The sequence below is a fragment of the Rathayibacter sp. AY1A7 genome (assembly GCF_002930845.1).
In the GTDB taxonomy this organism is placed as follows: Bacteria; Actinomycetota; Actinomycetes; order Actinomycetales; family Microbacteriaceae; genus Rathayibacter.
The window spans coordinates 1-56,282 of the sequence record NZ_PSTL01000016.1 but is presented as its reverse complement, the minus strand read 5'-3'; the positions used below and the strand labels follow the sequence as shown (position 1 = coordinate 56,282).

Here is a 56,282-nt window from a genome sequence, read left to right as displayed (position 1 = left end):
GTGGTCGAGACCGACCGCGACGTGAGCACGCAGAGCCTGCGCGTGTCGCTGCGCCTGCGTCCGGAGCTGCTGCGCCGGCTGGGCTGGCACTACCTGCGGGTGCACAACTTCGAGCTGTTCGCCGACCCCGAGGCCGTGGCCGCGCGGGTGGCCGGGCTGATCGGTGCAACCGCGGGGGAGGAGCAGACACCTGCTCCCGCCGCCGGCGAGGCTGCTGCTGCTCCCGCCGCTCCTGCTGCCGCCGCCGCTCCGGCGTCGGGGGAGACGCAGCCCGTCGAGCCGCTGCCGCGCGACTGATCGTGGCGCCGGATCCCGACGCCCCCGCGGGTGCCGACCGCCCGTTGCGGCGCACCCGCGGCGGCCGGCGGGCGACGCTCCCCGCGAAGCCCGGCACCGATCCGTCCCCGCACGATGCTCCGGTCGCCGACCTCTCCGCGCCGCCCGCGCGCCCCGACACCGGCCCGAACGACGCGCGCCTGCGCCAGGACGTCCCCCCGCACTACTGATTCCACCCGCGCGGCTGGCGGTCCGCGAGTCGACGCCGGTCCCGGACCTCACCCCGGCACGCCCCTGCTCGACGGGCGACCACATCACGCGGACGTCTGGCGACCGCTCACGTCGGGCCCGTCGACGGTGGCCGACCGCTTCCCGTCCGATGCCCGCTGACGACCGCTTCCGTCCGGTGCTCGCTGACCGTCCGCTTCGGCCCGGCGCCCGCTGGCGACCGCGCACGCCCAGCGCCCGCTGACCGACTGCACCCGTCCGGTGCCCGTTGACCGACCGCTTCCCGCCCGGTGCCCGCCGGTATCGAGGAGCGCGTGGAGACAGGGCCGATCAGCCCCCGTCGGAGACGCCGAAGGTCCCGTTCGGCGACCTCCCGAAGGTGCAGGCGCCGTCCGAAACGCGTGCCGACGTTTCGGACGCACCGTTCGCACAACGCTCTGCGAAGCGTTCCCCGATCGGGAAGCCGACCGCGGTCCTCTTCCGCCTCCGGCGGAAGGAGACAGAGCGACTCAGTCGACGTGCTTGCCGGAGTTCGCGGTGGTGGCGGTGCCGTTGTTGGCGAGCAGGTCGCGGATGTCGGAGAGGAGCTCGAGCTCGGTGGGGGCCTTGTCCTCCGCGGCGGGGGCGTCGGCGGCCTTCTTGGCGAACGCGGCGTTCTTGAGGTGGTTGATCGGCAGGACGAACGCGAAGTAGAGGACGAAGGCGACGATCACGAACTGGATCAGGGCCGAGATGACCGAGCCGTAGGCGATGACGGTCGGGTCCTCGCCGTTCTCTCCCGGTCGGATGGGCCAGACCAGGGCCTCGAGGGAGGAGGCGTCGAAGATCACGCCGATGAGCGGGTTGAAGATCCCCGTCACGATCGCGTTGACGATGGTCGTGAAGGCGGCGCCGATGACCACGGCGACAGCCAGGTCGATGACGTTGCCGCGGAGGATGAACTCTTTGAAGCCGTTGATCATGATCGTTCCGTTTCTGCCGTGAGCGGTGGGTGGCGGGTCAGCTCCCGGAGGAGGAACCCGAGGAGGAGGACCCGGAGGAACCCGAGGACGACGAGGAGGAGGACGATCCGGAGCCCGAGGACCCCGAGCCGGACGAGGAGCCGCCCGAGCCCGATGAACCCGAGGATCCGGAGGAGGAGCCGCCCGATCCCGAGGAGCCCGACGACGAGTCGGATGAGCCGGCGCCGGATGCGCCCGAGCCGGACGAGCCGGAACCCGAGGAGGAGGAGGAGCCGCCCTCGCTCGACTTCCCGCCGGAGCGGGAGTCGGTGCGGTAGAAGCCCGAGCCGTTGAAGGTCACGCCGACTGCGCTGAACACCTTACGCAGCGCCCCCTGGCAGCTCGGGCACTCGGTGAGCGTGTCGTCAGTGAACTTCTGCTGGATGTCGAAGGCGTTGCCGCACTGCGTGCAGCGGTAGGAGTAGGTGGGCACAGGGGGCTCCTCGGAGGCGGGTGGGGGAGAAGGAGGACGGGGTCAGTGGCGCAGGTCGACGATGCCGGAGGGAGTGACGACTCCGTCGACGGCCTGGTCGTGGACCTCGCTCGGCACCCGGTCGACGAGCTCGCTGTCGAAGACGACGGCGTAGACCGGAGGGCACTTCTCCATCGAGCCGAGGGTCTTGTCGAAGTAGCCGCGCCCCCAGCCCATCCGCATCCCCTGCCGGTCGACGGTGGCGGCCGGGACGACGATGAGGTCGACGTCGTTGATCGCGATGGGGCCGAGCAGCTGCCCGACGGGCTCGGGCATGCCGAACAGGCCCTGGGTCTCGGTGTGGCCGTCGCCGACCGCCCAGTCGAGCAGGCCGTCCTGGCGCGAGACGGGGAAGAGGACGCGGATGCCGTGGCTCTCGGCCCAGCCCAGGAACGGCCGGGTGCTCGGCTCGTCCGGAGCGGAGAGGTAGCACGCGAGGGAGCGGGCCCCCACGCGGGTGGCGAGCTCGATCAGGTGGGCGGTGATCTGCTCCGCGGCCTGGTCGCGAGCGGTCGAGGTCTGCGTGCGGCGGCGCTCGCGCAGCTCGGCGCGCAGCGCCCGCTTCTCGTGCGTGATGTCGACTGGCATGCGCTCAGTCTAGAACCGGGCCCCGCGCCGGCCTCCGCGCGGACGACCCTGAGGGACGCTCGTCCCGGACCGCCCCGGAACGGGGTCCGGCGCCTTCCGTCGCCGGTCCTGGCGCGAAACTCCCGCGACTTCCCCCGCCGCTAGGATGGCGCCCCATGGGCACTCGAATCCGCAAAGCAGTCATCCCCGCCGCAGGTCTCGGCACCCGCTTCCTGCCGGCGACGAAGGCCATCCCCAAGGAGATGCTGCCGGTCGTCGACAAGCCGGCGATCCAGTACGTGGTCGAGGAGGCTGCGGACGCCGGCCTCCAGGACGTGCTCGTGATCATCGGGCGCAACAAGAACGCGCTCGCCAACCACTTCGACTCGGTGCCCGAGCTCGAGCAGAACCTGTCCCAGAAGAAGGACGACAAGAAGCTCGAGCACGTCAAGTACGCCAGCGACCTCGCCGACGTGCACTTCGTCCGTCAGGGAGAGCCGAAGGGCCTCGGCCACGCGGTCTCCCGTGCGCAGCGCCACGTCGGCGACGAGCCCTTCGCCGTGCTCCTCGGCGACGACCTGATCGACGCCCGCGACCCGCTGCTCTCGCGCATGATCGACGTCGCCGAGCAGCGCGACACCACGGTGGTCGCGCTCCTCGAGGTCGACCCCGACCAGATCCACCTCTACGGCTGCGCGGCGGTCGAGGCGACCGACGAGGACGACGTGGTGCGGATCACCGGGCTGGTCGAGAAGCCCTCCAAGGAGGACGCCCCCTCGAACCTCGCGATCATCGGCCGCTACGTGCTGAAGCCCGACGTGTTCGGCGTGCTCGAGCACACCGCTCCGGGCAAGGGCGGCGAGATCCAGCTGACCGACGCGCTGGAGCGCATGGCGCAGGACCCGGCCGAGTTCGGCGGCGTCTACGGCGTCGTGTTCCGCGGCCGCCGCTACGACACCGGCGACAAGCTCGACTACATCAAGGCCATCGTGCAGCTCGCCTCCGACCGCGACGACCTCGGCAAGGACCTCAAGCCCTGGCTGAAGGACTTCGTCGCCGGCCTCTGAGCCCCGGCGAGCGCTCCTCCGGAACGGACGGGACCCCCTGCTGCGGCACGGGATCCCGTCCGTTCGTCCGTTCCCCGAGAGCACGGAACGCCGCGGAGTCCAGTCCCCCTCCCGCAGTGCGGCGGAGCAGTAGGGTCGCATCATGCCGCTCCCGATCCCGACGCTCACCGAGGGTCGTGTCACCGTCCGCCCCATCCGCGTGCGCGACGCCCGCCCTCTCGAGCGGGAGCTGATCGCGAACCGGTCGTGGCTGCGCCAGTGGGAGGCGTCCGACCCCCGGGGAGGCGCCGCGTTCGACGTGCGCGCCAGCATCCGCTCGCTGCAGCAGAACGCGCGGGCCGGCGGGGGAGTGCCGTTCCTCATCGACTGGGACGGCGAGCTCGCCGGGCAGCTCAACATCTCGAACATCGGGTACGGCTCGCTCTCCTCCGGGTCGATCGGCTACTGGGTGTCCGAGCGCTACGCCGGGCGGGGGATCACTCCGATCGCCGTGGCGCTCGCTGCCGACCACGCCTTCCTCGACCTGGGCCTGCACCGGATCGAGATCTGCATCCGCCCGGAGAACCGGCCGAGCCTGCGCGTGGTCGAGAAGCTCGGCTTCCGCTACGAGGGCCTGCGGCGGCGCTTCATCCACATCAACGGCGACTGGCGCGACCACTTCTGCTTCGCCCTCGTGGCGGAGGAGGTGCCCCGCGGCGTGCTCCGCCGCTACCTCGACGGGCAGGTCCCGTCGGAGGTCGGCGTGCCGACCGACGCGGACCTCCGCGCCTCGCGCCGCTCGGGTCTCTCCGGACCCTCCGACGGCGCCGGTGTCCCTCCGACGGGGCCCCGGCTGATCCGCGATCCGCACGGACACACCTACCCGTAATGACGGACGGGAGTGCCCGGTGCTCCTAGCGTTGTCCGCATGAGTAGCGACTGGCTGGGCGGGGGCGTCGTCTGGGCGCTCGCCGCCGTTCTGTGGGTCGCCTATTTGATCCCCACGTGGATGCGCAGGCGGTCGTACAACGCGACCGAGCGCAACGCGGTGAGGCTGCAGCAGACGCTGCGGATCCTCGCCGAGACCGCGGAAGTGCCCGAGCACGTGCGTGCGGAGGCGACGGCCCGCGAGGTGGCGCTGCAGCAGCGCCGGCTCCGGGTGACCGAGACACGACGACGAGCCGAAGAGAAGGCACAGGCGATGGAGCTGGCACAGGCGGAGAAGGCGGCGCGCGACGCGCTGCGACGGGCGACCGCGAGCGCACGGCGGAGCACGCGGTCAGGGCCCTCGGTCCTGCGCTGGCGCCAGGGCGCCGCGCTGGCCGTGCTGGTCGGGGCGGTCGCCGCGCTGGTCGGGCTCGTGATGCTGCCCTTCGGCGGCACGGGTGCGGTGCCGCTCGTCGGCCTGCTCCTCGCCGTCGCGGGGCTCGGCACGCTGATCCTGCTGGCGCCGGGTCGCCGCCGGGCCGCCGCTCCGGCCGCGACAGCGACGACGGCCGCCGCGACCGAGCGCCGGCGCGCCGAGGTCTTCGAGGCCGAGCTCGCCGAGGAGGCGGCGGACGACGCCTCCGAGGAGCTCGCCGAGGACCGTGCGAGCTGGACGCCGCAGCCGCTCCCCAAGCCGCTCTACCTCTCCCGGGGCACGGTGGCCGCCTCCGCGATGGCGTCGATCGACGCCGTGGAGCGCCTGCGCACCGCCGCGGCGGAGGCGGAGCTCGCCCAGCGCGCCGCCGCGACCGCTCCCGAGGTGGCGCCGCTGCGCGTCCCGCGTGCCGCCGCTCCCGCTCCCGAGGCGCCGCGTCCCTCCTCCCGCTTCGCCGCGATGGGCGTCGTGGACGGCGTCGACGCGATCGACCTCGACCAGGCGCTGCAGCGCCGCCGCGGGGCCTGACCCGAGTGCAAGGCGCCTGCTCGTCCGTGCTAGTGTGGACGAGTTGTTCGGGCCGGTGACGGCTCGGAAGGCACGGGTCCGTGGCGCAGTTGGTAGCGCGCTTCGTTCGCAATGAAGAGGTCAGGGGTTCGAATCCCCTCGGATCCACCACCACGGAAGGCCCGCTCGAGAGAGCGGGCCTTCTGCTTTGTGCCGGCGGCCGGATCGGGAACCTCGCCGGTTCGGCGGGTCGACCGCCTCGCGGCCTCGACGCGCTCGTCGGCGGAGGAGTGGTCCGTTCGATCGGCACTCGGTACTAGGCGTCTCCGCCGATCCTGGCTCGACCGCCGAGGACGGCGACTCCCGTCGAGACTCCGGCGACTGCGACCATCGCGACGATGCCCAGTGCCCGGAGCACGAACGCCTTGTGCTCCGAATCCTTCAGCGCTTCGTCATCGATCGCTTCTTTGAACAGCCGAAGGATCGAGTAGCGGTCCGCCGCGCTCAGGGTGTCACGATCCAGTTCGCGGTTCAGGACGGCGCGGTACTCGGCGAAGGCCCTATGAACCTTCTTCTGACTCTTCCAGTTGGCTCGAACGGCTGAACTCGCCTGATCTCGCACTTCACTGAACGAGTCGAGGACGAGATTCTTGAAATCCGGTAACTGCTCGACGACCTTCAGGGCGAGCTCCTCGCTCATGTTCGGCAGCTCGGATGCGAACGCGATGAACTTCTCTTTCGACAGATTCCTCCAGGAGTCGATACCGATCCTCTGCTTGAGATCGTCCTCGTTCGAGTAGTCCATGCTGATCCCTCTTCCCTCCACGGCGACGGCCGATCATCGCCTCAGGGTATCGAGGAGGAGCCGTCGGTCCACGTGCTCTCCGGGCGGGAGAGCGCGCGGGCCGGTCGTGCAGGTCCTGACGATCGGGCGCTCGAAGCTGTGGGCCGCTGGCCTCCGTGCGTCCTCCGTGTCCCCCATCCGGGCCGCGTCGGACGGGAGCCGCCCTCCTCCGGTCCGTCGGGGGATCCGCAGCGACGTACGCTCGCCCCTCGTGCTCTCGCAGCACGCGAGGCACTCGAGCGACGGACGACCAGGGGACGGGACGACATGGGGACCACAGCACACAGGGCACGGCGGAGAGCGGCAGGGGTCGGCGCGGGGGCGATCGCGCTCCTGGCGGGGCTCCTGGCGGCACCGCCGGCGCAGGCGTCCGGGACGCAGACGCTGCTCGCGCTCGGCGACTCGATCACGCGCGCGGCGACGACCTGCGGGGTGAACCGCGACTGCGTCGAGAACTCCTGGGCGACGGGATCGGCGCCCGCGGTCGACTCGATCGCGAGCCGGATGGCGGCGGCGGATCCGCGGACGGCGGTCCGCGCGGTGAACTACGCGAAGTCGGGCGCGGTCATCAGCGGAGTCGAGTCGCGGATCGACGCCGCGGTCGCGGCCGGGGAGGAGCCGGACGTGGTCACGCTGCTGATCGGCGGCAACGACCTCTGCTCGCTGAGCCTCTCGCCCGACTCCCGCGACGGCTACGCGATGACGCCCGCGGCCTCCTTCGCCGCGTCGGCGACCCGGATCCTGCGCTCGATCGGCGAGGAGTGGCCGGAGGCGACGGTGCTCGTCGGCTCGGTCCCGGACATCGAGTCGGAGTGGGAGGCCGTGAAGCCGACGCCGGGCGCCGCGATCTGGGCCTGGGGCGGGGTCTGCCGGACCCAGCGCGGAGTCGACGCCACGACCGGAGCCCCGCTGACCGGCTCGGCCTACACCGCCTCGCTCGCGGCGGCGGAGGACCGGGAGGCCGACTTCAACGAGGCACTCGAATCGGCCTGCGCATCCGCCGCGAACGACTGCGTGTGGGACGGCGGTGCCCTCACGGCGGCTCCGATCTCGCTCGACCAGCTCTCGACGGACGTCGACTACTTCCACCCGAACGTCGCCGGCCAGGCGATGATCGCGGAGGAGCTGTGGACGGCCTGGGGCCTCGGCGACGAACCGACTCCGGCTCCGACTCCCACGTCGGCGCCCACCGCGGCTCCTGCTCCGGCACCCGCAGGCTCGCCCGCGCCGTCGCGCGACACCACGGCTCCGAAGACCGTCATCACCGCACCGACGAGCGGATCGACGGTGCGCGGCTCGGTCACCCTGGTCGCCACTGCCAAGGACGACGTCGGCACGACGAAGCTGAGCTTCTGGAGCGGAGCGACGCGGCTGGGCGACGCGACGAGGGCGTCGGACGGCACGTGGCGCCTGACCGTCTCGGCCTCCTCCTACCCGACCGGGCGGTACGCGATCGTCGCGCACGCCTACGACGCCGCGGGAAACCTCGGGCGGAGCGCTTCGATCACCCTCAAGCGCTGAGCGGCTGAGGGGGCCGCCACCGGCCCCCTCAGCCCCGCGCGACGAGCAGCACGTCGGGACGATCCCAGTTCTCGACGGTCTGCAGCACCCAGAAGATCCCGAAGAGGGCGAGCGCGACGGCCTCGCCGAGCAGGAGCCACTGCTCGCCGAGAAGTTCCGCTCCCCGCCCCGTGAGAAGCAGGAGCACCAGCGCCGCATCGACCGCGGCGATCAGCACCGCGAGAACGGCGTAGCAGCGGGAGTAGAAGCGCGGCGTCCCCGGCCCGCTCGCTCCCTCCTCGCGCACCGCGACGGCGTGCAGACCCGCGGTGACGGCGATGAGGAGGAAGAAGACGCCGGCGGCGGCGTAGTGGCCGAGCCGCAGGAACGACGGGAGCGTGCTCCAGGCCGCCAGCGCGATCAGGAGGGCGGCGGCGATCGCGGTGCGGACGAGCGCCCAGCGGTCGAGGACCCGGTCGAGGGCGAGCAGGATCACGGAGGCGACGAGGACGGCCGCGGCCGTGACCAGGTAGGCGGGCAGGGAGGCGGCGACCTCATCCGCGGCCGTCGCGGGAAGGCACGACGCCCCTCCCGCCGGGCACGCCGCTCCCTCGAGGCGCTGCAGCTCCTCCGAGGCGAGGGGCACCGGCACGATCGCGATGACCGGCGCCGTCATGCCCGCCAGCAGCAGGAGGAAGCGCCGCACGCTCCTCCAGGCGAGGACGACCAGCGCGACGCCGACCGCGAAGAGCGCCCCGGTGAAGAGGGAGCGGACCGGGGTGTAGTACGAGGCGCTGATCGAGCGCAGCGGGCCTCCGACGACGAGCTGGTGGACGAGGCCGGCCGTGAGGAGCACCACGGCCGCCACCAGGGAGAGGCGGACGTAGCGGTAGGTGCGGAGGGAGGAGACGGCACCGCCCCCGCCCAGCGCGTCGCCGCGGGCCACCCGGCTACTCCGCGCGGAGGCCGGAGGAGGCGAGGGCGAAGTCGACGTCGATGCGGATAGCGACGCGGAGGGGGTTCGGGCGCGGGGTGCGGTAGCGCTGGGAGTAGAGCTCGACGGCGTGCTGCACGGCGTCCGGCTCCTCCTCGATCGTCGCCGGACCGCCCAGGCTCAGCCACCGGACGCCGTCGACCTGCCCGACCGTCGCGGTGCCGCCCCGCCGGACGTTGAGCACCTTCTGGCTCTCGCGGGAGGTGATGACGCGGACGACGCCGTCCTCGTAGGTGAAGCCCACGGCGACCACGTGCAGGCGGCCCTGGCGGCCGGGGGTGGAGAGGGTGGCCAGGTGGCGCTCGGTGACGAAGGCGAGGCCGTCGGCGCTCAGGATGCTCATCCCGCGAGCGTAGCCGGAGGCGCCGACGCGCTCCTGGGGCGGACCGCCGGTCAGCCCTCGAGGATCAGCGCCTCGCCCTGGCCGCCTCCGCCGCAGAGCGCGGCGACGCCCAGACCGCCGCCCCGGCGCCGGAGGGCCAGCGCCAGGTGCAGGGCCAGCCGCGCTCCGGAGGCGCCCACAGGGTGGCCGAGCGCGATCGCCCCGCCGTCGGGGTTGACCGCCTCGGGCTCGACGCCGAGATCGTCCGCCGACTGGAGGACGACGGAGGCGAACGCCTCGTTGATCTCGATCAGGTCCAGGTCGGACACCGCTGCACCGCGGCGGCTGAGCGCCCGGAGGATCGCCGCCGACGGCTGCGAGTGGAGGGAGTTGTCCGGTCCGGCGACCTGCCCGTGCTCGGCGACGGTCGCGAGCCAGGGCAGTCCCCGCTCGCGGGCCCAGCCGCGGGACACGACGACCAGCGCGGCGGCACCGTCGGTGATCGGGGACGAGCTGCCCGCCGTGATCGTGCCCTCGGCTGAGAAGGCGCGGGCCAGCCGGGCGAGCGTCTCGACCGTGCTGTCCTCCCGGATCCCGTCGTCGGCGGACACGACGAGGTCCGGTCCGCGCCGCTGCGGCACCGCGACCGGCACGATCTCCTCGGCGAGCACGCCGGTGGACCGTGCCGCGGCGGCCCGCTGGTGCGAGAGCGCGGCGAAGGCGTCCTGGCGCTCGCGGCGGATGCCCCGTGCGGCGTTGCCGTCGTCGGTCACCCTCCCCATCAGGCGGCGGTCGAACGGATCGAGCAGGCCGTCGTGGAGGAGTGCGTCCTCGAGCGGACGCGGACCGACACCCAGGCCCGAGCGGGATCCGAGCAGGAGGTGCGGCGCGTTGGTCATCGACTCCTGCCCTCCGGCGACGACCACCTGCGCCTCGCCGAGCCGGATCATCCGCGCCGCGTCGATCACCGCGGTGAGACCCGACAGGCAGAGCTTGTTGATCGTGACCGCCGGGACGTCCCAGCCCAGGCCCGCGAGGACCGCGGCCTGCCGGGCGGGGCCCTGACCGGCTCCGGCCTGGATCACCTGGCCGAGCACGACCGCGTCGACGTCGGCCGCGGAGGCGCCCGAGCGCTCGAGAGCCCCTCGGATGGCAGCGGCGCCGAGCTCGACGCCCGAGAGCGGCGCGAAGGCTCCGGAGAAGCGGGCGAACGGGGTGCGGGCGCCCCCCAGGATCACGGGGGTGGTGTCGTCAGTGGACACGGGGACTCCTTCTCGACGGTGAGAGCGGGGGAAGCGGTGGTGAGACGGATGCCGGGAGCCGGCCCGGCTCAGGGAACGAGAAGGATCTTCCCGCGGACGTGGCCGTCCTCGCTGAGCCGGTGCGCCTCTGCGGCCTGCTCGAGCGGGAGGCGCGGACCTGTCGCGACCGCGAAGCGCCCCTCGCTCGCCAGCCGGGCGGCGAGCGGCACGCCCTCGCGGCGGAGGCGCTGCTCCTTCTCGGTCAGCGGCACGGGACTGCCGCCGCTCCAGGCCTGGATGCCCAGCTCGGCCGCACGAGGGCCGGCGACCACCGTTCCGACGTGCTGCGGATCCGCCACCAGCGCGAGCGAGGCGGCGAGCGCCTCGTCCGTCCCGGCCGCGTCGAGCACGCGGTCGACGCCCTCGGGCGCTGCGGCGCGCAGCCGCTCGAGCAGCCCGGGCCCGTAGGCGACCGGCACCGCTCCGAGCGCGCGCAGCGCCTCGTGGTTCGCCGGGCTCGCCGTGGCGATCACCCGGGCTCCGCGGTCGACGGCGAACTGGATCGCCGCCCGTCCTACTGCGCCGGCGCCCGCGTGGACCACGAACGTCGATCCCTCCGCGACGCCGAGCGAGACCACCGCCTGGTAGGCGGTGGAGACCGGGATGCCGAGCGCGGCCGCCTCCTCGAAGCCGAGTCCGTCGGGGAGCTGGTCGAGGGAGTCGGGGGAGACCGCGACGGCGGTCGCGTAGGTGCCGGTGGCGCCGCTGACGATCACCCGGTCTCCGACGCTCCAACCGGTCACGCCCGGACCGACGGCGGAGACCACGCCGGAGCCGTCCGACCCGAGCCTCCGCGGACCGTCGAACGGCGGGCTCGGGCGCAGGCCGGAGCGCACCTTCCACTCGATCGGGTTCACGCCGGCCGCGCGGACGGCGACCACCACGGTGCCGGGCCCCGCCTCGGGCTCCGGCGCCTCGACGGTCTCGAGCACCTCGGGCCCGCCGATCCGCTCGTACTGCACGATCCTCGCCATGTCGTCCTCCTCCTCGCGGGCCACCGCCCGCTCCGGTCGCCTCAGTCCAGCAGACTCTCGCGCACCTGGCGGCGCAGCACCTTGCCGATCAGCGAGGTCGGCAGCTCGTCCACCGGGACGATCCGCTTGGGCACCTTGTAGGGCGTCAGGTGCAGCCGGCAGAAGTCGCGCAGCGCCTCCGGATCCACGGCCGTCCCGGCCCGCAGGACCACGGCCGCCGCGACGCTCTCGCCGCCGTCCTCGCGGGGGAGCCCGACGACGGCCGCGCGCGTCACGTCCGGGTGCGACTCCAGCACTCCCTCGACCTCGGAGGGGGAGACGTTGAAGCCGCCGGTGATGATGAGCTCCTTGGCCCGGTCGACGATCGTCACGAAGCCGTCGGCCGAGACGGTCGCGATGTCGCCCGTGCGCAGCCAGCCGCCGGGGAGGAGGGCCTCGGCCGTCTCCTCCGGCCGCTTCCAGTACCCCTGGAACACCTGCGGCCCCCGGAGCAGGAGCTCGCCGGACTCGCCCGGGCCGCGGTCGACCGACGGATCGGCGGGGTCGACGAGGCGGATCGTCGTGCTGGGGAACGGCACGCCCACGGTGCCGGGCCGGCGGGTCGGGCCGACCGGGTTCCCGAGGGCGACCGGCGAGCTCTCGGTCATGCCGTAGCCCTCGACCAGGAGTCCCCGGCTCGCGCGCTCCCAGCGGTCCACCGTCGCGACCGGCAGGCTCATCGCTCCCGAGATCGCGAAGCGGATGCCGCGCAGGTCGAGCTCGTGGCGCTCGGAGGCGCGGGCCAGCGCGTCGTACACGGGCGGCACCGCGGGGAGGAAGGTGGGCGGCGACGACTTCGCGGCCGCCTTCACGAGGCCGACGTCGAAGGTCGGGAACAGCACGACCTTCGCGCCGATGCTGATCGCGAAGGTCAGGCACAGCGTCAGCCCGTAGGCGTGGAACAGGGGGAGCACCGCGTAGAACGTCTCGTCGCCCTCGCGCAGGCCCGGCACCCAGGCGCGGCCCTGCAGGGCGTTCGCACGGAGGTTCGCGTGCGAGAGGATCGCGCCCTTGGGCGTCCCGGTGGTGCCGCTCGTGTACTGCAGCAGGGCCGTGTCGCCGAGGACCGGGCGGGGGTGCGAGCGCGCGATGCGGCGGTTCTTCAGCAGCGACGCGAAGGGCACCAGGGAGCGGCTGCGGGGGGTCGCGGTCAGCTTCTCGCGCGACCGGCGCACCGACGGCAGGGGGAGCCGCAGCGCCAAGCGCTTGCCGAGCGGGAAGGAGCGGGTGAGGTCGACGGAGACGACGCGCTCGATGCCCAGGTCGGCGGGCATGGTCGCGACGACGTCGGCGATCTTGTCCCAGACGACCGCGAACCGGGCGCCGTGGTCCTCGAACTGCCGCCGCAGCTCGCGCGGCGTGTAGAGCGGGTTGTGCTCGACCACGATCGCCCCGAGGCGAAGAGCGGCGTAGAACGCGACGACGTGCTCCGGGCAGTTCGGGAGCACCAGCGCGACGCGGTCGCCGGCGCGCACGCCGAGGCGCCGCAGGCCCTCCGCCGCGCGCGCGACCTGCTCGCCGAGCTCGGCGTAGCTGGTCTCGGCGCCGAAGAACTCGAGGGCGGTGCCGCGGCGGTACCGCGCGACCGAGTCCTCGAGCAGGTCGACGAGGGTCTGGGTGGGAGGGTCGATCTCGGCGGGCACGCCCTCCGCGTAGGAGGTCAGCCACGGCTTCGTCGCCAGGTTCGAGGATCCGGAGGTCACGGGCCGAGTATCGGGCACCCGCCTCCGCACTTCCTCCGAGGCGCGCGGAGGGGGTGCCGCGCCGGGCGCGGGAGCGGCAGGCTGGCGGCATGAGCGCAGCCATCGACCTCCTCCGCGACGCCTTCGGCCGGGTGCACGAGAACGTGCACGCCGTCCTCGACGACAGCACCCCCGATCAGCTCGCGTTCCGCGCGGACGTCCGCTCGAACTCGCCCGCCTGGCTCGTCTGGCATCTCGTCCGGGTGCAGGACGACCACCTCGCCCCGCTCGCCGGCCACGAGCAGGTGTGGACGGCCGACGGCTTCCACGGCCGGTCCGGCCTGCCCTTCGGGCCCGACGAGACCGGCTACGGGCAGGAGCCGGCCGAGGTGGCGGCGCTCGCCGCGGTGCCGGCCGCGCTGCTCGCGGAGTACGCCGACGCCGTGCACCGGCAGACGCTCGCCCTCCTCGACACGCTCGGCGACGAGGACCTCGATCGCGTCGTCGACGAGCAGTGGGATCCGCCGGTGACCCTCGGGGTGCGGCTGGTCTCGGTGATCGACGACGACACGCAGCACGTCGGCCAGGCCGCGTACGCGAAGGGTCTCGCCGAGCGCTCGGCGCGCTGAGCCCGGCCTCTACGCTGGCGGGATGCGCGCGCTCCGGACCCTGCCCGCGAGCGCGGTCCTCGCCCTCGCCACCGCGCTGACCCTCGTCGGCTCCTGGATCCCCTCCTACTGGAACGACGAGGCCGCGACCCTCCGCCTGGCGCGGCTCCCGGTGGGGGAGCTCCTCGCCTTCGTGCAGGAGAAGGACGCGGTGCACCTGGCCTACGGCCTGATTATTCACGGCTGGATCGCGATCGCCGGGGAGTCGGAGCTCGCGTTGCGGGCGCCGTCCGCTCTCGCCACGGGAGCGGCGGCGGTGGGCGTCGTCGTCCTGCTGCGATCGTTCGACCGGCCCCGGGCGGCACTCCTCGCCGCCGCGGTGCTCGTGCTGCTCCCGCGGTCCTCGTTCTCGGGGACCGAGGCGCGATCCTCCGCTCTGGCCACCGCGCTCGTGGTGGGAGCGGCGGTCCTCGTCGTGCGGGCGGCCCGCTCCGGAGGAGCCCTGCGCTGGATCGCGTTCGCGGCCGTCGCGGGTCTGGCGGACGCGGTCTTCCTCTACTCCGTGCTGGTGCTGCCGGCTCTCGTCGCGCTCGCCGCGGCCGCGGCGCCCCGGGGTGCCGTGCGGGCTCTCCCGGCGAGCGCCCTCTCTGCACTGGGCGCCGTGCCGGTGCTGCTCCTCGCCGCCGGGCAGAGCGGCCAGGTCGGCTGGCTCCGCTCGCAGCCGGTGACCGCGTTCACCGTCCTGGTCGAGCCGTTCTTCGGATCCGCGTGGTGGCTGGCCGGGATCGCCGTCGCGCTCCTCGCGGTCGCCGCGGTGCGGGGCGGCCTGCGCGGGCCGCTCCTGCCGGCCCTCGTCCTCTGGATCGTGCTGCCGACGGCGGTGCTGGTGCTCGGGACCCTCCTCGTCGAGCCGATGTTCACTCCGCGCTACCTCGCGTCGAGCACGCCCGCCCTCGCGGTCCTCCTCGGCGTCGCGCTCGACTCGTTCAGGGCCCGGACGGGCGTCGCCCTCCTCGCCCTGATCGCGGTGGCCGCACTGCCGGTCCTCGTGCAGATGCGCACGGTCACCGGGAAGCCGGCCGGGCAGGATCTCCGCGGTCTGGCGGCCGCCGTCGAGGAGCGGGCCCGTCCGGGCGACGCCGTCCTCCTCGGCTCCTCCGGGACGGTCTCGCTCCGGCCCCGCCTGGCGCTCGCCGCCTACCCGGAGGCGTTCGCGGGCGTGGACGACGTCGCCCTCGCCGCTCCGTACGGGACGACGGGGACGTACTCCGACGTGCTCCTGGAGGGCGAGGCCCTGCTCGCCGCGCTCGCCGGGGAGGACCGGGTCTGGCAGGCGCTGCCGGAGGGCGAGGCGGACACGGTGCTCGCGGAGGCGGGGTTCGTCGCGCGCGAGCGGATCCGGGTGCCGACGACGGTGCTGACGCTGTGGGAGCGCCCGGAGGGCCGCTGATCCGGAGCGCTCGGGGCGTCGCAGCCCCGGAGTGGAGAGACGCCGGAGTGCCCGGAGCCCCGCCGACGGGGAGCCGCTACCCTTGTCCCCGGCGCCGTCGCAGAGCGGTGGCGTCCGCGGAGCGAGGACCGCGCCACCGAGAGGACCCGAACGTGACGTTGCCCGAGACCACCACCACCGCCATCGCGAAGCGGAAGGGGCGCGACGTCGCCCCCGAGATCGCGCGCTCCTGGCTGCTGGTGAACGCCACCCGCACCGAGACGTTCGACGCCGCGCACGCGTCCCGCGCCGACCAGATCGTCCTCGACATCGAGGACGCGGTCGACCCCAAGGCGAAGCCCGACGCGCGGACAGACGTCGCGGAGTGGCTGACCGGCGAGAAGCGCGCCTGGGTCCGCATCAACGACCATTCCACCCCGTTCTGGTCCGACGACGTCGACGCGCTGAAGGGCCTGCCCGGCCTCGCCGGCGTCATGCTCGCCAAGACCGAGGCCGCCGAGCACGTCACCGAGACCTTCGACCGCCTCGGCGGCTCCACCCCGGTGCTCGCCCTGGTCGAGTCCGCCCTCGGCATCGAGGAGGCGGTCTCGATCGCCCGCGCCCGCGGCACCTTCCGCCTCGCGTTCGGCAGCGGCGACTACCGCCGCGACACCGGCACCAGCGCCGACGACCTCGCGATGGCCTACCCGCGCTCGCGCCTGGTCGTCGCCTCGCGCATCGGCGACCTGCCCGGCCCGATCGACGGACCGACCGTCTCGAACAGCCACCCCGTGCTGCGCGAGCAGTCCGCGCTCACGGTCTCGCTCGGCCTCACCGGGAAGCTCTGCCTCGACACCGAGCAGCTCGCCGTGATCAACGAGGTCATCAGCCCGACGCCGTCCGACGTCGCCTGGGCCCGCGACTTCCTCGACGACTTCGAGGCCCGCGGCCGCGTCATCCGCGACGGCAGCGACCTGCCCCGGCTGGGCCGCGCCAAGAAGATCGACAAGCTGGCCACGGCGTTCGGCGTCAACCCGCTGTGATCCGTCGCGGGGAGGGCGCCTCCGCGGCACACTGAGGGAGCCGCGGAGACCCTCCCGCGCAGGACGGAGACTCCGATGGGCGCGGTCAGCACCTTCCTCTGGTTCGACGACGGCGCGGGGGAGGCGGCGCGCTTCTACACGGAGCTGGTGCCGAACTCGCGGATCACCGGAAGCCAGGTGCTGCCGGAGGGCTCCCCGTCGCCCGGCGAGGTGCTGTCGGTGACGTTCGAGCTCGACGGGCAGCGGTTCCAGGCGATCAACGCCGGGCCGCGGTTCCCGTTCACCGAGGCCGTCTCGATCGTCGTGACCGTCGGCGACCAGTCCGAGCTCGACCGGCTGTGGGACGCCCTGATCGCGGACGGCGGCGAGGAGAGCCGGTGCGGCTGGCTCCGCGACCGCTGGGGGCTGTCCTGGCAGATCGTGCCGGAGGTCCTCCCGCGTCTGCTCGGAGGCGCCGACCCCGAGGCGTCCGCGCGCGCTCTGCAGGCGATGCTCGCGATGAGCCGCCTCGACATCGCGGAGCTGGAGCGGGCCCATGCCGGCGCGTGACTCCGCCCGCCCGCGCCGCTCGACCTCGCTGCGGCGCGCGTACCTCCGCGACTACCGCTACGCCTACGGCTCGCGCTTCGTGCACCTGCGGGAGGGCTGGGACGTGTCGCGGTACGCGTCCGGCGACGGCGCTCCGGTGCTGCTCATCCCCGGGATCTACGAGACGTGGCAGTTCCTCCGGCCCATCGCCGAGAGGCTGCACGCGGCGGACCATCCGATCCACGTGCTGCCCGCGCTCGGCTACAACACGCGGCCGATCGTCGCGTCGGCCGGACTCGGCCAGGACTACCTGCGCGAGCACGATCTGCGCGGAGTCGTCGTCGTCGCGCACAGCAAGGGCGGCCTGATCGGCAAGCACATGATGGTCGTCGACGACCGCGAGGACGGGCGGATCGAGCGCATGATCGCCGTCTCGACCCCGTTCAACGGCTCGTCGCTCGCACGGATCGCCCCGGCGCGGGCGCTCAGGGAGTTCGCGCCCCACCGCCCGCTGATCCGCACCCTGCTGGCCGAGCGCGAGGCCGACGCGCGCATCACGTCGATCTACGGGATGCGCGACCAGTACATCCCCGGAGGGAGCCGCCTCGCCGGGGCGCGCGAGAACATCGCGGTCTCGGTGGTCGGCCACTTCGCGCTGCTCTCGAGCCCGAAGGTGCTCGACCTCATCGCGGCCCGGGTCTGAGGCCGGACCGGATCCGCTGGACTCGCCGCCCGCATGAGGCGCCTGCCGTGCGGCGCGTCCTCGACCGGAGGACGGCCGCCTCAGCGACGGGCCGAGCCGCCCGCCGCGCTCAGGACCAGGGAGTGAGCAGCACGAGCGGGATCTGCCGCTCGGTTTTCGTCTGGTACTCGGCGTAGTCCGGCCACGCGGCGACCGCGCGCTCCCACCAGGCCGCGCGCAGATCGCCCTCGAGCACGCTCGCGGCGTAGTCCTTCTTCACGGGCCCGTCCTGCAGCTCGACGTGCGGCTCCTTGAGCATGTTGCCGTACCAGACGGGGTGCTCGGGCGCGCCGCCCTTGGACGCGACGACCACGTACTCGCCCTCGTGCTCGACGCGCATCAGCGCGGTCTTGCGGAGCTTCCCGCTCTTCGAGCCGACGGTGGTCAGGACGATGATGGGGCGGCCGCGGAGGAGGTTCCCCTCGGCTCCGCCGGTCCGCTCGTAGAGCTCCGCCTGCTCGCGGGCCCACTCGGACGTGCTGGGTTCGTACTCTCCGGTCAGCGGCATGCCTCCGATCGTACGGCCGCGGCGGCCCCGGTGGCCGACCCGTGTGCAGGAGGATGGAGCGGTGTTCTCCGCAGACCCGTTCGACCGAGCCCGTATCGCCCTCCTGCGCGACGACCTGATCCGCGCCCGCTACGGCGTGGACGCCGTGCGGGGGCTCTGGGGCGACGAAGCGGCCGAGGCGCTGCACCGCGGCGACCGGGTCCCCGCCCGCCGCGCCCTCGAGCGCAGCGGCGACCACGACGCGCTGGCCACCCTCGCCCGCCTGTTCCTCCTGGCCGATCCCGTCTCGGCCGACGACGCGGACGAGGCGTTCGGCGCTCTCGCGCTGGAGGGGGCGGTGGAGCTCGGCCTGGTGCGCGTCGAGGCCGGAGCCGTCGTCACCGCGGCCCTCGACCTGCGCCCCTACGACGTGGTCGACCAGCGCGGCGCTGCCTCCTGGTGGATCGCCTCCGACCTCGGGGAGCTCGCCCTCGGCCGCGCGCTCGACGAGGACCACGTGCTCGGCGTCGGCGGCGCGAGCCTCACGCTGACCGGCCTGATGATCCAGCGACCCGTCGGCCGCGTGCTCGACCTGGGGACCGGCTGCGGGATCCAGGCGCTGCACGCCTCCCGCCACGCCGAGCAGGTGGTCGCCACCGACATCTCCGAGCGCGCGCTCGCGCTCGCCTCCTTCACCGCGGCGCTCAACGGGATCGAGAACATCGAGTTCCGCCTCGGCAGCCTCTACGAGCCGGTCGCGGGGGAGCGCTTCGACCACATCGTCACGAACCCGCCGTTCGTCATCACGCCGCGAGCCGAGGGCGTCCCCTCCTACGAGTACCGCGACGGCGGGCTGGAGGGCGACGAGATCGTGCGCCGCGTGATCCTCGGAGCAGCCGAGCACCTGGTGCCCGGCGGTATCGCGCAGCTCCTGGGGAACTGGGAGTACCGGGAGGGCGCGGACGCCTTCGACCGGATCGCGGACTGGCTCGCCGACGCCCGCAGTCCGCTGGAGCAGGCGCTCGAGGCGGGGCCCGAGGGGCTCGACGCCTGGATGGGCGGGACCGCCTCTCCGCTGGACGTCTGGGTCGTGGAGCGCGAGCGTCAGGATCCGGCGGTCTACGCCGAGACCTGGATCCGGGACGGCGGCACGACCCGCGGCCCCGCGTTCGACGCGCTGGTCGACGCCTGGCTGACCGACTTCGAGCGGCGCGGGGTGACCGGCGTCGGCTTCGGCTACGTCACGCTCCGCCTGCCCGAGCAGCCCCGCCCGCCGATCCGCCGCCTCGAGCGCATCACCACGCCGGTCGCGACCGCGGGCCTGGGCGGCCACCTCGCCGCCTGCCTCGACTCGGCCGAGGCCCTCGCGTCGCTCGACGATCGCGCTCTGGCGGGTCTCGCCCTGGTCGTCGCCGGAGACGTCACGGAGGAGCGGCACTACTGGCCGGGCAACGACGATCCGACGGTGCTGCGGCTGCGCCAGGGCGGCGGCTTCGCCCGGGTCGAGGAGGTCGACACGGCGCTCGCCGCCGTGGTCGGCGCCTGCGACGGCGAGCTCTCGGTGGCGGCGATCGCGGCGGCGGTCGCCTCGCTCCTCCAGGTCGAGGAGGAGGCGGTGTCCGACTCGGTGCTGCCGCGGGTGCGCGAGCTGGTGGCGACGGGGCTGCTGCGGCTGCCCCAGGGGGAACGCGGCTAGAAGAGGGTGGCGGAGTCCTCGACGGGGGGCGCAGCGGCCGCGGCGGGCGCGGCGGCGGCCGTCGGCCATCCGGGTCCGGCGTCGACGGGCTGCCGGCGCTGGTAGGCGGTCGCGGCGCTCCGGGCGCGGACGTCGGCGGCCTCGTTCATCCGGTGGTTGGCGTGCCCCTTCACCCACTCGAAGGTGACGGCCCGGCCCTGCAGCTCCTCGTCGAGCGCCTTGATGATCTCGACGTTCATCACCGGCTTGCCGTCGGCCTTGCGCCAGCCCTTCCGCTTCCAGCCCGGCAGCCACTCGGTGCAGGCCTTGATGGCGTACTGGCTGTCGCAGAGGATGTGCAGCGGCTCCTCCTCCTGCGCGGTCGCGCGCAGCAGCTCGAGCACCGCGGTGAGCTCGCCGATGTTGTTCGTGCCGTGCGACCAGCCGCCCGCGGCCCAGCGCTCGTCGTCGACGTACCAGGCCCAGCCGGCGGGGCCGGGGTTGCCCAGTGCGGACCCGTCTGCGGCGGCGATGATGCTCACGTGCGTCTCTCCTCGTGCTCTCGGTGCTCGCGCCGGTGCGGCGCCCTCCGAGGGTAGTCGGCGGGCGGGGCGGTCCGCGGCGGGCAGCGCGGAGTCAGGCGGAGGAGGAGCGGCGCGCGATCGTCACGCGCGTCGAGTACGGCATCGCGACGGTCCCGCTCCCGCCCGACTCCTCGTCCACCACGGCGTCGACCGCCGCGAGGACCGCGGCGCGCTCCTCGTCGGGCATCGCGATGACGGAGCTGCGGGACGCGAACATGTCCCGCACCCCGGCTCGGTCCAGCTCGAAGGACCACTCGAAGGCCGCGAACGCCACCCGCTCGAGAGCGGAGCCGAGCGGCGGCCGGAGCGTCTCGAAGCGCTCGGCGGTGGAGGCTCCGGCGACCTCGCCGAGCCGGCGCACCCAGGGGACCGACTCGTCGCGGATGTTCCACACCAGCGCGAGCACGCCCTCCGGCACCAGGACGCGGGCGACTTCGGCTCCCGCGCGCTCGGCGTCGACCCAGTGCCACGACTGCGCGGCGGTGACGAGCTCCGCGGAGGCGTCCGCGGCGGGGATCGCCTCGGCCGTCCCCTCCTCGGGGCGGACCCCCGGCAGATTCGAGGCGAGACGCGCGAGCATCTCCGCGTCGGGCTCGACCGCGGTCACGGCGAGGCCGCGGGACGCGAGCGACGCGGTGAACTTGCCCGTTCCCGCGCCGAGGTCCACGGCGCGCAGCCGATCGGAGGCGTCGGCTCCCGCCGCGCGGGCCCGCTCCGGGACGAAGGCGCCCGCCACCCGCGCCGGGGCGTGCCCCACGATCCAGTCGACGGCGTCGTCGGGGTAGCCGGGCCGCCCGCGGTCGTAGGCGTCGACCGCGCTGCCGAAGGAGCGTCCGAGGCCGCTCATCGCTTCTCCGCCGCTCGCGCGAGCACGTCCACCGCGTAGCCGTAGCCGGCGATCCCCGCGCCGACGATCACGGCGATCGCGACGTCCGAGAGGTAGGAGTGCTGCCGGAACGGCTCGCGCCGGTGCACGTTGCTCACGTGGACCTCGACCATCGGCAGCTCGGTCGCGAGGACGGCGTCGCGGATCGCGATCGACGTGTGCGTGTACGCCCCGGCGTTGAGCACCACTCCCGAGACGGAGCCGCGAGCCGCGTGCAGCCGGTCGACGATCGCGCCCTCCGAGCTGCTCTGGAAGGTCTCGACCGTGAAGCCGTGCCGCTCGGCCGCCTCCGCCGCCAGCGCCTCGGCGTCGACGAGGGTGTCCGAGCCGTAGAGCTCGGGCTCGCGGGTGCCGAGCAGGTTCAGGTTCGGGCCGTTGAGGACGAGGATCGGCAGCTTCACGCTCCGACCCTAGCGCCGGCCGTCCCCGCGAGCGGGAGCGGCGGCAGCGCCGCGCGCAGGAGGATCAGCTCGCGCGCATGGGCGTCCAGACGCCGGTCCTCCTCGGTCCGCAGCTCGAGAGGCGGGACCGGCTCGGCCGCCCCGTCGGAGCCCCGCACCACGAAGACGCTCCGGCACTGCGTGGTCAGCTCCAGCTCGCCGGTCCGCGGGTCCCCGGAGCGCACGTGCACCGCCAGGTGCATGCTCCGGGCGCTCGTGTGGATGAGGCGCGCCTCCACCTCGACGAGGTGCCCGATGCGCACCGGACGGTAGAAGTGGATCCCGCCGGAGTAGACGGCCACCGCGTCGCGGCCGGTCCAGCGCTGCGCGACCGCGTCGGCCGCCTCGTCGATCCAGCGCATCACGATCCCGCCGTGGGCGTTGCCGCCCCAGTTGACGTCGCCCGGCGCCGCGAGGAAGCGGAACACGATCCGCGGACCGGTGCCCTCCTCGGTGTACTCCTGGGCGCGCATCACGTCGTGCAGCCGTCGGCGGCCCTCGATGCGCGCGGCGGCGCCCTCGGCGAGGGACAGGTCCTCGATCGAGCGGGGCCGCCACTCCGGGACCGACCGCGGCCTCTTCTCGTCGTCGACGGCCACGAACACGAGGAGGCAGTGCGTGGCGTCCTCGTAGAGGCCGGTCCGCGGATCCGCCTGCGCGACCTGCACCAGCACGTGCATGCTCGTGCGCCCGGTGTGGATGACGCGGGCGGTCGCCTCGATCAGGTTGCCGACCGAGATGGGCCGGGTGAAGTGGACGTTGCCGACGTACGCCGTCACGCAGTAGCCGCCGCTCCAGCCCACGGCGCAGGCGTAGCCGGCCTTGTCGATCCACTCGAGGACGCGGCCGGCCTGGGCGCTGCGGCCGTCGGCGGTGGCGTCCTGCGGGGCGGCGAGGAAGCGGAGCGTGATGCGGTCGGTCATGGTGCCCGTCGTCGTGGGAGCGGAAGGGGGGAGTGGACCCGCGGGGGTGCGAGGAAAGGGGGATGATCCGCCCGCGGGCCACAGGGGTGTCCGGCAGGAGCCGGCTCGGTCAGGGGGATCAGGCCGCCAGCGGCAGCTTCTCGGCGAGGAGCCGGAGCCGCAGGGCCTGGAGCTCGGCGGTCAGCTCGGGCGGCAGCCGGTCGCCGAACCGCGTGAAGAACTCCTCCGTGAGCGCGCACTCCTCCAGCCACGCCTCCACCGGGACGGAGAACAGCTCCTCCTTCTGGGCCGCGGAGAGCAGGAGCCCGTGCGTGTCGATCGCGACCGGCAGGTCGCCGAGGGGGCTCCGCTGCGCCTCCGCCAGCCCCTCCAGGCGGCGGACGAGCCACTGCAGCACCCGCGCGTTCTCGCCGAAGCCGGGCCAGAGGAACTCGCCGTCCGCGTCCTTCCGGAACCAGTTGACCTGGAACACCGCCGGCGCCGCATCGCCGAGCTCAGCGCCGATCGCGAGCCAGTGCGCGAAGTAGTCGGCCATGTTGTAGCCGCAGAAGGGGAGCATCGCGAACGGATCGCGGCGCAGCTCCCCGACCGTGCCCTCCGCGGCCGCGGTCTTCTCGGAGGCGACGGTCGCACCCAGGAAGACGCCGTGCTGCCACGAGGTGGCCTGCGTGACCAGCGGGACGTTGCTCGCCCGTCGGCCACCGAAGACGATCGCGTCCAGCGGCACGCCTTCGTGGGCGTCCCAGTCGGCGGAGAGCGACGGGCACTGCGCGGCCGGCGCGGTGAAGCGGGAGTTGGGGTGCGCGGCGGGCGTGCCGGACGCCGGCGTCCACGGCTGCCCGCGCCAGTCGGTCAGCCGCTCCGGGACCTCGTCGGTCAGGCCCTCCCACCACACGTCGCCGTCCTCGCGGAGCGCGACGTTGGTGAAGATCGTGTTGCCCCAGAGCGTCTGCACGGCGTTCGGGTTCGAGCTCTCCCCGGTGCCGGGAGCGACGCCGAAGAAGCCCGTCTCGGGGTTCATCGCCCAGAGGCGTCCATCCTCCCCGCGGCGCATCCAGGTGATGTCGTCGCCCAGCGTCTCGACCCGCCAGCCGGGGATCGCGGGCTGCATCATCGCGAGGTTGGTCTTGCCGCACGCGCTCGGGAAGGCGGCGGCGACGTGGTAGCGCCGTCCCTCGGGCGAGACGATGCGGATCAGCAGCATGTGCTCGGCGAGCCAGCCCTCCTCGCGCCCCATCGCCGAGGCGATGCGCAGGGCGAAGCACTTCTTCGCCAGCAGGGCGTTGCCGCCGTAGCCGGAGCCGTACGAGACGATCTCGCGCGTCTCCGGGAACTGGGTGATGTACTTCACGGGGCTGCACGGCCAGGCGACGTCCTCGCGGGTGACGCCGTCCGCGTCGCGGAGGGGCAGCCCCACGGTGTGCACGCCGCGGACGAACGGGGTCTCCTCGGTGAAGGCGGCCAGCGGCTCGGAGCCCACGCGCGCCATGATCCGCAGGTTCAGCACCGCGTAGGCCGAGTCGGTGACCTGGACGCCCAGCTGCGAGAGCGGACCGCCGACGGGCCCCATCGAGAACGGGACGACGTACATCGTCCGTCCGCGCATCGCTCCGTCGAGGAGGGGAGCGAGCTCGGCCCTCATCGCGGCGGGCTCGCGCCAGTTGTTGGTCGGTCCCGCGTCGGCCTCGTCGGTCGTGCAGATGAAGGTGCGGTCCTCGACCCGGGCGACGTCGTCCGGGTCGGTGCGGGCCAGGAACGAGCCGGGCCGCCACTCCGGATTGAGCGGGAGGAGCGTGCCGGAGGCGACGAGCCGCTCGGTCAGGCGGTACCACTCCGCGGGGGAGCCGTCGCTCCACTCGATCGCGTCGGGCTGGAGGATCGCGGCGGTCTCGCGAACCCAGCGGCGGAGGGCGAGGGGCGCCGGCGGCACGACGGGCGCGGGGACGGACGTCGGCGCGGTCATGGTGCTCGGCTCGAGTCGGACGGTGTTGCTGTAGATGCTCATGCTGGCTCCGCTTTCGGTGGTCGTCGTCGACGGGGGTGGGGAGTCGCCGGCCGCAGCCGGGAAGAGGCCGGCCGGGCCGGGAGGGGCGCTCAGTGGCGCCTGAAGCCAGGATGGAGGAGGATCAGGAGGTATTCCCGGCGCTCAGGCGGTCAAGAAACCGTCTTTTTGCGCTTCCGTCACAACCGACCGCCGGAGCTCGCCGTGACCGATCCCTCGACACCCGCCCCGGGCTCCGACGCCGTGCTGCTCGGGCAGCGCCTGCGCCACTTCCGCACCCGGCGCGGACTGACCCTCGGGCAGCTCGCCGAGCGCGTCGACGTGTCGGGGAGCCAGCTCTCGCTGATCGAGACGGGCCGCCGCGAGCCGCGCCTCTCCCTCCTGCAGCGACTCGCGGCCGCGCTCGGCGTCGAGCTGGCGGCGCTGCTCTCGGACGAGCCGCCGAGCGAGCGGGCCGCGCTGGAGATCGAGCTGGCGCGCGTGCAGAAGGGGTCGCTGTACCGCTCGCTCGGCCTGCCCGAGTTCAAGGTCAACAAGGGGCTGAGCACGCCCGTGCTGGAGGCGTTCCTCGGCGTCTACCGCGAGCTCGCACGGCGCCGGAGCGAGGCGAGTGCCACACCGGAGGAGGCGCGCCGGGCCAACACCGCCCAGCGGCTCCAGCTGCGCGAGCGCAGCTCCTACCTGCCCGAGATCGAGGAGGTGGCGGGCGAGATGCTCCGCACCGTCGGGCACCGCGGAGGAGCACTGACCCACAGCTCCGTCTCGAAGATGGCCCGGCACCTCGGCTTCGAGATCATCCACGTCGGCGACCTGCCGCACTCCGCCCGCTCGGTGATCGACCTCGCGAACGGCAGGATCTACCTCCCGCCCGCCTCGATCCCCGGGGGCCACGGCCTGCGGGCGCTGGCGCTGCAGGCGATGGCGCACCGCCTCCTCGGGCACGAGCGGCCGGTGACCTACGCCGACTTCCTCCGCCAGCGCCTCGAGATCAACTACTTCGCCGCCGCGTGCCTGATGCCGCTGGAGCCGGCGGTCGCGTTCCTCCAGGAGGCGAAGCGCGAGCGGGACGTCTCGGTGGAGGACTTCCGTGACGGCTTCGGCGTCACCCACGAGGCCGCCGCCCTGCGCTTCACGAACCTGCTCACCTCGCACCTCGACATCCAGATGCACTTCCTGCGGGTGCTGGGAGACGGCTCGATCCAGAAGGCCTACGAGAACGACGGGCTGCCGCTGCCGACCGACGTCACCGGGGCCGTCGAGGGCCAGGTGGTCTGCCGCTACTGGTCGGCGCGCTCCGCGTTCACCCGGACCAACCGGACGACGGAGTACTACCAGTACGTCGACACCCCGGCGGGGACCTTCTGGTCGGCGTCGCAGACCGGCACGACCGCCACCGAGGAGTTCTCGATCACCGTGGGCGTCCCGTTCGCCGAGGCCCGCTTCTTCCGAGGCCGCGACACCGACCGCCGCGAGCTCTCCCGCTGCCCCGACGAGTCCTGCTGCCGACGCGCCCCGTCGGAGCTCGCCGCGCGCTGGGACGGCAACGCCTGGCCGAGCGCGCGCCTGCACGCGCACGTGCTCGCGCCGCTGCCGTCGGGGACCTTCCCCGGCATCGACGACGCCGAGGTCTACGAGTTCCTCGACGCGCACGCCCGCGAGTCCTGACCGCTCCCGCGAGACGCCGCTCCGGTGCGCCTGGGTCGGCGTGCCGCGTACCCGAGCGCGTCCCGCGGAAGGGCGGGAGTCGTCAGTCCGAGATGAGGGCGCGGGCCGTTCCCTCGTCGAGGATGAGGTCGGTGATGAGGCCGGCCGCCAGGGCGCCGCGCAGGCCCGGCAGCTTCGAGGCGCCCGACACGACGCAGATCCGGCGCGACGCGCGGCGCACCGTGGAGAGGTCCGGACCGCTTGCACGTTCGTTCATGGGGATGTCGTCCCAGCTGCCGTCGGACCGGTAGAACACCGTCGCGACGTCGCCGACGACCCCGGAGCCGCTGAGCGAGGTGAAGTCGCTCGGCTCCAGGTAGCCGCCGATGTAGACCTTCGAGGGGACCGCCGCGAACGGCGACCCAAGCCCGAACAGCGCCACGTCCATCCGCTGCTGCAGCTCCAGGACCCGTCGGGTGGAGCGCTCGCGCCACACCGCCTGCTTGGTGGTCGGGTCGTCGAAGAACGCCGGCACCGGGAACTGCTGGACCTTCGCCGCGTAGGCGTCACCGAAGCGGCGGAGGATCTCGCTCGAGTAGTTGATGCCCGTGGTCTCGGTGTTGCCGGCGCCGTTCAGCTGCACGATCTGCGTGTTGTGCGTCTCCTTGGCGATCAGGTGGCGGCTGATCGCGCTCATCGTGGAGCCCCAGGCGATGCCGACGATCATGTTCGAGTCGATGAACTGCCCGAGGATCCTCGCTGCGGACAGGGCGACCCGCTCGAGCCGGTCGATCTCGCTGGTGTGGTCCGGCACCGGCACGATGTGCGCCGTGATGTCGAAGTGGGACCGCACCTCGGCCGAGAGGGCGCTCGCCCGGTCGAGGGGGGAGCGGATCTGGATGTCGACCAGGCCGGTCGCGCGGGCGTGCGAGAGCAGGCGCGAGACGGAGGAGCGCGACGTGTGCAGCTCGTGCGCGATCGCGTCCATCGTCAGATCCTGCATGTAGTACAGCTGGGCCGCACGCAGCGCGTCCCGCGTCTTGTCGGGATGGGTCGCGTGGGTCGTCTCGTCGAGTTCGACGACCGGTCTCACCGGGGTCATAGCGCTCCCTGCACGGATTTCCACCCGTCTTGACCGGATGTGTTGTCGGGTCAAGGATGGCTGTATTCCTCCGCGAAATCAATCGGTCATCTCCCCGGTGCACGCTGGTGCGGAGGCCTCGACGACACCCCTACGACACGAAGGCGAGTACGAAGTGGCACAGTCCGACGGAACTCCCGGAAACTCCGCTCTGCGCGAGAGCGTCGCTGCTCTCCGCGACAACCCCCGCGCCACGGTCCTGGTCATCGGCGGTGGCATCAACGGCATCGGGACCTTCCGCGAGCTCGCGCTCAACGGCGTCGACGTCGCCCTCGTCGAGCGCGGCGACTACGTCTCCGGTGCCTCGAGCGCCTCGAGCCACATGATCCACGGCGGCATCCGCTACCTCGAGAACGGCGAGTTCCGACTCGTCAACGAGGGCGTGCACGAGCGCAACGGCCTGCTGAAGATCGCTCCCCATTACGTGAAGCCGCTGCAGACGACGATCCCGATCTACTCGACGTTCTCGGGCATCCTCGCGGCTCCGCTGCGCTTCCTGACCCACAAGTCGGGCAAGCCGCAGGAGCGCGGTGCGCTGCTGATCAAGGTCGGCCTCACGATGTACGACTTCTTCTCCCGCGACGGCGGCACGGTCCCGCGCCACCAGTTCCACGGGCGCAAGCGCTCGCTGAACGAGCTCCCCAAGCTCGACCCGAAGATCAAGTACACCGCCACCTACTTCGACGCCTCCGTGCACGAGCCCGAGCGCCTCGCGCTCGACGTGCTCCACGACGCGCTGATCGGCGGCAGGAAGGCCCGCGCGGCCAACTACGTCGAGGCCGTCGGCGCCGACGAGAAGGGCGTCGTCCTCCGCGACCGCGAGTCCGGCGAGGAGTTCACCTTCGCGGCGGACGTCGTCGTCAACGTCTCCGGACCGTGGACCGACTTCACCAACACGGCCCTCGGCACGTCCACGAAATTCATGGGCGGCACCAAGGGCTCGCACATCGTGCTCGACAACCCCGAGCTGGTCGAGGCCTGCGAGGGTCGCGAGATGTTCTTCGAGCACAGCGACGGACGCATCGTCCTCATCTACCCGCTCAAGGGCCGCGTGATGGTCGGCACGACCGACATCGACGCCGACCCCACGAAGCCGGCGGTATGCACGGATGAGGAGATCGACTACTTCTTCGAGCTCGTCAACCACGTCTTCCCGGCCATCCGCGTGGACCGTTCGCAGATCGTCTTCAAGTTCTCCGGCATCCGCCCGCTGCCCCGCCACGACGACGAGGCCCCGGGCTTCGTCTCCCGCGACTACCGCATCGAGCCCTCGACGCTCCCCGGCAACGGCTCGCCCGTGCTCAGCCTGGTCGGCGGCAAGTGGACGACGTTCCGCGCCCTGTCGGAGCACCTCTCGAACGAGGTCTTCAAGCGGATCGGCGTGACCCGTCGCGTCTCCACCGTGAAGACCCCCATCGGAGGCGGCAAGGGCTTCCCGCGCACCGACGCGTCCCGCGCGCAGTGGATCAGCCAGCACCGCTCCGGGCTCTCCTCGGCCCGCACGGGCCAGCTGCTCGAGCGCTACGGCACCCGCGCGCAGGAGGTCATCGAGGCCCTGGCCGACGGACACGACGAGGCGCTCGACTTCGACAAGGACTTCACCACCGGTGAGATCCGCTACCTCGCCCAGCGCGAGAGCGTGGTGCACCTCATCGACCTGGTGATGCGCCGCACCAACCACGCCTTCACGGGCGGCCTGAGCCGCGAGCTCCTCGAGGAGCTCGCCGAGCACACGGGCGCCGTGCTGGGCTGGGACGACGCCGCCCGCGCGTCGGAGGTCGACGCGACCATCGCGCACCTCAAGGAGTACAACGGCGTCGACGTCGGGGGCACCTCGGTGCAGACCCCGACGGCCGTGCCCGCCTCCTGATCGGCGATCAGGCGCGGATCGACGGAAGCCCCGGACCGAGGACCACCTCGACCGGGGCTTCCGTCGTGACAACGCACAAACGTGCACGCGCCGTTCCTTGTCGCTAGGACAGGGCGCCGATAACTTCACACCGTCGGGCATCGAAGCCCGCCGCGGACGCCTGTGCGCGTCCGTCTTACGAAAAGGAAAAGGTCAACGTGGACAATCTCGGAGTGGTCTTCCTCGCCGAAGTCGTGGGAACGGCCATGCTCGTGCTCCTCGGCTGCGGTGTCGTCGCCAACGTCGCGCTCGTGAAGAGCAAGGGTCTCAACGGCGGAACCCTCATGGTCAACATCGGCTGGGGCTTCGCGGTCTTCGCCGGTGTGATCGTCTCGTACAACTCGGGGGCGCACCTCAACCCCGCGGTCACCCTGGGCCTCGTCGCGAGCGGAGCGACCGAGTTCGGATCCGGCGTGCCCGTCAACATCGTCTCGATCCTCGTCTACATCCTCGCCCAGATGATCGGTGCGATCCTCGGTGCCGTCTTCTGCTGGCTCGCCTACAAGCAGCACTTCGACGAGGAGCCCGACGCGGCGAACAAGCTCGGCGTCTTCTCGACCGGCCCGGCGATCCGCTCGTACGGCTGGAACTTCGTCACCGAGGTCATCGGCACCTTCGTCCTCGTCTTCGTCGTCATCGGCTTCGGCGGCGGACGTCAGGGCGACGGCGGTCTGGCCGCGCTCGGCGCGCTGCCCGTCGCCATCCTGGTGATCGCGATCGGCGCCTCCCTCGGCGGCCCGACCGGCTACGCCATCAACCCCGCCCGCGACCTCGGCCCCCGCATCGCGCACGCTCTCCTGCCGATCAAGGGCAAGGGCTCGAGCGACTGGAGCTACGCCTGGGTGCCCGTCGCCGGCCCGATCGTCGGTGGAGTGCTCGCGGGCCTCGCCTCGCTCGTGCTGCTCCCGGTCCTCTAGACCGCCGCGCTTCCTTTCACCCCCGTTACGAAGGAGTAATCATTCATGGCTGACTACGTCATCGCTATCGACCAGGGGACCACGTCGTCCCGCGCGATCATCTTCGACAAGAAGGGATCGATCGTCTCCACCGGCCAGAAGGAGCACGAGCAGATCTTCCCGCGCGCCGGCTGGGTCGAGCACGACCCGATCGAGATCTGGAACAACGTCCGCGAGGTGATCGGCCAGGCTCTCTCCCGCGCCGACCTGACCCGCCACGACATCGCCTCCGTCGGCATCACCAATCAGCGCGAGACCGCTGTCGTCTGGGACAGGACGACCGGCAAGCCCGTCTACAACGCCATCGTCTGGCAGGACACCCGCACCCAGTCGATCGTCGACCGCCTCGCCGGCGACGAGGGCGCGGACCGCTTCAAGTCGATCGTGGGCCTCCCGCTCGCGACCTACTTCTCCGGCACCAAGATCGTCTGGATCCTCGAGAACGTCGAGGGTGCTCGCGAGAAGGCCGAGGCGGGCGACCTGATCTTCGGCACGACGGACACCTGGGTCCTCTGGAACCTGACCGGCGGCATCGACGGCGGCGTCCACAAGACCGACGTCACCAACGCCTCCCGCACCCTGTTCCTCGACCTCGAGACCCTCGAGTGGCGCGACGACATCCTCGAGGCCTTCGGGGTCCCGAAGTCGATGCTCCCCGAGGTCTGCTCCTCCTCCGAGGTCTACGGCCACGTCGAGTCCTCGTCGCTGCTGCGCGAGGTCCCGATCGCCGGCATCCTCGGCGACCAGCAGGCCGCGACCTTCGGCCAGGCGGCGTTCGACCCGGGCGAGGCGAAGAACACCTACGGCACCGGCAACTTCCTGATCTTCAACACGGGCACCGAGATCGTCCACTCGAAGAACGGTCTGCTCACCACCATCGGCTACAAGCTCGGCGACGGCGAGGTGCACTACGCGCTCGAGGGCTCGATCGCGGTCTCCGGCTCGCTGATCCAGTGGCTGCGCGACAACCTGGGCCTCATCGGCTCGGCCCCCGAGGTCGAGGCGCTGGCCGCCACCGTCGAGGACAACGGAGGCGCGTACTTCGTCCCCGCCTTCTCGGGTCTGTTCGCCCCCTACTGGCGCTCCGACGCCCGCGGAGCCCTCGTCGGCCTCACCCGCTACGTCAACAAGGGCCACATCGCCCGCGCCGCGCTCGAGGCGACCGCCTTCCAGACCCGCGAGGTCCTGGACGCGGTCAACGCCGACTCCGGCGTCCCCCTGCAGGAGCTCAAGGTCGACGGCGGAATGATCGCCAACAACCTGCTCATGCAGTTCCAGGCCGACATCCTCGGCGTCCCGGTCGTCCGACCGGTCGTCGCGGAGACCACCGCGCTCGGAGCGGCCTACGCGGCCGGTCTCGCGGTCGGCTTCTGGGAGAACCTCGACGACCTGCGCCAGAACTGGCAGGAGGACTCGCGCTGGACCCCGCAGATGGACCAGGACGAGGCCGCCCGCCAGTACCGCCTCTGGAAGAAGGCCGTCACCAAGACCTTCGACTGGATCGACGAGGACGTGCAGTAGTTTTCTCCGCGGCAGTCCCTGCCTGCCGCGGCGCGGTCGGCTCATCGAGGTGGTCGCGTCTCGGGGAGCGGGTCGCGTCCGGCTAGGGGACGACGCTGACACGCGTCCTCCCCGTTCGCCTTGCGCAACGAGCGGATGGCGTGAGTCCGTTCACGGTGAAGCGCCCTGTCCGACCCTCGGGTCGGGTGGGGCGCTTCGTCGTTCCGACGACGGTGCAACGGGAATCGCAACGGGGTGGTTCGGGGACACCCATGCTGGTCGAGTGGTCGCCGCAGACGGCTCATCGAGACCCGGCAATTCGGACCTGCATGCTGGTCGCTTAGTCGCTGCAGGCGGCTTATCGAGACCAGACCCGGGCGGGGCCTCAGTCCGCCGACAGCCCGAGCTGCGCGTCCAGCTCGTCCAGGGAAGCGATCCGGCGCACGCCCAGCTCGACCGCCTCGGGCGGCAGCTCGCGGCCGTGCTCGGGACCGCCAACGCGGTCGAGCCAGACGCCGCGCAGGCCCGCAGCGGCCGCTCCGACGGCGTCGGTGCCGAGCCGGTCGCCGACGTAGAGGGCCTCCTCCGGAGAGACCCCGAACCGCTCGCAGGCGATCGCGAAGATCCGCGCGTCCGGCTTGGCGACGCCGACGTCGCCGGAGGCGATCACGTGCTCGAAGCGACCGGAGAGGCCCGTGCGCTCGATCTTCCCCCGCTGGAAGTCGAGCACGCCGTTGGTGATGACGCCGAGGCGGACTCCGGCGGCGTCGAGCCGGTCGAGGACGGGCAGCGCGTCGTCGTGGAGGGTCCAGGCGGCGACGTAGTGCTCGAGGTACCCGCGGAACCAGGAGCTCGCCTCCTCGGGAGTCAGCCCGACTCCGGCCTCCGCGGCGAAGTCCGTGGCGCGCGCCCGGCGCTGGCCCTCGTAGTCGAGCTCGCCCGCGAGGTAGCGGTGGTAGTGCTCCTCCTCGAGCAGGTGCCAGCGGCGCTGCACGTCGGCCGGCTCGCCGGCGTAGGCGGCGCCGAGCGAGGCGGCGTACGCGACGATCCCCTCCCGCACAGCGCGGGCATGGGCGAAGAGGGTGTCGTCGAGGTCGAAGAGCGCGAGCCGCAGCACGGCCGCCTCAGCGGACGCGGCGGAGGAGGCCGACGGAGTCGTAGACGGCGGCGAGCGTGCGCTCCGCGGTCTCGGACGCGCGGTCGGCGGCGAGGGAGAGGACCCGGTCGAGCTCGGCCGGGTCGGCGAGCAGCTCCGCGGTCCGCGCGCGGATCGGGTCGAAGGTGGCGGCGACCACCTCGACGAGGCCCTTCTTGAGGTCCCCGTAGCCGCGGCCCGCGTACTCCTGCTCCAGCGACTCGACGGAGCGGTCGGCGAGGACCGAGTAGATCGTCAGCAGGTTCGAGACGCCGGGCTTCGCCGCCCGGTCGAAGCGCACCTCCGACTCGGTGTCCGTCACGGCGCGCATGATCTTCTTCGCGGTCGCCTTCGGCTCGTCGAGCACGCTGAGCAGGCCCGCGTCCGACTCCGCCGACTTCGACATCTTGGCGCCCGGGTTCTGCAGGTCGAAGATCTTCGCGGTCTCGCGCACGATGTGGGGCTCCGGCACGGCGAAGGTCTCGCCGAAGCGCGAGTTGAAGCGCGCGGCGAGATCGCGGGTGAGCTCCAGGTGCTGGCGCTGGTCCTCGCCGACCGGCACCGCGTCCGTCTGGTACAGCAGGATGTCGGCCGCCATCAGGATCGGGTAGGTGAACAGGCCCACCGAGGCGGCCTCAGCGCCCTGCTTCGCCGACTTGTCCTTGAACTGCGTCATCCGGCTGGCCTCGCCGAAGCCGGTCAGGGTGTTGAGGACCCAGGCGAGCTCGGCGTGAGCGGGTACGTGGGACTGGATGAAGAGGGTCGAGCGCGCTGGGTCGATGCCCGCGGCGATGTACTGCGCGGCGGTCGCGCGGGTGCGCTCGCGGAGCTGCTGCGGGTCCTGCGGGACCGTGATCGCGTGCAGGTCGACGACGCAGAAGTAGGCGTCGAAGTCCTCCTGCATCGCGACCCACTGGGTCAGCGCGCCGATGTAGTTGCCGAGGTGCAGCGACCCGGAGGAGGGCTGCATGCCGGAGAAGATGACGGGCTTGGCGCCCGGGGTGCTGGGAGTCATGGGTGGCCTCGAGGGGTCGGGATCGCGGGGAGAGGGTCAGAGCTCGTAGTCGACGACCACGGGGGAGTGGTCGGACCAGCGGGTGTCGTAGGAGGCGGCGCGGTCGACCTCGTAGCTGCGGGCGAGGTCGGCGAGCGCGGGCGTGGCGAGCTGGTAGTCGAGGCGCCAGCCGGTGTCGGTGTCGAAGGCCTGGCCGCGCTGCGACCACCACGTGTACGGTCCGGGCACCTCGCCCGCGAACCGGCGGCCGAGGTCGACCCAGCCCAGTCCGGCACCGGCGTTGTAGTCCGGGTCGCCCTCGGCGCCGACGAAGCGGTCGACGTAGGCGCGCTCCTCCGGGAGGAAGCCGGCCTTCTTGACGTTGCCCTTCCAGTTCTTGATGTCGAGCGTGCGGTGGCCGACGTTGAGGTCGCCCATCACCACGGCGAGCTCGCTGTGCGCCCGGATCTCGGGCAGGCGCGCCTCCATCGCATCGAGGAAGCGGTACTTCTCGACCTGCTTGGGGGTGCCGACCTCGCCGGAGTGGACGTAGGTGGAGACGACGGTGAGCGAGCGGCCGCCGACCTCGTAGTCGGCCTCGAGCCAGCGTCCGGCCGAGTCGAAGTCGTCGGCGCCGAAGGTCACGCGGTGGATCGTGGCGCGCCTGCGCGAGGCGAGAGCGACTCCGGCGCGCCCCTTGGCGGTCGCCTCGTCGTGCAGCACGTCCCACTCGTCCCCGAGGAGCCCCGTGAGGTCGTCCGTGGAAGCGCGGACCTCCTGCAGGGCCAGGACGTCGACGTCGCGCGCGGCGAGCCAGTCGCCCATCCCCTTGCGGTAGGCGGCGCGGACGCCGTTCACGTTGACGGAGGCGATGCGGAGGGTGCTGCGAGTCACCGGAGCAGTCTATTCGGAGCCGCGGAGCGGGCCGCCCGGCCGCGCTCGCACCCCGGAACGCGGAAGCCGGCGGCCGCCTCGCGCGACTCCCTCGGAGAGGGGGAGGAGCGCGGAGGCGACCGCCGGCGGGACCGCTCAGGACGGTCGGTCGGAGGGGATCAGGCGGGGACGGCCTGCGCGGTGGCGGGCTCGGGCACCTCGGCGACCACGGGGGCGCGCTTGATGCTCTTCGCGATGATCACGCACACGGCCGTGACGACCATGCCCACCAGGATGGCGACCAGGTAGAGGATCGGCTGCCCGACGAGCCCGGTGACCCAGACTCCGCCGTGCGGGGCGCGGAGGGTGGATCCGAAGAGCGCGACGAGCGCACCCGTGACGGCCGAGCCGACCATGGCGGACGGGATCACGCGCAGCGGGTCGACCGCGGCGAACGGGATGGCCCCCTCCGAGATGAAGGACGCGCCCAGCAGGTAGGCGGCCTTGCCGTTCTGGCGCTCGGCGTCCGTGAACAGGCGCTTGCGGAGCGTCGTGGCGAGGGCCAGACCCAGCGGCGGGGTCATGCCGGCGGCCATGACGATCGCCATCACCTTGAACTGCACGGAGTTCGGGTCGCCGTCGGCGGGGACGGAGGCGAGGCCGGTGGTCGCGAAGGCGTAGGCCACCTTGTTGACCGGACCGCCCATGTCGAACGCCATCATGAGGCCGAGGATGATCCCCAGGATGATCAGGTTGCCGCCCGAGAGGCCCGAGAGCCAGGACGACAGGCCATCGCTCAGTGCGCGGAGCGGCGCTCCGAGCACCACGAACATCAGGAAGCCGGTGATGAAGGTGGCGATCAGGGGGATGATCACGACGGGCATCAGCGACTTGAACGCCGCGGGGAGCTTGATCCGCGAGATGTAGAGGGCCGCGTAGCCGGCGATGAAGCCGGAGGCGAGGCCGCCCAGGAAGCCCGCGCCGACGGTGACCGCGACCGCGCCGCCGAGGAAGCCCGGCGCGATGCCGGGACGGTCGGCGATGCCGAAGGCGATGAAGCCCGAGAGCACCGGCACCAGGAACGCGAAGGTCGCGCTTCCGATGAGGAACATCACTCCGGCCCAGTCGGTGATGTTCGCGACGTTGAAGCCGTCGTCGATGATCTGCTGGGCCGTGAAGTCGACGATCCGGTAGCCGCCGAACAGGAACGACAGCGCGATCAGCAGACCGCCCGCCGCGACGAACGGGATCATGTAGGAGACGCCGGTCATCAGGTTCTGGCGGATGCGTGTTCCGACGCCGACCTTCTTCGGCGCGGCGGGGGCCGCGGCCGGAGTCGAGCGGGCGGGGGCGGACGCGGCGGAGCCGGAGCCGCGGAGGGCCAGAGCACGGTCGAGGACCTCGTCCGGCTTGGACAGGGCCTCGGCGACGCCCACCTGGAGGATCGGCTTGCCGGCGAAGCGGTCCTTGCCGCGGACCTCGAGGTCGGCGGCGAGGATGACGACGTCCGCGGCGGCGATGTCGGCCGCGGTCATCTCGTCCGAGCCGGCCGCGCCCTGGGTCTCGACGTGGATCGGGTAGCCGCGCTTCTTCGCGGCCTGCTCGAGCGCCTCCGCGGCCATGTAGGTGTGGGCGATGCCCGCTATGCAGCTGGTCACGGCGACGAAGCGCGGGCCGGAGGCGGGGCTCGCGGCGGGCGCGTCCTGCACCTTCGCGACGGCGCGGTCGATGACGTCCGCCGCCTTCGCGAGCGCCTCCGACGTGCCCACCTCGAGGGTGGGCTTCCCGGCGAAGCGCTCCTTGCCGCGGACCTCGAGGTCGGCGGCGAGGATCACGACGTCGGCGTCGGCGATGGTCCGGTCCGACATGGGATCGGACCCCGCGGCGCCCTGGGTCTCGACCTGGATCTCGTACCCCTTCTTCTTCGCGGCCTGCTCGAGGGCCTCGGCCGCCATGTAGGTGTGCGCGATGCCGGCGATGCAGCTCGTGACGGCGACGATCCTCATGAGACGACGACCTCTCGGGCGATGATGTCCGCGACCTCCTGGCCGCTGGCGGCGGCGCGGAGGGAACCGGTGAAGGACTCGTGGATCAGCTTGCGGGCGAGCTGGGCGAGGATCTTGAGGTGCGCCTGGTCGGCGCCGTCCGGAGCCGCGATCAGGAAGATCAGGTCGGCCGGGCCGTCGGGGGCGCCGAAGTCGACGCCCTGCTTCGCGATGCCGACCGCCACGCTGGGCGAGACGACGTGGGAGGAGCGGGCGTGGGGGATCCCGATGCCGCCGGGCATGCCGGTCGCCATCTGCGACTCGCGGTCGCGGACGTCGGCGAGGAAGCCGTCGAGGTCGGTGACGCGGCCGGCGTCGGCGAGCGTCTTCGCGAGCTGCGCGGTGGCCTCGTCCTTCGTGGCGGCGGTGAGGTCGACGATGACCGTCGACGCCTCGGTGAGAGCAGTCATGCGCTCAGTTCTCCAATCGGGAGGGTGGGGTCGGGGTTCTCGACGACGGAGACGTCGTCGAGGCGGAGGGAGTCGGGACCCGGGGCTTCGCTGCCCGGGAGCTGGACGGCGGCGGTACCCCACGCGACTGCTGTCGCGAGGCGCTCCGCCTCCGTGGCGTCGACGGCCGAGAGGTAGCCGGCGAGCGTGCTGTCGCCGGCGCCGACGGTGCTGAGGGGCACGACGGCGGGGGCGCCCGCCCACCACGACGCGTACGCCGTGACGAGGAGGGCGCCGTGCTCTCCGAGGCTGACGAGCGCTCGCGCGTCGGGCAGCTGCAGGAGTTCACGGGCTCCGGCGACGACGTCTCCGACCGTCGTCAGGGAGCGGCCGAGGAGCTCCTCGAGCTCCTCGAGGTTGGGCTTCACCAGGGTGGCGGTGCCGGCCGCGATGATCGCGGTCAGGGGGGCTCCCGAGGTGTCGACGGCGAGGGGGACGCCGAAGTGCAGGGCGAGGCGGCCGAGGGCGGGGTAGAAGTCCGCTCCCAGTCCCGGGGGGACGCTGCCGCAGGCGACGAGCCAGCGGGGCGAGGCCGAGACGTGCTCGCCGATCAGCTCGGAGAGGGCGTGAGCCTCCTCCTCCGTGACGGCGGGGCCGGGCTCGTTGATCTTGGTGGTGCGGCCCGTCCGGTCGTCGACCACGGTGATGTTGGTGCGGATCGGGTGGGCGATCGCCGCACTGGCCGAGCGGACTCCGGCGGCCCGGAGCATCGTGGACAGGTCGACGCCGGTGGAGGCGTCGGCCGGGTAGACCGCGGTCGCCTCGACGCCGTTGCGCGCGAGGGCACGGGCGACGTTGACGCCCTTGCCGGCCGGGTCGCGCCGCACGTCGTGCGCGCGGTTGACCTCGCCGACGGCGAAGCCGCTCGTGGAGAGGGTGACGTCGATGCTCGGGTTGGCGGTGACGGTGACGATCATGCGCGGACGACCTCCGGGCCGGCCGACTCGATGTCGTCGGCGAGCTCGTCGTCGACATCGGCGTCGGTGATGACGGTGTCGACCGCGGACAGCGGAGCGACGTGCCCGAAGTCCTGCCGGCCGAACTTCGAGTGGTCGGCGAGGACCACGACCCGGCGCGCGGAGGCGATGATCGCGGACTTGACGACGGCCTCGTCGAGATCGGGGGTGGTGAGCCCGCGCTCGAGGCTGAGGCCGTTCGTGCCGATGAAGGCGACGTCCACCGAGACCGTGGAGAGGGCCTGGGCGGCCCACGGCCCGACGGCGGCCTGCGTGACTCCGCGCAGGTGCCCGCCGATGAGGTGGAGGTCGATGTTGGGCCGGCCGACGAGCGCCATCGCGACGGGGAGGGAGTGGGTGACGACCGTCAGCCGGCGGTCCAGGGGGAGCAGCTCCGCCAGCCGCACCGTGGTGGTGCCGGCGTCGATGGCGATCGAGCCGCCGTCGGGCACCTCGGCGAGGGCCGCGGTGGCGATGCGGTCCTTCTCGCCGGCGAGGTGTCCCTCGCGGGCGGCGACCTCGGGCTCGATGCCCAGCCGCTCGACGGGGATGGCGCCGCCGTGCGCACGGCGCAGCAGGCCCCGCTTCTCGAGGCTGGTGAGATCGCGGCGGATCGTCTCCGGCGTCACGGCGAGGGAGAGGGCGAGGTCGCGGACCTCGACGCGCCCGTCGGTGCGGGCGCGGTCCAGGATCGCCTGGTGCCGCTCCGGTGCGTACATGTGGACTCCGTCGTCTCGCCGTGGGTGGTGCGCCGGATCCGCGGTGTCGTTTCCGACCTCGGATCTGCGTTTACCTCTTTTTAGACCCGTTCGGGAGGGAAGTCAACAGAAACGGACAGACTCGGCAGGCGGAATCGGGCGCGGCGACGCCGGGAGGGACGCGAAGTAGTCCGCCGGGTCAGGCGGCGAGCTGCTCGAGCTCCTCCTCGAGCTGCGCGAGCTGGCGCTCCAGGCGCCGTCGTTTGAGGAGGGACGCCTCCGGCAGCGCGGCGCGAAGCCGCTCGCGCTCGGCCTCGGCGAGGGTGCGGCGGGCGGTGCGCAGCTGCTCCTCCCGCTCCTTCTCGCGCTCCTCCGGCGTGAGCTTGCGCGCCGAGATCCCGGCGTCGCTCATCCCGACGGAGATCCACGACGCGGCGATCAGGATCACCTGGCAGACGAGGTTGAACCAGATCAGCAGACCGATGAGGACCGCGAACGAGGCGAGCAGCGGATTGCGGGAGGCGCCCCCCAGCAGCTGCGTCCCGAGGACCTTGAGCGCGCCGAGAGCGATCCCGCCGAGCAGCGAGCCCGCCCAGAGGTTCTTCCAGGGGATCGAGATGCCCGAGAGGATGCGGAAGGAGCCGGCGAGCGTGCCCGTGTCCAGGGCGAGCATGATCAGCAGGCCGACCGCGCTGCCGGCGAGTCGGGCCGGCATCGACTCGCTGCCGATCCCGAGGAAGCCGAACGCCACGTCCACCAGCGAGGTCGAGAACACGGAGAGACCGGCCGAGACCAGCAGCACCGCCCCGAAGACCAGGGCGAGCCCCGCGTCCTTGAGCTTGAGCAGGACGAAGAGGGTCGTGGGTCCGGGGAGCGAGAAGAGCAGCCGGACCGCCTGGCGCAGGCTTCCCAGGAAGTTCAGCGCCGTCCAGAGCAGGCCGGCGGCCGCGATCGCACCCGTCCAGCCGAGGATCGACGAGTCGAGTAGGTCGTCGACCGACACGAGGGCGTTCTTCCCGCCGATCAGGCCGGGGACGGAGCGGGTCACCAGGTCGAGGAGGGAATCGCGCAGCACCGAGTCGTCGCGCACCCAGAAGCCGAAGACGGCGAAGAAGACGAAGAGCGCCGCGAAGACCGCGAACAGGGCCTGGAAGGCGAGTCCGGACGCGAAGAGGGGCCCGCCGGTCTCGGAGTAGTGGAGCATCACCCGCACCGGCCGCGTCCGCATGACCCGCTCGAACAGGCCCGGGATCCCGCGGGGAGTGTCGGCCGCCTCGGTCATTCCTCCAGCGTACTGAGGCCTCGCGGCGCTCCCGTGCACGCGCCCGCCTGCACGCTGGAACGCGTCCGGCCCGCCGGATCCGAGGATCCCGGCGGGCCGGACGCGTTCGCGAGGGGGAGGATCAGGCGCGGCCGCGGATGACGGCCTGCTTCACCTCGGCGATCGCCTGCGTGATCTGGATGCCGCGCGGGCACGCCTCCGTGCAGTTGAAGGTCGTGCGGCAGCGCCACACGCCCTCCTTGTCGTTGAGGATGTCCAGGCGCGCTCCACCGGCGTCGTCGCGCGAGTCGAAGATGAAGCGGTGGGCGTTCACGATCGCCGCGGGGCCGAAGTACTGCCCGTCGGTCCAGAACACGGGGCAGGACGACGTGCACGCGGCGCAGAGGATGCACTTCGTGGTGTCGTCGAAGCGGGCGCGGTCGGCGACCGACTGCACGCGCTCCTTGCCCTTGGGTGCCGGGGTGTTGGCGACCAGGAACGGCTGCACCTCGCGGTAGGAGGCGAAGAACGGCTCCATGTCGACGACGAGGTCCTTCTCGAGGGGCAGCCCCTTGATCGCCTCGATGTAGATCGGCTGCGAGATGTCGAGATCCTTGATCAGCGTCTTGCAGGCCAGGCGGTTGCGGCCGTTGATCCGCATCGCGTCGGATCCGCAGATGCCGTGCGCGCACGAGCGGCGGAAGGTCAGCGATCCGTCCTGGTCCCACTTGATGCGGTGCAGGGCGTCGAGGACGCGGTCGGTCGAGTACATCTCGACGTCGAAGTCCTGCCAGCGCGGCTCGGCGTCCACCTCGGGGTCGAAGCGGCGGATGATGAACGTGACGGTGAACGCCTCCGGGGCCGCGGGGGCGGCGGGCGGCTGCTCGAGGGTAGCGGTCGACATGGCTAGTACTTCCTCTCCATCGGCTGGTACCGGGTGATCACGACGGGCTTCCAGTCGAGCCGGATGTGGTCACCGGCGTCGGAGGAGTGGGCGTCACCGGAGAGGTACGCCATCGTGTGCTGCATGTAGTTCTCGTCGTCGCGCTTCGGGAAGTCGTCGCGCATGTGGCCGCCGCGGCTCTCCTTGCGGTTGCGCGCCGAGTAGACGACGACCTCGGCGAGGTCGAGCAGGAAGCCCAGCTCGACGGCCTCGAGGAGGTCGGTGTTGAAGCGCTTGCCCTTGTCCTGCACCGAGATGTTGCGGAACCGGTCGCGCAGGCGCTGGATGGTCCCGGTGACGGCCTCGAGGGACTCGTCGGTGCGGAACACCTGGGCGTTCTTGTCCATCTCGTCCTGCAGCTCCTTGCGGATCGACGCGATCCGCTCGGTGCCGGTCGCGGAGCGGAGCGAGGCGAGCATGTCGCGGATCGCGCCGGCCGGGTCGGCGGGCAGGGGGGTGAAGTCGACCGTCTTGGCGTAGTCGGCGGCGTTGTTGCCGCTGCGCTTGCCGAAGACGTTGATGTCGAGGAGGGAGTTGGTGCCGAGGCGGTTGGAGCCGTGCACCGAGACGCACGCGCACTCGCCGGCGGCGTAGAGGCCGGGGACGACGGTCGTGTTGTCCGAGAGCACCTCGGCCTTGACGTTGGTCGGGATGCCGCCCATCGCGTAATGCGCGGTCGGCATGACGGGGACCGGCTCGACGACGGGGTCGACGCCCAGGTAGGTGCGGGCGAACTCGGTGATGTCGGGGAGCTTGGTCTCGAGGACCTCGGCTCCCAGGTGGGTGCAGTCCAGCAGCACGTAGTCCTTGTGCGGTCCGGCGCCGCGGCCCTCCGCCACCTCCTGGACCATGCAGCGGGCGACGATGTCGCGCGGCGCGAGGTCCTTGATGGTGGGGGCGTAGCGCTCCATGAAGCGCTCGCCCGAGGCGTTGCGGAGGATCGCACCCTCTCCTCGCGCTCCCTCGGTGAGGAGGATGCCGAGCCCGGCGAGGCCGGTCGGGTGGAACTGGAAGAACTCCATGTCCTCCAGGGGGAGGCCCTTGCGCCAGATGATGCCGACGCCGTCGCCGGTGAGGGTGTGCGCGTTGGAGGTGGTCTTGTAGATCTTGCCGAAGCCGCCGGTCGCGAAGATGATCGCCTTCGCCTGGAAGACGTGCAGCTCGCCCGTGGCCAGCTCGTAGGCGACGACGCCGGAGGGCTTGGCCACTCCGTCGACCTCGGTCATCACCAGGTCGAGGACGTAGAACTCGTTGTAGAAGTTGATGCCGAGCCGGACGCAGTTCTGGAACAGCGTCTGCAGGATCATGTGGCCGGTGCGGTCGGCCGCGTAGCAGGCCCGGCGGACGGGCGCCTTGCCGTGGTCGCGGGTGTGGCCGCCGAAGCGGCGCTGGTCGATCTTGCCCTCCTCGGTGCGGTTGAAGGGCAGGCCCATGTTCTCGAGGTCGATGACCGCGTCGATGGCCTCCTTCGCGAGGATCTCGGCCGCGTCCTGGTCGACGAGGTAGTCGCCGCCCTTGACGGTGTCGAAGGTGTGCCACTCCCAGCTGTCCTCCTCGACGTTCGCGAGGGCGGCTGCCATGCCGCCCTGCGCCGCTCCGGTGTGGGAGCGGGTCGGGTACAGCTTCGAGATCACGGCCGTCCTCGCCTTGGGGCCGGCCTCGATGGCCGCGCGCATCCCGGCACCGCCGGCGCCGACGATGACGACGTCGAACTGGTGGTAGTGGACGCCGTCGGGTCCGACGGTCTGCGCGAAGGCGCTCTGGTCGGCGCCGGTGTGGGAGTGGCCTGGTGTGCTCACGGGGTGGGTGCTCCGTCGTACGGGGATGGGAGGGGGAGGTGCCGGGACGTGATGCCGCGGACCGGGAGGGGCGCGGGCCCCTCTCCGATCCGCGGCACCGTGGTCACGCTGCGCAGAAGGAGGGCAGCAGGTCCGCGGCGGTGCCGGCGGGGCACGGGTCGAACGCGAAGACGACCCAGGTGCCGAGCGCGATCAGCGCGACGACGGCGACGAGGATGCCGCCCTTGAAGGCCTTGGCCAGCAGGGGCGAGGTCGCGTAGTCGTTGACCAGCGTGCGCATGCCGTTGCCGCCGTGGATCAGCGCGAGCCACAGCATGAGGACGTCCCACCACTGCCAGAACGGGTTCGCCAGCTTGCCGCCGACGAAGCCGAAGTCGATGGCCTTGATGCCGTCGCCCAGCAGCAGGTTGTAGATGAGGTGCCCGAAGATCAGGACGATCAGCACGACGCCGGAGGCGCGCATGTAGATCCAGCCCCACTTCTCCCAGTTGGTGCCGGAGGAGCGGGTCGGGGTGTGCGGGGTCCGCGGTGCGGCGACGGTGCTCAATGCGCACCCCCCTCGCTGAAGACGTTGATCAGGTGGCGCGGCGCGAAGCCGAGCATCAGCACGACCCAGAGGCCCATGACGACCCAGAAGAGGACGCGCTGATTGCGGGTCGCCCAGCTCCAGAAGTCGACCAGGATGATCCGCAGGCCGTTCAGCGCGTGGAACGCGATGGCGCCCACGAGCCCGGTCTCGCCGAGTCCCATGATCGGGTTCTTGTACGTGCCGATGACCGCGTTGTACGCCTCGGGGCTCACGGCGATGAGAGCGGAGTCGAGGACGTGGACGAGGAGGAAGAAGAAGATGGCGACACCGGTGATCCGGTGGAGCACCCACGACCACATGCCTTCGCGACCGCGGTACAGGGTGCCGGCCGGACGCCGGATCTTCCCCTGCTTCCGGGGTGCGAGGGTTTGAGCAGCTTGAACTGACACGAACAACCCTCCCTGGTTGTGCTCCGACGGCCTGACCTGTTCCCACGTCGCGTGGACGGGGACGGGGCGGGGAGCGACGAGAAACTCGCCCTCCGATTCTAAGCGCGCTCGCAGGCGGGCGCGGCTTAGGCGAGCCTTAGCTGCGGGGCAGGGCGAGGGCGGGCGCCCCCGCGGTCGCGTAGTGCGCGAGGAGCTCGTCGGTGAGCGCGCTCCAGGTGCGGTGGAGCACGCGGCGGCGGCCCGCCTCGCCGAGCCGGGCGCGCAGTGCGGGATCTCGGACCAGGCGCTCCACCTGCCGGCGGAGGTCGGAGTCGCTCTCGGGCGCGTAGAGCAGGCCGTCCACGCCGTGCTCGATGAGGTCGGTGGGGCCGCCCGCGTGCGGCGCGACCACGGCGGTGCCGGACGCCTGCGCCTCCTGGACCGTCTGGCCGAACGTCTCCTCCGTGCCGGTGTGCACGAAGACGTCGAGCGCGGCGAAGACCGCCGGCAGCCGGTCGCCGTCGAGCCGGCCGAGCATCCGCGCCGCCGGGCCGAGGGCGGCGGCGACCCGGGCGGAGGAGGGGCCGTAGCCGCCCACGACCAGCTCCGCGTGCGGGAGGGAGGCGAGTGCCGCCATCCGCTCCACCCTCTTCTCGGGGGAGAGGCGCCCGATGTAGCCGACGAGCGCGTCGTCGGCGCCGAGTCCGGCTCGGACGGCCTGCGCGTAGGGGGAGGAGCGGCGGCGCGGGTGGAAGCGCTCGCTCTGCACGCCGCGGCCCCACAGCGCGGTGCGCTCGATGCCGGCGGCGGCGAGGTCGTCGAGGGCGCTGGTGGAGGGGGCGAGGGTCAGGTCCGCCCCGGCGTGGATCTGGCGGATCACCCGCCAGGCGAGGGCGCGGGCGCCGCGGATGCCGTAGCGGGCCGCGAATCGCGCGACGTCCGTCTGGTAGATCGCGACACTCGGCACCCCGAGCCGGCCGGCCGAGGCGATGGCGCGGGCGCCGAGGAGGAAGGGCGAGGCGACGTGCACCACGTCGGGCTCGAAGTCGGCCAGCTCCCGGGTGAGGGCGAGCGTGGGGATCCCGACCGGGAAGTCGCGGTAGGCGATCGCCGGGTGCTCCACGACGCGGTGGCCCGCGTAGTGGCCCGGCGCCCCCGCGGCCGGGCAGACGACGAGCGCCTCGATCCCGCGCTCCGCGAACTCGTCGAGCACCCGCAGGACGCTCGTGGTCACGCCGTTCAACGACGGCAGGAAGCTCTCGGTGACGACCGCGACTCTCACGCCCCGGACGCTACGGCGGCGGGATGAACGGCGGCGCGCGCCCGGGTGAACGGACGGTCGCGCTCGGGCTCCCTTGTATCCTGCGGACATGACATCACCTGAGACCGATGGCCGCGCCCCGCTCGACCGCTTCTACAGCGTGATCCCCGCCGGCGGGATCGGCTCGAGGCTGTGGCCGCTCTCCCGGGCCGACGCCCCGAAGTTCCTGCACGATCTGACGGGATCGGGACAGACCCTCCTCCGCGACACCTGGGACCGCCTCGCGCCCATCTCGGGCGCCGACCGGATCATGGTCGTGACCGGGCGCGCGCACCGCGCCGCCGTCGAGGAGCAGCTCGAGAGCCTCGAGGACCTCAACGTCGTCCTCGAGAGCGAGCCGCGCGACTCGTCCGCCGCGATCGGCCTGGCCGCCGCCATCCTCGAGCGCCGCCAGCCGGGCGTGATCATCGGCTCGTTCGCCGCCGACCACGTCATCAGCGGTCAGCAGCTGTTCCACGACGCGGTCGCCGAGGCCGTCGTCGCGGCGGACGCGGGCTACATCGCGACCATCGGCATCACGCCGACCGAGCCTGCCGTGGGCTTCGGCTACATCCGCACGGGGAAGCACCTCGGGATCGACGGGGCGACGCACACGCTCGCCGTCGACTCCTTCGTCGAGAAGCCCGACGCCGACACCGCGCGCGCCTATCTCTCCAGTGGTCAGTACCTCTGGAACGCGGGCATGTTCATCGCCCGCGCCGACCGCCTCCTCGAGGAGCTCGGCCGCGCCAAGCCGAAGCTGCTCGCCGGACTGCTCGAGCTCGCCGCCGCGTGGGACACCCCGGAGCGCGGCGCGGTCGTCGACCGCATCTGGCCGGGCCTGGAGAAGATCGCGATCGACTACTCCGTCGCCGAGCCGGCCGCGGCCGCGGGCAAGCTGGCCGTCGTGCCCGGCCACTTCTCCTGGGACGACGTGGGCGACTTCGCCTCGATCGCGAAGCTGCACTCGAGCGGACTCCGCTCGGACCTCGCCATCCTCGGCGAGGACGCCCGCGTGCTGGCCGACTCCGCGACGGGCATCGTCGTCAGCGGCGGCAACCGCACCATCGCCCTCATCGGAGTGAAGGACATCGTCGTCGTGGACACCCCCGACGCGCTCCTGGTGACCACGACCGAGAACGCCCAGAAGGTCAAGGGCGTCGTCGACGCCCTGCGCCTCTCCGGCCGCACCGACGTCCTCTAGCCCTCCGTCCCACCCGTCGAAGCGCGGCCCTCCCCTCGGAGGCGCCGCGCTTCGCCGTTCCGCCCCTCGCCTCATGCGCGTGCGGCGGTCCCGATACGCCGTTCGCGCGGCGACTCGACCACCCTCGATGAGGGCCTCGGCCGTCCCGCTCGGTGCTGGCGGGCGGGTCTCCGCTCGCGCGGCAACTCGACCACTGTGGAAGCACCCGTCCGTGCCCGACCGCGCGCAGCGCGGAGCTCCCCCGAGCACTCTCGACGTCCGGCAGCAGGGGAGAGGGCCGCGAGCCGCAATCGCGTACCAAGCGATTCAGGCCAGCCCGACGCGACCCGCTCTGCGGAACGCACCCGTCGCGAAGCCGACCGCGCCGAGCCGCTCCGCGGCTCGGAATCGAGCCCAGCCGACCGCGCCGAGCCGCTCCGCGGCTCGGAATCGAGCACAGCCGACCGCCCCGCGACACGCTCCGATGTCGCGAAGATCAACACTGTGTAACTCTTCCTGACCACCACCGTCCGGGCGGCTGAGCGGCTTGTCACATTGGGTAACGTGTGGGAATCGACGCCCTGCTGCGCTCGTCGCGCGGGGCCGCATTCCTGGAGGACGACATCTTGACTATCACCTCGCGTAAGGCCGCGTTCGGCGGTCTCGCCGCCCTCGGCGTCACCGCGCTTCTCGCCGGTTGCGCCTCCGCCCCCGAGGAGAGCGGCTCCAGCGCCGCCGCCGGTGGCGACTTCCTGCCCTGCATGGTCTCCGACGCGGGCGGGTTCGACGACAAGTCGTTCAACGAGCTCGGCTACAACGGCCTCGTGAAGGCCTCGGAGGACCTCGGCGTCACGCCGAAGACCGTCACCTCGGAGTCCGAGACGGACTACGCCCCGAACCTGACCAGCCTCGTCGACCAGGGCTGCAACCTGATCATCACCGTCGGCTTCGCGCTGGCCGAGGCCACGTCGGCCGCGGCCGAGGCGAACACGGACATCGACTTCGCGATCATCGACGACGCGTCGATCGACCTGCCGAACGTCAAGCCGATCACCTTCGACACCTCGCAGGCGGCGTTCCTCGCCGGCTACGCGGCCGCGTCGTACTCCAAGACCGGCGTCGTCGGCACCTACGGCGGCCAGCAGTTCCCGACCGTCACGATCTTCATGGACGGCTACGCCGACGGCGTGAAGTACTACAACGAGCAGAAGGGGAAGGACGTCAAGGTCGTCGGCTGGGACGTCGACGCGCAGACCGGCTCCTTCACCGGCGGCTTCGCGGCGGGCGTCGAGGCCAAGTCGGCCGCGCAGTCGCTGATCGACCAGAACGCGGACGTCATCCTCCCCGTCGGCGGTCCGATCTTCCAGTCGGCGATCGAGGCGATCCGCGACTCCGGCAAGGACATCGCGATGGTCGGCGTGGACGCGGACCTGTACGAGACCTACCCCGACGGCGCCGACCTGTACCTGACCTCGATCCTCAAGGGCATCGAGGCCGGCACGACCGACGTCACCAGCTCCGCCGGAGCCGACGACTTCGACCCCACTCCCTTCGTGGGCACCCTCGAGAACGACGGAGTCGGCATCGCGCCGTTCCACGACTTCGAGTCGAAGGTCTCGGGCGACCTGCAGGGCGAGCTCGACACCATCAAGGCGGGCATCATCGACGGCTCCATCACCGTCACCTCCCCGTCCGCTCCCGCGGCGTCCTAGCCGCTTCCTCGAAGAGGCCGGCGGGCCCGAGCACACCTCGGGCCCGCCGGCCTCTTCGTCGGTCCGGCGGGCCGATCGGCTCCGCTGCGTCCCTCGATCCCGGCCGACGGCGCATCGTGGCGCGAACCGAAAGTTAGATTGGTCCCATGAAGCTCGAACTGCGTGGCATCACGAAGCGCTTCGGCGCGCTCGTGGCCAACGACCACATCGATCTCACCGTCGAACCAGGTGAGATCCACTGCCTCCTCGGCGAGAACGGCGCGGGCAAGTCGACGCTCATGAACGTGCTCTACGGCCTGTACCAGGCCGAGGAGGGGGAGATCCTGCTGGACGACGCGGTCCAGCACTTCTCCGGTCCGGGTGACGCCATGAAGGCGGGCATCGGGATGGTCCACCAGCACTTCATGCTCGTCCCCGTGTTCACCGTCGCCGAGAACGTCATGCTGGGCCACGAGGAGACGAAGGCCGGCGGGCGCCTGGACCTCTCCGCCGCGCGCGCCCGGGTGCGCGAGATCTCGGACCGCTTCGGCTTCGACGTGGATCCCGACGCCCTGGTCGAGGACCTCCCCGTCGGCGTGCAGCAGCGGGTCGAGATCATCAAGGCGCTCTCGCGCGACGCCCGGGTGCTCGTGTTCGACGAGCCGACCGCGGTGCTGACCCCGCAGGAGACCGACGAGCTGATCGCGATCATGCGCCAGCTGCGTGCGGCCGGGACCGCCATCGTCTTCATCACGCACAAGCTCCGCGAGGTGCGCGAGGTCGGAGACCGCATCACGGTCATCCGCCTCGGCAGAGTCGTGGGGGAGGCGTCGCCGACGGCGAGCAACGCCGAGCTCGCCTCGCTGATGGTGGGCCGCGCCGTCGAGCTGACGGTGCAGAAGGAGCAGGCGGTGCCGGGCGACGAGGCCCTCGTCGTCTCGAACCTCACCGTGCGCGACGCCAACGGTCAGGCCGTCGTCGACGACGTCTCCTTCGAGGTCCGCCGCGGCGAGATCCTCGCGATCGCGGGCGTGCAGGGCAACGGCCAGACGGAGCTCACCGAGGCGATCATGGGCCTGCAGGAGCGGGTCGAGGGCTCGGTGACCCTGGACGGGCGCCGCCTCGACGGGCTGTCCGTGCGCCGCGTCCTCGAGTCGGGGGTCGGCTTCGTCCCCGAGGACCGCACCGAGGACGGTCTGGTCGCCGAGTTCACGATCGCCGAGAACCTCATGCTCGACCGCAGCGACCGCGGTCCGTTCGTGAAGGGACTGGGCCTGCGGCTCAAGGAGCTCGAGCGCTTCGCCGAGGAGCGGGTGCGCGAGTTCGACGTGCGCGCCCAGGGGATCGGCACCCACGTCGGCCGCCTCTCCGGAGGCAACCAGCAGAAGGTGGTGCTCGCGCGCGAGCTCAGCCGGGAGCTGCGGCTGTTCATCGCGGCGCAGCCCACTCGCGGCATCGACGTCGGCTCCATCGAGTTCGTCCACAAGCGCATCGTCGAGACGCGCGACACCGGGGTCCCCGTGATCGTGGTGTCGACCGAGCTCGACGAGGTCGCGGCGCTCGCCGACCGCATCGCGGTCATGTACAAGGGCGGGATCATCGGCATCGTCCCCGCCGACACGCCCCGCGAGGTCCTGGGGCTCATGATGGCCGGGCAGACGCCCGCCGAGAAGGGAGCGGCGGCGTGAGCGACGCGCAACTGCCCGCGGTCGATCCCGACGCGGAGACCGAGAAGGCGTCCGGGCTCGAGCCCGGCCAGAAGCCGGATCAGGAGGTGCGCACCGGCCCGCTCGAGAGCGGCGCCTCCCGCGTCCTGCGCGAGATCCTCTCCGGCACCGCGCTGATGTCGGTGCTCGCCGTGCTGCTCTCCCTCATCGCGGGCGGCGTGCTGATCGCCGCGACCGACAAGGACGTCCAGGCGGCGTCGGGCTACTTCTTCGCCCGGCCGCTCGACACCCTGCAGGCGATCTGGCAGTCCGTCTCCGGTGCCTACTCCTCGCTCTTCCAGGGCTCGGTCTACAACTTCCGCCGCGAGGGCTTCGCCAACGGCATCAAGCCACTGACGGACACCCTGGCCTTCGCGACCCCGCTGATCGCCGGCGGCCTCGGAGTGGCGCTGGCCTTCCGCGTCGGCCTGTTCAACATCGGCGGCCGCGGCCAGATGCTGATCGCCGCCGCCTGCGCGGGCTGGGTCGGCTTCTCCTTCGACCTCCCATGGGGCGTGCACCTGATCGTCGCGCTCGCCGCCGGCATCCTGGGCGGCGCGCTCTGGGGCGGACTCGTGGGACTGCTCAAGGCCCGCACCGGCGCGCACGAGGTGATCCTCACGATCATGCTCAACTACGTCGCGTTCTACCTGATCTCCTACCTCCTGCGGACGCCCGGCGCGCTGCAGGCGCCCGGCTCGAACAACCCGAAGTCGCCCGGGATGAAGGAGACCGCGGTCTTCCCGGCGCTCCTCGGCCCCGGCTACTCGCTCACGCTCGGCTTCGTCTTCGCGGTCCTCGCGACCGTGTTCGTCTGGTGGCTCCTGAACCGCTCGACGATCGGCTTCAAGTTCCGCGCGGTGGGGGAGAACCCTCACGCGGCCCGGGTCGCGGGCATCGACGTGAAGAACAGCTACGTGTACGCGATGCTCCTCTCCGGCGGCCTGCTCGGCCTCGCCGGCAGCGCCCAGGTGATGGGGACGGTCACGACCGGATTCACCTCCGGGATCGACGCGGGCATCGGCTTCGACGCGATCACGGTCGCGCTGCTGGGCCGCTCCCGACCCTGGGGCGTGTTCTTCGCCGGCATCCTCTTCGGCGCCTTCAAGGCGGGCGGCTACTCGATGCAGGCCGCCGAGGGCGTGCCGATCGACGTGGTCCTCGTCGTCCAGTCGCTGATCGTCCTCTTCATCGCCGCACCGCCGCTGGTGCGCGCGATCTTCCGCCTCCCGACGCCCGGGGCAGCCCCGAAGCGCCGCACCCGCCGCACCTCGGAGGTGTCCGCATGAGCACCGCCGTCGCCACCGCCCCCGACCGCGTCGTGATCCGCAGCTGGAAGGCGCCGACCGCGTTCGGCGTCTTCGCGCTGCTCGCCGTCGTCCTCTTCGTGGCCCTCGGCCGCGACGGGACGAGCTCGTTCCGCCTCGCTGCGGGGACCGACTTCTTCGCGCTGCCGGACATCCCGTTCCCGACGCGGGGGACGGGCGTGGTCGTCGCGATCCTCCTGGTCGCTCTGGCAGTCGCGTCGGCCGCGCTCACCCGCGCCGGCCGCCGGATCCCGCTCTGGCTCTCGGCGGTCTTCGCCCTGGTCTTCCTGATCGGGTTCCTCGTCTGGGCGTCGGCCGGTGCCGCCCTGCCCGTCTCGGGGCTGCTGCTCGGGACCGTCGGGCTCGCCACTCCGCTGATCTTCGGCTCGCTCGGCGGCGTCATCTCGGAGCGGGTCGGAGTCGTCAACGTCGCGATCGAGGGTCAGCTGCTCGCCGGCGCCTTCACCGCGGCGATGGTCGGCTCCCTCACCCGCCAGCCGGTGCTCGGCCTGCTCGCGGCGATGGTCGCGAGCGTCCTGGTGTCGTTCGTGCTGGCCGCCTTCGCGATCAAGTACCTGGTCGACCAGGTGATCGTCGGAGTCGTGCTGAACGTGCTGGTGACCGGCCTGACGAGCTTCCTCTACTCCCAGGTCCTCTCCGCCGACGCGTCGACGTTCAACTCGCCGGTGAAGTTCGACCGCCTCCCGATCCCGGTGCTCAGCCAGGTGCCGATCGTGGGCGCCGTCCTGTTCAACCAGACGGTGATCGTCTACCTGATGTACTTCGCGATCTTCGCGGTGTGGTGGGGCCTGTTCAAGACCAAGTGGGGCCTCCGCCTGCGCGCCGTCGGCGAGCACCCGCAGGCCGCGGACACGGTGGGCATCGATGTCGCCCGCACGCGCTTCTGGAACGTCTCCCTCGCCGGGGCGATCGCCGGAGTCGGCGGCGCGTACTACACGCTCGACGCGGTCGGCGCGTTCGGCAAGGAGATGACCGCGGGTGCGGGCTTCATCGCCCTGGCCGCCGTCATCTTCGGCCGCTGGGACCCGATCAAGGCGACGCTCGCGTCGCTGCTGTTCGGCTTCGCGACCAACCTGCAGAACGTGCTCGGCGTCATCGGCTCGCCCGTGCCCAGCGAGTTCATGCTGATGCTGCCGTACGTCGTGACGATCTTCGCGGTGGCCGGTCTCGTCGGCCAGTCCCGCGGACCGGCCGCCGCCGGCAAGCCGTACCTGAAGTCCTGAGAGGAGCCGTCGTGACCGACATCGACTGGGAGGCGCTGCGCGAGGCCGCCCTGGAGGCCATGAGCCACGCCTACGTCCCGTACTCGAAGTTCCCCGTCGGGGTCGCCGCGCTCGTGGACGACGGCCGGACGATCTCGGGCTGCAACGTCGAGAACGCCTCCTACGGGCTCACGCTCTGCGCCGAGTGCGCGCTGGTGTCCTCGCTGCACATGACGGGCGGCGGCCGGCTCGTCGCCTTCACCTGCGTCGACGGGAAGGGCGGCGTCCTGATGCCCTGCGGGCGCTGCCGCCAGCTGCTCTTCGAGCACTCGGCCGAGGGCATGCTCCTCCAGACCGTGTCGGGCGTGAAGACGATCGACGAGGTCATCCCCGACGCCTTCGGCCCGCGCACGCTCGAGGCCTACGCCGCCTCCTAGCGCCGCCGCCACCGCTCCCACTCCCGAACCGAGGACTCCGCATGACCCGCACCACCCCCGTCGAGGACTTCGACGCCGTCGACATCATCCGCACCAAGCGCGACCGCGGCACGCTCTCGACCGCGCAGATCGACTGGCTGATCGACGCCTACACCCGCGGCTACGTCGCCGACGAGCAGATGGCGGCCTTCGCGATGGCGGTCCTGCTGAACGGGATGGAGCGCGACGAGATCCGCGACCTCACCCTGGCGATGATCGCCAGCGGCGAGCGCATGCGCTTCGACGGACTCGGCAAGCGCACGGTCGACAAGCACTCCACGGGCGGGGTCGGCGACAAGCTCACGCTGCCGCTGATGCCGCTGGTCGCCTCCTTCGGCGTGGCGGTGCCCCAGCTCTCGGGACGCGGGCTCGGCCACACGGGCGGAACGCTCGACAAGCTGGAGTCGATCCAGGGCTGGCGGGCCGACCTCGGCAACGAGGAGATGCTGGAGCAGCTCCGGACGGTCGGCGGCGTGATCTGCGCCGCGGGCTCGGGCCTGGCCCCCGCCGACAAGAAGCTCTACGCGCTCCGGGACATCACCGGGACCGTCGAGGCGATCCCGCTGATCGCGTCCTCGATCATGTCGAAGAAGATCGCCGAGGGGACCGACGCCCTGGTGCTCGACGTGAAGTTCGGCTCCGGGGCGTTCATGGTCGACATCGAGCGCTCGCGGGAGCTGGCGCGGGCGATGGTCGACCTCGGCAACGACGCGGGGGTGCGGACCACCGCGCTGCTGACCAACATGAACGTGCCGCTCGGTCTGGCCATCGGCAACGCGAACGAGGTGCGGGAGTCGGTCGAGGTGCTCGCCGGCGGCGGCCCCTCGGACGTCCGCGAGCTGACGCTGGCCCTGGCCCGAGAGATGCTGGCCCTCGCCGGGCAGCCGGACGCGGATGTCGAGCGCGCCCTCGACGGCGGCGCGGCGATGGACACCTGGCGCGCGGTCATCCGCGCTCAGGGAGGGGATCCGGATGCGGCACTCCCCGAGGCCCGCGAGACCCACGTCGTGGTCGCCGAGCGCGACGGCGTCCTGGTGGAGCAGCAGGCGCTGCCGTTCGGCATCGCCGCCTGGCGCCTGGGCGCCGGACGCGCCCGACAGTCCGACGCGGTGCAGCACGCGGCGGGGATCGACCTGCACGCGAAGCCGGGCGACCGCGTCCGCGCGGGCCGGCCCCTGCTCACGCTGTCGGCCGACGAGCCGGAGCGCTTCGCCCGGGCGCTCGAGGCGCTCGACGGTGCCTACCGGATCGGCGACGACGGCGACGAGGTGCTCGGCGGCGGCCCCCTCGTGGCGGAGCGCGTCTCCTAGCACCGCGCCGCCCGGCACGGAGGAGGCGCCGCCCGGCGAGCCGCTCCCGCCGACCCTCTAGGGTGGTCGGCGAACCACCGCCGACCCGCGAGGAGCACCGTGACCGATCAGACCGAGGAGTACCTCCTCCCGGGCGAGGGCGTCCTCATCGACGAGCTCCCCAAGGTGTCGCTGCACGACCACCTCGACGGGGGGCTGCGGCCCGGGTCGGTCCTCGAGATCGCCCGCGAGACGGGCGTGCCGCTCCCGGCCGAGGAGCCGGATGCCCTCGCCGAGTGGTTCCGCGCCACGGCCGACTCCGGCTCCCTCACCGACTACATCGCCACCTTCGAGACGACGGTCGCCGTGATGCAGACCGCGCCGGCGCTCGAGCGCGTGGCCCGCGAGTTCGTGCTCGACCTCGCCGCCGACGGAGTCGTGCACGGCGAGGTGCGCTGGGCGCCGGAGCAGCACCAGCGCGCCGGGCTCTCGCTCGACGCGGCTGTCGAGGCGGTCCAGGAGGGGCTGCAGCAGGGCGTGCAGGAGGCGGCGGCGCAGGGACACCGCATCCGCGTCGGCCAGCTGATCACCGCGATGCGGCACGCGGACCGCTCGCTCGAGGTCGCCGAGCTGGCGCTGCGCCACCGCGAGCGCGGTGCGATCGGCTTCGACATCGCCGGAGCCGAGGCGGGCTTCCCCGCCTCGAGGCACCGTCCCGCCTTCGAGCTGCTCGCGGCGGCGCACTTCCCGACCACGGTGCACGCGGGGGAGGCGGACGGCCTCGACAGCATCCGCTCCGCCCTGCTCGACGGCCGCGCGCTGCGCCTGGGTCACGGCGTCCGGATCGCGGAGGACATCCGCATCGAGCGCCAGGACGACGACGCGAGCTACGTGACCCTCGGCGAGCTCTCGGAGTGGGTGAAGGACCGCGAGATCGCCCTCGAGCTCAGCCCCTCCTCCAACCTGCAGACCGGCGCCGTCGCGGCGTGGGGTGCCGAGCTCGCCGACCACCCCTTCGACCTGCTCTACCAGTTGGGCTTCCGCGTCACGGTGAACACCGACAACCGCCTGATGAGCGCGACGACCCTCAGCCGCGAGCTCGCCCTCCTGTCCGACGCGTTCGGGTACGATCTCGACGACTTCGAGGCCTTCCAGCTCAACGCGGCCCACGCCGCCTTCCTGCCGCTCGACGAGCGCCGCGAGCTCGTCGAGACGATCAGCGCCGGCTTCGAGGCGGCCTGACGGTGCCGCTCGACGCGCTCCCCGAGGAGGCGGTGGCCCTCCGCCACTCCGCCGGATCCTGGCGGGAGGCCGTCCTCGAGGCGGGCCGTGCTCTCGAGCGGACCGGTGCGGTCGACGCCGCCTACTCCCGGCGCATGGTCGAGCAGGTCGACGTGCTCGGGCCGTACATCGTCATCGCGCCCGGGCTCGCCCTCGCGCACGCCCGGCCCGGCAACGACGTCCTCGCGGACGGCCTCTCCGTCGTCACGCTGGCCGAGCCCGTCGCCTTCGGGCACAGCACCAACGATCCGGTCTCGGTCGTCATCGGGATCGCCGCCACCCAGGCGCACGGGCACGTCGGCTTCGTCTCCGGGCTCGCCGACGTGCTCAGCCGTCCGGACGCGGTCGGTGCACTCGCCGCCGCCCGCACCCTCCGCAGCATCAACGCCGTCCTCACCGACAGCACCCCGCACCACCCGCACCACGGAAGAAGCGCATGAAGATCGTCACCCTCTGCGGCGCCGGAATCGGCACCTCCGCCATCCTCAAGCTCGGCGCCGAGCGCGCCCTCGAGACCCTCGACCTCGAGGCCGAGGTGATCGCCTCCGACCTGGCCTCCGTCGACGCGCTCGCCGCCGACGCGCAGGTCATCCTCACCTCCGGTGAGCTCGTCGACCGCATCGGCCGCACCTTCGCCGAGGTCGTCGTCATCGACAACTACCTCGACCAGAACGAGATCACGGAGAAGATCGAGCGGGCGCTGGGCTGAGCTCGACTCTGAGCCGCTCCCTGCGCGGCTCAGCGCGGTCGGCCTCCCGACGGGGTGCGTTCCGCAGAGCGTATTCCGTCGGGCTGCCTCGAATCGCTGCCACGCGATTCTCGGACGCGCCCTCCACCTTGCGGTGAGAGGGCGCTCCCTCCTCCTGCTGGTCGAGTAGCCGCAGAGCGGCGTATCAAGACTCCCATTTCCAGGGCGCGATGTGTCTACCGTGCGGTGGGAGGGCGTCCGTCGTCCGCCCCTGCTGGTCGAGTGGCCGCGGAGTGGCGTGCCGGGAGCCGGCTTCCTGCGCGGACGGCTGCTCGGACCTCGGGGGGTCAGCGGGCGGCGAGCTGCTCGAGGACGGTGCCGATCAGGCGGCGGGCGCGGGCGGGGGAGAGGCGGG

Annotated in this window: 55 protein-coding genes, 1 tRNA gene and 1 pseudogene (1 of these 57 running past the window's edge); 28 read left to right on the top strand and 29 right to left on the bottom strand. The window is 72.3% G+C overall.

Annotation, left to right across the window (positions count from 1 at the left end; translation table 11 throughout):
• A protein-coding gene (locus C5B95_RS12540) for a DEAD/DEAH box helicase (protein WP_374954259.1) crosses the window boundary here: on the top strand, positions 1-297 show its end. The gene continues 3,528 nt to the left of window position 1, outside the view; the window shows 297 of its 3,825 coding nt (coding positions 3,529-3,825); its start codon lies off the left edge, out of view; the stop codon is at positions 295-297.
• A gap of 2 nt (positions 298-299) precedes the next feature.
• Positions 300-506, top strand: coding sequence for a hypothetical protein (locus tag C5B95_RS12535; protein WP_104349321.1), 207 nt, complete (start codon positions 300-302; stop codon positions 504-506).
• Positions 507-1,013: 507 nt separating this feature from the next.
• Here C5B95_RS12535 and mscL read toward each other — a convergent pair.
• Positions 1,014-1,466, bottom strand: coding sequence for a large conductance mechanosensitive channel protein MscL (gene mscL, locus C5B95_RS12530; protein WP_181065648.1), 453 nt, complete (start codon positions 1,464-1,466; stop codon positions 1,014-1,016).
• A gap of 29 nt (positions 1,467-1,495) precedes the next feature.
• On the opposite strand from mscL, the gene C5B95_RS18010 reads away from it, so the two are divergent.
• The gene (locus C5B95_RS18010) at positions 1,496-1,783 is read left to right on the top strand and encodes a hypothetical protein (protein ID WP_308471275.1); all 288 of its coding nucleotides are present in this window, start codon (positions 1,496-1,498) and stop codon (positions 1,781-1,783) included.
• 14 nt (positions 1,784-1,797) lie between these two features.
• On the opposite strand, the pseudogene C5B95_RS18005 reads toward C5B95_RS18010, so the two are convergent.
• Both C5B95_RS18005 and C5B95_RS12520 read right to left on the bottom strand, forming a co-directional pair.
• A pseudogene (locus C5B95_RS18005) lies at positions 1,798-1,938 on the bottom strand (FmdB family zinc ribbon protein); the annotation flags it as partial.
• A 42-nt stretch (positions 1,939-1,980) separates the two neighbouring features.
• Positions 1,981-2,565 (bottom strand): 5-formyltetrahydrofolate cyclo-ligase, encoded by a 585-nt coding sequence (locus C5B95_RS12520; protein WP_104339890.1) that lies wholly within the window; start codon positions 2,563-2,565, stop codon positions 1,981-1,983.
• Positions 2,566-2,720: 155 nt separating this feature from the next.
• Between C5B95_RS12520 and galU the strand changes: the two genes are divergently transcribed.
• The 4 genes from galU (at position 2,721) to C5B95_RS12500 (ending at position 5,631) form a co-directional block, all read left to right on the top strand.
• Positions 2,721-3,611 carry a UTP--glucose-1-phosphate uridylyltransferase GalU gene (galU, locus tag C5B95_RS12515; RefSeq protein ID WP_104223218.1) on the top strand — a complete coding sequence of 297 codons (891 nt, stop codon included), beginning with the start codon at positions 2,721-2,723 and terminating at the stop codon, positions 3,609-3,611.
• Positions 3,612-3,753: 142 nt separating this feature from the next.
• A complete protein-coding gene (locus C5B95_RS12510; protein WP_104223217.1) occupies positions 3,754-4,479 on the top strand; it encodes a GNAT family N-acetyltransferase in 726 nt (241 codons plus the stop codon).
• 39 nt (positions 4,480-4,518) lie between these two features.
• Positions 4,519-5,481, top strand: a complete 963-nt coding sequence (locus C5B95_RS12505) for a hypothetical protein (protein WP_104223216.1) — start codon at positions 4,519-4,521, stop codon at positions 5,479-5,481.
• A gap of 74 nt (positions 5,482-5,555) precedes the next feature.
• Positions 5,556-5,631: transfer RNA gene (locus C5B95_RS12500), tRNA-Ala, on the top strand.
• Between the two features lie 145 nt (positions 5,632-5,776).
• On the opposite strand, the gene C5B95_RS12495 is transcribed toward C5B95_RS12500, so the two are convergent.
• A complete protein-coding gene (locus C5B95_RS12495) occupies positions 5,777-6,265 on the bottom strand; it encodes a hypothetical protein (protein ID WP_104349319.1) in 489 nt (162 codons plus the stop codon).
• A 306-nt stretch (positions 6,266-6,571) separates the two neighbouring features.
• Here C5B95_RS12495 and C5B95_RS12490 point away from each other — a divergent pair, with 306 nt between their 5' ends.
• The gene (locus C5B95_RS12490; protein WP_104349318.1) at positions 6,572-7,825 is read left to right on the top strand and encodes a GDSL-type esterase/lipase family protein; all 1,254 of its coding nucleotides are present in this window, start codon (positions 6,572-6,574) and stop codon (positions 7,823-7,825) included.
• Positions 7,826-7,853: 28 nt separating this feature from the next.
• Here C5B95_RS12490 and C5B95_RS12485 read toward each other — a convergent pair whose 3' ends face one another.
• The 5 genes from C5B95_RS12485 to C5B95_RS12465 form a co-directional block, all read right to left on the bottom strand.
• Positions 7,854-8,750, bottom strand: a complete 897-nt coding sequence (locus tag C5B95_RS12485) for a hypothetical protein (RefSeq protein ID WP_104349317.1) — start codon at positions 8,748-8,750, stop codon at positions 7,854-7,856.
• A 4-nt stretch (positions 8,751-8,754) separates the two neighbouring features.
• Positions 8,755-9,141, bottom strand: coding sequence for a pyridoxamine 5'-phosphate oxidase family protein (locus C5B95_RS12480; RefSeq protein WP_104325779.1), 387 nt, complete (start codon positions 9,139-9,141; stop codon positions 8,755-8,757).
• Positions 9,142-9,191: 50 nt separating this feature from the next.
• A complete protein-coding gene (locus C5B95_RS12475) occupies positions 9,192-10,382 on the bottom strand; it encodes an acetyl-CoA C-acyltransferase (protein WP_104349316.1) in 1,191 nt (396 codons plus the stop codon).
• 68 nt (positions 10,383-10,450) lie between these two features.
• On the bottom strand, positions 10,451-11,395 hold the full coding sequence (locus C5B95_RS12470; RefSeq protein WP_104349329.1) for an NADP-dependent oxidoreductase: 945 nt from the start codon (positions 11,393-11,395) through the stop codon (positions 10,451-10,453).
• A 41-nt stretch (positions 11,396-11,436) separates the two neighbouring features.
• A complete protein-coding gene (locus C5B95_RS12465; RefSeq protein ID WP_104246706.1) occupies positions 11,437-13,137 on the bottom strand; it encodes a long-chain-fatty-acid--CoA ligase in 1,701 nt (566 codons plus the stop codon).
• A gap of 89 nt (positions 13,138-13,226) precedes the next feature.
• Between C5B95_RS12465 and C5B95_RS12460 the strand changes: the two genes are divergently transcribed.
• From C5B95_RS12460 to C5B95_RS12440, 5 genes are all read left to right on the top strand, one after another.
• Positions 13,227-13,745 (top strand): DinB family protein, encoded by a 519-nt coding sequence (locus tag C5B95_RS12460; protein WP_104349315.1) that lies wholly within the window; start codon positions 13,227-13,229, stop codon positions 13,743-13,745.
• 22 nt (positions 13,746-13,767) lie between these two features.
• Positions 13,768-15,174: a glycosyltransferase family 39 protein gene (locus C5B95_RS12455; protein ID WP_104349314.1), complete on the top strand. Its 1,407-nt coding sequence runs from the start codon at positions 13,768-13,770 to the stop codon at positions 15,172-15,174.
• Between the two features lie 158 nt (positions 15,175-15,332).
• Positions 15,333-16,196, top strand: coding sequence for a CoA ester lyase (locus C5B95_RS12450; protein ID WP_208543400.1), 864 nt, complete (start codon positions 15,333-15,335; stop codon positions 16,194-16,196).
• Between the two features lie 75 nt (positions 16,197-16,271).
• Positions 16,272-16,745: a VOC family protein gene (locus C5B95_RS12445; protein ID WP_104263191.1), complete on the top strand. Its 474-nt coding sequence runs from the start codon at positions 16,272-16,274 to the stop codon at positions 16,743-16,745.
• Positions 16,732-17,427, top strand: a complete 696-nt coding sequence (locus C5B95_RS12440; protein ID WP_104349313.1) for a triacylglycerol lipase — start codon at positions 16,732-16,734, stop codon at positions 17,425-17,427. Before C5B95_RS12445 ends, C5B95_RS12440 begins: the two co-directional genes overlap by 14 nt.
• A gap of 109 nt (positions 17,428-17,536) precedes the next feature.
• Here C5B95_RS12440 and C5B95_RS12435 read toward each other — a convergent pair whose 3' ends face one another.
• Positions 17,537-17,974, bottom strand: coding sequence for a nitroreductase family deazaflavin-dependent oxidoreductase (locus C5B95_RS12435; protein ID WP_104223205.1), 438 nt, complete (start codon positions 17,972-17,974; stop codon positions 17,537-17,539).
• 61 nt (positions 17,975-18,035) lie between these two features.
• Between C5B95_RS12435 and C5B95_RS12430 the strand changes: the two genes are divergently transcribed.
• Positions 18,036-19,649 carry a methyltransferase gene (locus tag C5B95_RS12430; protein ID WP_258059989.1) on the top strand — a complete coding sequence of 538 codons (1,614 nt, stop codon included), beginning with the start codon at positions 18,036-18,038 and terminating at the stop codon, positions 19,647-19,649.
• Here C5B95_RS12430 and C5B95_RS12425 read toward each other — a convergent pair.
• From C5B95_RS12425 to C5B95_RS12405, 5 genes are all read right to left on the bottom strand, one after another.
• Entirely contained in the window at positions 19,646-20,170 is a 525-nt protein-coding gene (locus C5B95_RS12425; RefSeq protein WP_104223203.1) for a ribonuclease H, read from the bottom strand. The two genes, C5B95_RS12430 and C5B95_RS12425, sit on opposite strands and share 4 nt — an antisense overlap.
• A 94-nt stretch (positions 20,171-20,264) precedes the next feature.
• Positions 20,265-21,059 carry a class I SAM-dependent methyltransferase gene (locus C5B95_RS12420; protein WP_104337272.1) on the bottom strand — a complete coding sequence of 265 codons (795 nt, stop codon included), beginning with the start codon at positions 21,057-21,059 and terminating at the stop codon, positions 20,265-20,267.
• A complete protein-coding gene (aroQ, locus tag C5B95_RS12415) occupies positions 21,056-21,499 on the bottom strand; it encodes a type II 3-dehydroquinate dehydratase (RefSeq protein WP_104226430.1) in 444 nt (147 codons plus the stop codon). Before aroQ ends, C5B95_RS12420 begins: the two co-directional genes overlap by 4 nt.
• Positions 21,496-22,461, bottom strand: coding sequence for an acyl-CoA thioesterase (locus tag C5B95_RS12410; RefSeq protein ID WP_104347205.1), 966 nt, complete (start codon positions 22,459-22,461; stop codon positions 21,496-21,498). Before C5B95_RS12410 ends, aroQ begins: the two co-directional genes overlap by 4 nt.
• Positions 22,462-22,579: 118 nt before the next feature.
• Positions 22,580-24,424, bottom strand: coding sequence for a phosphoenolpyruvate carboxykinase (GTP) (locus C5B95_RS12405; RefSeq protein WP_104349328.1), 1,845 nt, complete (start codon positions 24,422-24,424; stop codon positions 22,580-22,582).
• A 243-nt stretch (positions 24,425-24,667) separates the two neighbouring features.
• Here C5B95_RS12405 and C5B95_RS12400 point away from each other — a divergent pair, with 243 nt between their 5' ends.
• On the top strand, positions 24,668-26,128 hold the full coding sequence (locus tag C5B95_RS12400) for a helix-turn-helix domain-containing protein (RefSeq protein ID WP_104349312.1): 1,461 nt from the start codon (positions 24,668-24,670) through the stop codon (positions 26,126-26,128).
• Between the two features lie 82 nt (positions 26,129-26,210).
• On the opposite strand, the gene C5B95_RS12395 is transcribed toward C5B95_RS12400, so the two are convergent.
• Complete coding sequence (locus C5B95_RS12395; protein ID WP_104223198.1) at positions 26,211-27,209, bottom strand: sugar-binding transcriptional regulator; 999 nt, start codon at positions 27,207-27,209, stop codon at positions 26,211-26,213.
• Between the two features lie 154 nt (positions 27,210-27,363).
• On the opposite strand from C5B95_RS12395, the gene C5B95_RS12390 reads away from it, so the two are divergent.
• From C5B95_RS12390 to glpK, 3 genes are all read left to right on the top strand, one after another.
• The gene (locus C5B95_RS12390) at positions 27,364-29,118 is read left to right on the top strand and encodes a glycerol-3-phosphate dehydrogenase/oxidase (protein ID WP_258059988.1); all 1,755 of its coding nucleotides are present in this window, start codon (positions 27,364-27,366) and stop codon (positions 29,116-29,118) included.
• 245 nt (positions 29,119-29,363) lie between these two features.
• Positions 29,364-30,074, top strand: coding sequence for an MIP/aquaporin family protein (locus tag C5B95_RS12385; RefSeq protein WP_374952909.1), 711 nt, complete (start codon positions 29,364-29,366; stop codon positions 30,072-30,074).
• A gap of 45 nt (positions 30,075-30,119) precedes the next feature.
• Positions 30,120-31,634, top strand: coding sequence for a glycerol kinase GlpK (gene glpK, locus C5B95_RS12380; RefSeq protein WP_104226427.1), 1,515 nt, complete (start codon positions 30,120-30,122; stop codon positions 31,632-31,634).
• Between the two features lie 364 nt (positions 31,635-31,998).
• Here glpK and C5B95_RS12375 read toward each other — a convergent pair whose 3' ends face one another.
• The 13 genes from C5B95_RS12375 to C5B95_RS12315 form a co-directional block, all read right to left on the bottom strand.
• Positions 31,999-32,730, bottom strand: coding sequence for an HAD family hydrolase (locus C5B95_RS12375; RefSeq protein ID WP_104337275.1), 732 nt, complete (start codon positions 32,728-32,730; stop codon positions 31,999-32,001).
• A gap of 7 nt (positions 32,731-32,737) precedes the next feature.
• Positions 32,738-33,763: a tryptophan--tRNA ligase gene (gene trpS, locus C5B95_RS12370; RefSeq protein ID WP_104232840.1), complete on the bottom strand. Its 1,026-nt coding sequence runs from the start codon at positions 33,761-33,763 to the stop codon at positions 32,738-32,740.
• 36 nt (positions 33,764-33,799) lie between these two features.
• Positions 33,800-34,636 carry an exodeoxyribonuclease III gene (locus C5B95_RS12365; RefSeq protein ID WP_104263197.1) on the bottom strand — a complete coding sequence of 279 codons (837 nt, stop codon included), beginning with the start codon at positions 34,634-34,636 and terminating at the stop codon, positions 33,800-33,802.
• 158 nt (positions 34,637-34,794) lie between these two features.
• A complete protein-coding gene (locus tag C5B95_RS12360) occupies positions 34,795-36,621 on the bottom strand; it encodes a PTS fructose-like transporter subunit IIB (RefSeq protein WP_104295938.1) in 1,827 nt (608 codons plus the stop codon).
• Positions 36,618-37,070, bottom strand: a complete 453-nt coding sequence (locus C5B95_RS12355; RefSeq protein WP_097166616.1) for a PTS sugar transporter subunit IIA — start codon at positions 37,068-37,070, stop codon at positions 36,618-36,620. Before C5B95_RS12355 ends, C5B95_RS12360 begins: the two co-directional genes overlap by 4 nt.
• On the bottom strand, positions 37,067-38,026 hold the full coding sequence (locus tag C5B95_RS12350) for a 1-phosphofructokinase family hexose kinase (protein ID WP_104295939.1): 960 nt from the start codon (positions 38,024-38,026) through the stop codon (positions 37,067-37,069). The genes C5B95_RS12355 and C5B95_RS12350 overlap by 4 nt, the downstream gene beginning before the upstream one ends.
• Complete coding sequence (locus C5B95_RS12345; protein WP_104226423.1) at positions 38,023-38,784, bottom strand: DeoR/GlpR family DNA-binding transcription regulator; 762 nt, start codon at positions 38,782-38,784, stop codon at positions 38,023-38,025. Before C5B95_RS12345 ends, C5B95_RS12350 begins: the two co-directional genes overlap by 4 nt.
• Positions 38,785-38,962: 178 nt before the next feature.
• The gene (locus tag C5B95_RS12340; RefSeq protein ID WP_104223189.1) at positions 38,963-40,045 is read right to left on the bottom strand and encodes a YhjD/YihY/BrkB family envelope integrity protein; all 1,083 of its coding nucleotides are present in this window, start codon (positions 40,043-40,045) and stop codon (positions 38,963-38,965) included.
• Between the two features lie 121 nt (positions 40,046-40,166).
• Positions 40,167-40,928 carry a succinate dehydrogenase iron-sulfur subunit gene (locus tag C5B95_RS12335; RefSeq protein ID WP_068254543.1) on the bottom strand — a complete coding sequence of 254 codons (762 nt, stop codon included), beginning with the start codon at positions 40,926-40,928 and terminating at the stop codon, positions 40,167-40,169.
• A gap of 2 nt (positions 40,929-40,930) precedes the next feature.
• Positions 40,931-42,667 carry a succinate dehydrogenase flavoprotein subunit gene (sdhA, locus tag C5B95_RS12330; protein WP_244230709.1) on the bottom strand — a complete coding sequence of 579 codons (1,737 nt, stop codon included), beginning with the start codon at positions 42,665-42,667 and terminating at the stop codon, positions 40,931-40,933.
• A gap of 202 nt (positions 42,668-42,869) precedes the next feature.
• Entirely contained in the window at positions 42,870-43,313 is a 444-nt protein-coding gene (locus tag C5B95_RS12325) for a succinate dehydrogenase hydrophobic membrane anchor subunit (protein WP_104223187.1), read from the bottom strand.
• Positions 43,310-43,744, bottom strand: a complete 435-nt coding sequence (gene sdhC, locus C5B95_RS12320; RefSeq protein ID WP_374952907.1) for a succinate dehydrogenase, cytochrome b556 subunit — start codon at positions 43,742-43,744, stop codon at positions 43,310-43,312. Before sdhC ends, C5B95_RS12325 begins: the two co-directional genes overlap by 4 nt.
• Before the next feature lie 136 nt (positions 43,745-43,880).
• Positions 43,881-45,005, bottom strand: coding sequence for a glycosyltransferase family 1 protein (locus tag C5B95_RS12315; protein WP_181065415.1), 1,125 nt, complete (start codon positions 45,003-45,005; stop codon positions 43,881-43,883).
• Between the two features lie 88 nt (positions 45,006-45,093).
• Here C5B95_RS12315 and C5B95_RS12310 point away from each other — a divergent pair, with 88 nt between their 5' ends.
• From C5B95_RS12310 to C5B95_RS12265, 10 genes are all read left to right on the top strand, one after another.
• Positions 45,094-46,227, top strand: a complete 1,134-nt coding sequence (locus C5B95_RS12310) for a mannose-1-phosphate guanylyltransferase (protein WP_104223184.1) — start codon at positions 45,094-45,096, stop codon at positions 46,225-46,227.
• A 605-nt stretch (positions 46,228-46,832) separates the two neighbouring features.
• Positions 46,833-47,918 carry a BMP family protein gene (locus C5B95_RS12305; RefSeq protein WP_104246690.1) on the top strand — a complete coding sequence of 362 codons (1,086 nt, stop codon included), beginning with the start codon at positions 46,833-46,835 and terminating at the stop codon, positions 47,916-47,918.
• Positions 47,919-48,064: 146 nt separating this feature from the next.
• Positions 48,065-49,585 carry an ABC transporter ATP-binding protein gene (locus tag C5B95_RS12300; protein ID WP_104325791.1) on the top strand — a complete coding sequence of 507 codons (1,521 nt, stop codon included), beginning with the start codon at positions 48,065-48,067 and terminating at the stop codon, positions 49,583-49,585.
• Entirely contained in the window at positions 49,582-50,892 is a 1,311-nt protein-coding gene (locus C5B95_RS12295; protein ID WP_208543314.1) for an ABC transporter permease, read from the top strand. Before C5B95_RS12300 ends, C5B95_RS12295 begins: the two co-directional genes overlap by 4 nt.
• Positions 50,889-52,154 (top strand): ABC transporter permease, encoded by a 1,266-nt coding sequence (locus tag C5B95_RS12290; RefSeq protein ID WP_104349310.1) that lies wholly within the window; start codon positions 50,889-50,891, stop codon positions 52,152-52,154. The genes C5B95_RS12295 and C5B95_RS12290 overlap by 4 nt, the downstream gene beginning before the upstream one ends.
• 11 nt (positions 52,155-52,165) lie before the next feature.
• Positions 52,166-52,570 carry a cytidine deaminase gene (locus tag C5B95_RS12285; RefSeq protein ID WP_104223180.1) on the top strand — a complete coding sequence of 135 codons (405 nt, stop codon included), beginning with the start codon at positions 52,166-52,168 and terminating at the stop codon, positions 52,568-52,570.
• 41 nt (positions 52,571-52,611) lie between these two features.
• On the top strand, positions 52,612-53,919 hold the full coding sequence (locus C5B95_RS12280) for a thymidine phosphorylase (protein ID WP_104349309.1): 1,308 nt from the start codon (positions 52,612-52,614) through the stop codon (positions 53,917-53,919).
• Between the two features lie 99 nt (positions 53,920-54,018).
• A complete protein-coding gene (locus tag C5B95_RS12275; protein WP_104324247.1) occupies positions 54,019-55,140 on the top strand; it encodes an adenosine deaminase in 1,122 nt (373 codons plus the stop codon).
• A gap of 2 nt (positions 55,141-55,142) precedes the next feature.
• Positions 55,143-55,619, top strand: a complete 477-nt coding sequence (locus tag C5B95_RS12270; protein ID WP_104223177.1) for a PTS sugar transporter subunit IIA — start codon at positions 55,143-55,145, stop codon at positions 55,617-55,619.
• Positions 55,616-55,888 (top strand): PTS sugar transporter subunit IIB, encoded by a 273-nt coding sequence (locus tag C5B95_RS12265; RefSeq protein ID WP_104226416.1) that lies wholly within the window; start codon positions 55,616-55,618, stop codon positions 55,886-55,888. Before C5B95_RS12270 ends, C5B95_RS12265 begins: the two co-directional genes overlap by 4 nt.
• Positions 55,889-56,282: the final 394 nt, after the last annotated feature.

Bases quoted from the DNA above. Each gene is read 5' to 3' on its own strand.
- C5B95_RS12355 (WP_097166616.1), bottom strand. From the start codon at position 37,070: ATGACTGCTCTCACCGAGGCGTCGACGGTCATCGTCGACCTCACCGCC.
- C5B95_RS12265 (WP_104226416.1), top strand. From the start codon at position 55,616: ATGAAGATCGTCACCCTCTGCGGCGCCGGAATCGGCACCTCCGCCATC.
- C5B95_RS12445 (WP_104263191.1), top strand. From the start codon at position 16,272: ATGGGCGCGGTCAGCACCTTCCTCTGGTTCGACGACGGCGCGGGGGAG.
- C5B95_RS12395 (WP_104223198.1), bottom strand. From the start codon at position 27,209: ATGACCCCGGTGAGACCGGTCGTCGAACTCGACGAGACGACCCACGCG.
- C5B95_RS12340 (WP_104223189.1), bottom strand. From the start codon at position 40,045: ATGACCGAGGCGGCCGACACTCCCCGCGGGATCCCGGGCCTGTTCGAG.
- C5B95_RS12300 (WP_104325791.1), top strand. From the start codon at position 48,065: ATGAAGCTCGAACTGCGTGGCATCACGAAGCGCTTCGGCGCGCTCGTG.
- C5B95_RS12470 (WP_104349329.1), bottom strand. From the start codon at position 11,395: ATGGCGAGGATCGTGCAGTACGAGCGGATCGGCGGGCCCGAGGTGCTC.
- C5B95_RS12360 (WP_104295938.1), bottom strand. From the start codon at position 36,621: ATGAGGATCGTCGCCGTCACGAGCTGCATCGCCGGCATCGCGCACACC.
- C5B95_RS12520 (WP_104339890.1), bottom strand. From the start codon at position 2,565: ATGCCAGTCGACATCACGCACGAGAAGCGGGCGCTGCGCGCCGAGCTG.
- trpS (WP_104232840.1), bottom strand. From the start codon at position 33,763: ATGACTCCCAGCACCCCGGGCGCCAAGCCCGTCATCTTCTCCGGCATG.
- C5B95_RS12495 (WP_104349319.1), bottom strand. From the start codon at position 6,265: ATGGACTACTCGAACGAGGACGATCTCAAGCAGAGGATCGGTATCGAC.
- C5B95_RS12480 (WP_104325779.1), bottom strand. From the start codon at position 9,141: ATGAGCATCCTGAGCGCCGACGGCCTCGCCTTCGTCACCGAGCGCCAC.
- C5B95_RS12290 (WP_104349310.1), top strand. From the start codon at position 50,889: ATGAGCACCGCCGTCGCCACCGCCCCCGACCGCGTCGTGATCCGCAGC.
- C5B95_RS12350 (WP_104295939.1), bottom strand. From the start codon at position 38,026: ATGATCGTCACCGTCACCGCCAACCCGAGCATCGACGTCACCCTCTCC.
- C5B95_RS12310 (WP_104223184.1), top strand. From the start codon at position 45,094: ATGACATCACCTGAGACCGATGGCCGCGCCCCGCTCGACCGCTTCTAC.
- C5B95_RS12420 (WP_104337272.1), bottom strand. From the start codon at position 21,059: ATGAGCGGCCTCGGACGCTCCTTCGGCAGCGCGGTCGACGCCTACGAC.
- C5B95_RS12455 (WP_104349314.1), top strand. From the start codon at position 13,768: ATGCGCGCGCTCCGGACCCTGCCCGCGAGCGCGGTCCTCGCCCTCGCC.
- C5B95_RS12280 (WP_104349309.1), top strand. From the start codon at position 52,612: ATGACCCGCACCACCCCCGTCGAGGACTTCGACGCCGTCGACATCATC.
- glpK (WP_104226427.1), top strand. From the start codon at position 30,120: ATGGCTGACTACGTCATCGCTATCGACCAGGGGACCACGTCGTCCCGC.
- C5B95_RS12440 (WP_104349313.1), top strand. From the start codon at position 16,732: ATGCCGGCGCGTGACTCCGCCCGCCCGCGCCGCTCGACCTCGCTGCGG.
- C5B95_RS12460 (WP_104349315.1), top strand. From the start codon at position 13,227: ATGAGCGCAGCCATCGACCTCCTCCGCGACGCCTTCGGCCGGGTGCAC.
- C5B95_RS12435 (WP_104223205.1), bottom strand. From the start codon at position 17,974: ATGCCGCTGACCGGAGAGTACGAACCCAGCACGTCCGAGTGGGCCCGC.
- C5B95_RS12510 (WP_104223217.1), top strand. From the start codon at position 3,754: ATGCCGCTCCCGATCCCGACGCTCACCGAGGGTCGTGTCACCGTCCGC.
- C5B95_RS12335 (WP_068254543.1), bottom strand. From the start codon at position 40,928: ATGTCGACCGCTACCCTCGAGCAGCCGCCCGCCGCCCCCGCGGCCCCG.
- C5B95_RS12345 (WP_104226423.1), bottom strand. From the start codon at position 38,784: ATGTACGCACCGGAGCGGCACCAGGCGATCCTGGACCGCGCCCGCACC.
- C5B95_RS12490 (WP_104349318.1), top strand. From the start codon at position 6,572: ATGGGGACCACAGCACACAGGGCACGGCGGAGAGCGGCAGGGGTCGGC.
- C5B95_RS12405 (WP_104349328.1), bottom strand. From the start codon at position 24,424: ATGACCGCGCCGACGTCCGTCCCCGCGCCCGTCGTGCCGCCGGCGCCC.
- C5B95_RS12410 (WP_104347205.1), bottom strand. From the start codon at position 22,461: ATGACCGACCGCATCACGCTCCGCTTCCTCGCCGCCCCGCAGGACGCC.
- C5B95_RS12385 (WP_374952909.1), top strand. From the start codon at position 29,364: ATGCTCGTGCTCCTCGGCTGCGGTGTCGTCGCCAACGTCGCGCTCGTG.
- galU (WP_104223218.1), top strand. From the start codon at position 2,721: ATGGGCACTCGAATCCGCAAAGCAGTCATCCCCGCCGCAGGTCTCGGC.
- mscL (WP_181065648.1), bottom strand. From the start codon at position 1,466: ATGATCAACGGCTTCAAAGAGTTCATCCTCCGCGGCAACGTCATCGAC.
- C5B95_RS12505 (WP_104223216.1), top strand. From the start codon at position 4,519: ATGAGTAGCGACTGGCTGGGCGGGGGCGTCGTCTGGGCGCTCGCCGCC.